Genomic DNA, 57,671 nt, shown 5'->3' on the forward strand with positions numbered 1-57,671 from the left:
GCTAAAAATAATGGCAACAAAGAATCAATTTTAGAAGCTCAATTTGTACCAGATTCTAAAGGTATATTTAGTAATAGCATGGCTCTTTACCTATTGCCAAATGAAGAGAGTGGGTGGAGTTCTATAACCCCAACCATTGATTTGGTAAATGCCTATTGGAATAAAGATGGAACGGCATTTACACCTCCTTCTAATGCTACAAGAGCTTCAAATTATAATAATGGCAATCCAAACAACGCTTATCTGGATGAATTTAAAAACAGAGATACTCGTTTGTATGCAAGTATAATGCATCCAAATGGACCTTGGTCTTATTTAAAAGGTTTTGGGACAAGTAAACTATTCAAATGGAGTGAAGGTGGAAACAATACATCTAAAATAGGCTATAATTATAAAAAAATGGTGGATTATGGCTCATTAGATGAGAACTTAAATATGAGCAACAACTTTATGCTTATCCGTTATGCAGAGGTATTACTCATATATGCCGAAGCAAGAAATGAATTATTTGGCCCGGATTCTACTATTTATGATGCATTAAATCAAATTAGAAGTAGAGCAGGCATGGTAGGAGTTAGCAGCACACAAACAAAAGAAACCCTAAGAGATATTATCAGAAATGAAAGAAGAATAGAATTAGCCAATGAAGGGCACAGATTCTATGATATCAGAAGATGGAAGATTGCACCCAATGTAATGAAAACTGTCTACGATATTAAAAATACACAGGTTGCAACAAGAGTTTGGGATGATAGATTTTACAGATTTCCTTATCCTCAAAAAGCTGTGGATTTAAATCCGAACCTAAAAGAAGCTCAGGCAGCAAAGGGATATTAATTTTATATAAATGACTATAGTTAGTACTCGATAAAAAACTATTTTTGAAAGTCGTAATATCATAAAAAGTTATAGTTAATTTTATCTTCAATATTGATATTACTTTCATAGAGTAGTATAAAATGTCAATTAATAAATAAAATCAAGGTAAATGGATGCAGTGTTAAATTCAAAAATTCAAAAGATTTTACTATTGAGCTCTTTTCTTTTTTTCTTCATTGGAAAAATTCAGGCTCAAAAAATTGAAAATGTTTCTAAGAAAGGAGAAACTTCTGTAGAAGTTTTGCTTTCTGACAACAAAAAAATACTAATAGATTTTTATGGAGAAAATATTTTTCGATTATTTTTAGATCCCAAAGGCGGAGAAGTAAGAAATCCTGAAGCAATACCTCCTGCTCAAATTTTGGTAGATCAGCCTAGAAAAAAAGTAAAAGAAATTGCTGTCAACAATTTACCACAGACTGTTTCTATTTCCACCAGTAAAATTAAAATAGAAGTTGAAAAAACAACTTCTTTATTTAAAGTATTCAACTTGAACCTTAATAAAGAGGTATTTTCTTTTATTGCTCCTATTGAATTTAATTCTAAAGAAGCTGTACTCACTTTATCTCAAGGAAAAGATGAATATTTCTATGGAGGCGGTGTACAAAACGGTCGATTTTCTCATAAAGGAAATACTATTTTCATTGTGAATCAAAATAACTGGACTGATGGTGGTGTTGCATCTCCAAATCCTTATTATTGGTCTACAAAGGGATATGGCTTTATGTGGCATACTTTCAAAAAAGGATATTATGATTTCGGTAAACAGAATAAAAATGAAGTGAAACTGGCTCATGAGACTAATTACCTTGATGTTTTCTTTATGGTAAATGATCATCCTGAATCTTTGTTGAACGATTTTTACCAGCTCACAGGGAACCCTGTACTTTTACCCAAATTTGGTTTTTATGAAGGACATCTTAATGCCTACAATAGAGATTATTGGAAAGAAGATGATAAAGGAATCCTATTTGAAGACGGAAAAAGATATAAAGAGAGCCAGAAAGATAACGGTGGAGTTAAAGAATCTTTAAATGGAGAAAAAAATAACTATCAGTTTTCTGCCAGAGCTGTTATAGATCGGTATAAAAATGCAGATATGCCTCTGGGATGGATATTACCAAATGATGGGTATGGTGCAGGATATGGGCAAACAGAAACTTTGGAAGGCAACATTGCAAATTTAAAATCATTTGGAGATTATGCCAGAAAGAATGGAGTAGAAATAGGATTATGGACTCAATCAGATTTGCATCCAAAAGAAGGAATAGGTGCTCTTTTACAAAGAGATATCATAAAAGAGGTAGGTGACGCAGGAGTACGAGTGTTGAAAACAGATGTTGCCTGGGTAGGCCCTGGCTATTCATTCGGGCTGAATGGTATTTCAGACGTGGCTCAAATAATACCACGCTATGGTAATGGGAGTCGTCCTTTTATCATTTCGTTAGACGGCTGGGCTGGTTCACAACGATATGCAGGTATTTGGACAGGAGACCAAACCGGTGGAGAGTGGGAATATATCAGATTCCATATTCCTACCTATATAGGTTCCGGTTTGTCTGGCCAGCCTAACATTACTTCGGATATGGATGGTATTTTTGGAGGGAAAGACCCAATTATCAATACAAGGGATTTTCAATGGAAGACCTTTACTCCTATGCAGCTCAACATGGATGGCTGGGGAACCAATGAAAAGTATCCCCATGCTTTGGGTGAATCAGCCGCTTCTATTAACAGAAACTATTTAAAATTGAAATCCAGCCTGCTTCCTTATACCTATAGTATAGCGAAGGAAGCTGTAGAGGGATTGCCAATGATCAGAGCAATGTTTTTAGATGAAGCTAATGAATATACATTAGGAAAATCTACCCAGTACCAGTATCAGTATGGACCGTTTTTCTTAGTTGCTCCCGTATACCAGGCTACAAAAATGGATAAAGAAGGAAATGATATTAGAAATAATATTTACCTTCCTAAAGGAAATTGGATTGACTACTTCACAGGGCAGACTTATGAAGGAGGAATTGTTTTAAATCATTTCGATGCCCCAGTTTGGAAACTCCCTCTATTTGTGAAGCCAGGTGCCATTATTCCGATGGTAAATGCCAATAACAATATTCATCAAATCAATAAAAAATTAAGAATTTATGAGGTGTATCCTTCAGACAAATCCAGTTTTACAGAATATGATGACGATGGCATAACCGAAAATTACAGGAAAAAAGAATCTGTAAGCACCCTTATAGAAAGTAATGTTGTAAAAAATACTGCAACAATAATTATTTCTCCTACTCAAGGTAACTTTAATGGTTTTGAAAAAGAAAAAATAACAGAATTTAGAATTAATGTTACTAAAAAACCATCTGCTGTAAAACTTTCTATTGGAGGTAAAAATATAAAACTCAATGCAGTAAATACTTTAGATGAATTCAATAATGCTGCAAACGTATATTTTTACAACAGCAAACCAGAATTCAATAATTTCTCTACAAAAGACTCTGAATTTTCAAAGGTTTCGATTTCTCGAAATCCACAAGTTTGGGTAAAATCAGAAATCACCGATGTAAGCAAAAACAAACTAGAGCTTGTCATTAAAGACTACCAATTTATTAATTCCAATCAATTAAAAAATAATTCCGGAGCATTTGCAGAAACTTTAAAACCAATCACTTCAGAAAATACAAACACTGCATATTCTATATTACCGTCGTGGAATACAATTCCTAATGCTGACTATTACGAAATACTATATAACAATATGGGATACAGTAATATAAAAGATACGTCTTTCTTGTTTGAAGGATTAGCTCCTGAAACGAAATATGATTTCAAATTAAGAGCCGTAAATAAAGCCAATACCTCTGATTGGGTTCCTTTTTCATCCCAAACCAATAAAAACCCTTACGAATTTGCAATTAAAGGCATAAAAGCCACAGTCACAATTCCAAGTCAGGAAGGGGAAGGTTTAGAAAATCTTTTTGATCAGGATGTGAGTACGGGCTGGCATTCAGATTATGAAAAAAGCAAAGTCCCTTTTGAAATAATTTTAGATTTAGGCTCTATTAATACCATAAGCAAATTGGAATATATCCCTAGAAATAGTGGCTACAACGGAATATTGATGAATGGTAAAATTTCGTATAGTGATAATAAAAAAGATTGGACAGAACTTGGCTCTTTTACTTGGGATAGAAATAACAAAAGTAAATCTTTAGATTTCGTCACACATCCTACTACAAGATTTATGAAGATTGAAGTAAGCAATGCTTTCAGAAACTTTGGCAGTGGAAATGAATTATATGTATTCAAAGTTCCCGGGTCTTCAAGTTTACTTCCAGGCGATATCAACAATGATCAGAAAATTGACAGGAATGACTTTACTTCATATATGAATTATACAGGTTTAAGAAAAGGAGATTCTGATTTTGAAGGATATATTAGCAATGGAGATATAAATAAGAACGGTTTCATTGATGCATATGATATTTCTAACGTTGCTACAAAAATAGATGGAGGAGTAAACGATGAAGAATTGAAACCATTGCAAGGCAGCATTGCCGTCTCTGCTTCAAAACAGCAGTATGCTAAGAATGATATCATTGAAGTTGTAGTAAAAGGGAGTAATCTGCAATCTGTAAATGCATTGAGTTTTGCTATTCCATATAACCAACAAGAATTGGAATATGTAGGAATTACGCCATTAAATATCGGACAAATGGAAAACCTGACTTATGATAGACTGCATACCAATAAAGAGAAGGTATTATATCCTACGCTGGTTAATGTAGGACAAAAACATCCTTTAGAAGGCACAACAGATTTATTCATTATTAAATTTAAAGCAAAACGAAACGGTACATTTAATATAAAAGCTGCTAATGGATTGCTGGTTGATAAAGCACTAAACTCTATTAGCTTTTAATTACGAAGCTGTTTAAAAGGCAAAAGAAAGAATTTACATTTTTTGACACTAATCTCACGATGTGAGTAAGTTAAAAAGTCAAAGGCTTGGATTGTATAATCTAAGCCTTTTTTAATACGCTTAAGTTGGTTAAAAGTTTAGCTTTTATTTGTGTTTTTATGAAAACAATTTCAAATAAAAAAATTCAAATCTATTACAGGGAATTCCTGATAATTAAATCAGAAGCATTTTCAATTCTTTGTTGTTTGGCATTAAGAATCATCTCTGCTAAGATCTTTCCCATCTGCCAAAAATCTGTAGAAATCGTAGTAATGCCATTTTCTACAATCCCTTTAAGAGGCGTTTCATTGTAGGAGATAATTCCAAAATCCTTTTTAATCTTTAGCTTCTGTTTTTTAGATTGCTTAATAACGTTGACCAAGTGTTTATCATCGGGAATGATGAATACATCCCCATTCTGTATTTCCTCATCTGTAAAATTACTGATAATGATATGTTTCTTTTTATACTGTTCACAAAAACTGGTAAATCCTTCTACCATGCCTATAGGTTCCTTTTTTCCAGGAAAAATAAGAATTAATCTTTGGTAAGCTTCAAGCAAAGTTTTCGCTTTTGACAGACCATTATACATGTCTTTTGCAAAATTCTGATGTACTGATGAATATTCTCTTAAATGTAAGTTGGTTTGATCTAATAGGTAAACGTCCTTCTTTGGAAGCATCTTAATAATAGGTGCCGTATTATTCATATTGCCCGGCATGATTATGTATTTTGTGTAGTTTCCATTATTTTCTTCAATTAACTTTTTGAAGACATCTATATTAAAATAGTGGAAAAAAACATGAATATTGGATCTTTGTTGCAGCTCTTCCAAAAATGAATTATAAAGGGTTTCCTTGAAAGCATTCAGCTCATCAAACAGCAGAAAAATTCGCTCTTCAAAATCCCAATCGGTACTTTTTATGTAATATCCTTTACCTAAAATGGCATTTACTATACCTCTTTTTTTAAGTGTTTCGTAGGCATATAGGACGGTATCTCTGGAAATACCGAATTCCATACATACTTTATTTATCGAAGGTAGTTTGTCATTTTTTTTGAGCAGTTGCTGAGCAAGAGCTTGTTCAATGGAATTTATAATCTGTTGATATTTAGGTACAACCGAATCGGGAATTATTTTAATAAGCTTCATAATATTTCCATTTTTTTAAAACTAGTAGTAAATATACAAAAACTGGTAGGAACAAGTATGGAAGTGTTTTTCAAATTTATACATTTGGCAATATAAGGTTTCCTTTTATATGATTTTGGTGTAAAATATTCGATTTTATTCTATATGATTTACTAGGAATGCTAAACTATTGAATACTTTAGTATGTGTAAAAATGCTAAAAAGTATAGAAATCTATGATAAACTTATTATAAAAATTTTAAAGCGTGGGAAAACTATCGACATTTGATCTTGTTATATTTCTAATTTATTTTTTGGTTGTAACAGTATATGGTCTATGGATATACAAGCGAAAAAAATCAAAAACTACAGGAAGTAAAGATTATTTCCTTGCAGAAGGCTCACTTACATGGTGGGCAATTGGAGCGAGTTTGATTGCATCTAATATTTCGGCAGAACAATTTATTGGGATGAGTGGGGAAGGCTTCTTCATAGGAGTAGCTGTTGCCGTCTACGAATGGCTGGCTGCAATTGCGCTTATAATTATTGCAGTATGGTTTATTCCTATTTATCTTAAAAATAAGATTTATACGATGCCTCAGTTTTTGGAAACACGATATAATAAATCTGTTTCTCTTATTATGGCTATTTTTTGGCTGTTTTTGTATGTAATTGTTAATCTTACTTCCATTCTTTATTTAGGAGCTGTAGCTATCGATTCATTGCTCGGTGGAGGTCATCTGCATATCATTATGGTTGCACTTTTACTAATGGCTTTGTTTATTGGATTGGGTGGAATGAAAGTTATTGGCTACACGGATGTTATTCAGGTAACAGTTCTTATTATTGGTGGTTTTGCTACAGTTTATATGGCATTACAGGTTGTAGATCAAAGAATTAATGGTGCTGCTATTGGAAATGCCTTAACAGGTTTAGATACCCTTTTGAAAGAAGCTCCGGAACATTTCAAACTCATTCTGAATAAACCACAAGTTACAACCACTACTTTATCAATGCCAGAAAATTTAGCAGCACAGAAATATATAGCTTTGCCGGGTTTAGCAATGTATTTTGCCGGACAATGGATTGTACAGCTTAATTATTGGGGGTGTAACCAATACATTACCCAAAGAGCATTAGGAGCAGATTTAAAAACAGCAAGAACGGGAATTTTATTTGCAGGATTTTTAAAACTTTTTATGCCTGTAATTGTTGTGCTTCCCGGGATTGCAGCTTACGTACTTTATACAAAAGGTTATTTGTCAAATTTTAATGGTGCAAAAGATGGTGCTTATTCTGCAATGCTGGGATTGCTTCCATCTGGACTTAAAGGTCTTGCAGTAGCTGCTTTAACAGCCGCAATAGTAGCATCTCTTGCCGGAAAAGTAAACAGTATATCCACAATTTTTACTTTAGATATTTATAAAAAATATTTAAAAACCAACACCTCTGAAATACAAATGGTAAGAACAGGACGTTGGGCAATTATAGTGGCAATGCTTATTGCTTTGGTATTTACATGGACAGATATTTTGGGAATCGGTGGAGAAGGAGGTTTCACATTTATACAAAAATATACTGGTTTTATTAGTCCCGGTGTATTTGCTATGTTTATTTTAGGGATGTTATGGAAAAGAACCACCGGAACTGCCGCTATAGTTGGAGTTATTCTTGGTTTTTTATTATCTATATTCTTTAACAGCTTTGCTGTTGAATTATTTGGAAAAGAAACATGGATTTATACAGCATTCACCTATGAAAAATTGGAAAATGGTGTAGTGAAAACCATTACAGAAATTCCTTTCCTTATCAATATGGGGTGGTCATTTTTCATTACTGTAGCTGTAATGGTTTTCTTAAGTATTTTTGGGCCAAAAGTAAATCCAAAAGCTTTTGTCACAGACAAAAATATGTTCAAATTGGACAATAGGACATTATTCCTGATTGTCATTATTATATTACTTCTAACTGCTATTTATGTTCGTTTTTGGTAGTAGGAATAATTTTGAGTTTTGTGTTTGAGAAAAATGAGAAATGGTGATTTTTTGTAAAAAATTATTCCATACACTTTACTTATGAAAGATGGTTTGTCTTTTTTAGCAGTTGTTGAGCAAGAGCTTGTTCAATGGAATGTACAACCTGTTGGTATTCGGGTACAACCGAATAGAGAATTATTTTAACAAGTCTCATCATATTTCCAAATTTTTAAACTGGTGGTAAATTCACAAAAACCGGTAGGAACTAGTGTGATTGTATTGGGTAATTTTATAAATTTATTCAACTAACTAAACTAGATCTATAATACATTACTATGAAGCTTATTAAAAATATAATTTTAGCTCTGTCCTTAGTAGGTGCAAATTTGAGCAATGCACAGCAGAAACCTATTAAATATGAATCTTTCAAAATTGAAAATGGAGAATTTAAATTTAATGGGCAGGCAGTTAAATTGCATTCAGGTGAGATTCATTACGCTAGAATTCCTCATGAGTATTGGAGACATCGTTTAAAAATGGTTAAAGCCATGGGGCTAAATACAATAGCTACTTATGTATTTTGGAATTATCATGAAATAGCTCCCGGAAAATGGGATTTTCAAACCGGGAATCGAAACTTATCCGAATTTTTAAAAATAGCAAAAGAAGAAGGCTTAATGGTAATTCTTCGTCCGGGACCTTATGTATGTGCAGAATGGGAATTCGGGGGGTATCCTTGGTTTCTACAAAACGATAAGGATATGAAAATCAGAGAATACAATACTCCTTTTTTAAATTCAACAAAAGCTTATTTCACAGAGCTTTACAAGGTGGTAAAACCTTATCTGATTGTTAATGGAGGTCCTATTGTTATGGTGCAGGGAGAAAATGAATTTGGATCTTTTGTTGCTCAAAGAGAAGATATAAAAATAGAAGATCATAAAAAATATAGTTCATCCGTATTCGATCAATTAAAAGAAGTTGGCTTCAAAGGAATGGAGTTTTTTACTTCAGATGGAGACTGGCTATTTGAAGGAGGTGCTTTACCGGGCGCTTTGCCAACTGCAAATGGAGACGAAGATCCAGAAAATATTAAGAAAGAAGTAAAGAAATTTCATAATGGAGAAGGTCCTTTTATGGTAGCAGAATACTATCCCGGATGGTTAGATCATTGGGCAGAACCTTTCCCTCGTAAAGCTGCGGAAAGAGTAAAAGGGCATATTGAAAAATTCATGAATAATGATATTTCTTTTAATATTTACATGGTACATGGAGGAACTAACTTTGGGTTTACCTCCGGAGCTAATTACGATAAAGATCATGATATACAGCCGAGTATGACTAGTTATGATTATGATGCTCCCATTACTGAGGCGGGTTGGGAAACCGAAAAGTATTTGAAATTAAGAGAATTGTTAAAAACTTCCTCTACACCCCCTATTCCTGCAAAGATTCCAGTCATTCAGATTCAGGGTATTAAATTGTCTCAGGCAATTGATTTAGAAATTTTAAAGAATAATGTAAAACCTGTAATTAATGACAATCCTTTAACTTTTGAGCAATTAAATCAAGGGCATGGCTATGTTTGGTACAGCAAAAATTTTAATCAGCCCATTAAAGGAACTTTAAAACTTGATGGATTAAGAGATTATGCGATTGTTTATGTGAATGGAGAAAAAGTTGGAGAGCTTAATCGTTACTATAAAAAATATGAATGTGAAGTTAATATACCCTTCAATGGAAAACTAGACATTCTGGTAGAAAACATGGGAAGAATTAACTATGGAGCTGCTATTAATAAAAATACAAAAGGAATTATTTCTCCTGTATTTATTAATGACCGTAAAATTACTGGAGATTGGGAAATGTACGGGCTTCCTTTTGAAAAGGCTCCGGTAATTGATGCCAAACAAAAATCTGATTTAAAAGAGAACAGACCAGCGATCTATAAAGGAAATTTTAATGTATCAAACGTGGGAGACACTTTCTTAGATATGCGACCTTTTGGGAAAGGAATTGTATTTGTTAACGGTATTAATTTAGGAAGGTATTGGTCAGTAGGCCCACAGCAGACATTATATTTACCAGGGTGCTATTTAAAAAAGGGTAATAATGAGATTATTATTTTTGAACAGAAAAATAATAAAATTAATAAAGAATTAAACACATTATCCGAACCTATTTTAGACAAATTAATCCCTGAAAATGGGTCAAACTGATATAAATAATAAACTCAATATGAGTAATTCATTTAACAGTAAAAATCATCCACATAGAAGATATAATCCTTTATTGGATGAATGGGTTTTAGTATCACCACAAAGAGCAAAACGGCCATGGCAAGGACAACAGGAAGAACCATTAACAAGCGTTCAAAATCAGTATGACCCCCAATGCTATTTATGTCCGGGAAACTCAAGAATTAACGGAGTCCAAAACCTCCAGTATGAAGGTGTATATGTATTTGATAATGATTTTGGAGCTTTATTGAGTGAAGGAGTATCCTTCGATAAAACCGAGGATGAATTATTTAAAATTGAACCCGAAAGAGGAATTAACCGGGTAATTTGCTTTTCACACGACCATTCATTGACTCTTCCTGAAATGTCCGTAGACGCAATTACAAAAGTGGTGTCTGTTTGGAAAGAAGAATATCAGAATCTGGGAGAATTGGATTACATTAATCATGTTCAGATTTTTGAAAATAAAGGAGCAATCATGGGCTGTAGTAATCCTCATCCTCACGGGCAGATTTGGGCACAGTCATCCATTCCTTCTCAGGTGGTTAGAACACAGCAAAATTTGAAGAACTATTATGATAAACATGGAAAAACCCTTCTGTCTGATTATCTTCAAAGAGAAATAGAAATTAATGAGCGAATTATACTGGAAAATAAAGCTTTTGTGGCTTTGGTTCCATTTTGGGCAACCTGGCCGTTTGAAACAATGATTATCAGTAAAAAACCCTTAAATAGTTTATTGGCTTTTTCACATGAAGATCAAGCTTTATTGGCTCAAATATTGAAAGATTTAACTACGAAATACGATAATATTTTCTCTATTTCTTTCCCTTATTCTGCCGGAATACATCAGGCTCCCACAGATTCAGAATCCCATGAGGAATGGCATTTTCATATGCATTTTTATCCTCCTTTGCTTCGCTCTGCTAGCGTGAAAAAATTTATGGTGGGATACGAAATGTTAGCAGAAGCTCAAAGAGATATTACTCCGGAACAAAGCGCAGAAATTCTTAAAAAAAGTTCAATAGTTCATTATAAAAATAAATAAAATAGCTCTTCATAAAAATAGACTGTTTTATAAATTAGATACAAATAAATGTCAAATATTAAATATATTGATTCTTTAGTTAAAGAAGCTGATATTCCTCTTTTTAGAACGTTATATGGGCGGAATTCAGAATTATTACATCAGCAGGCAACCCGATATACTAAAACATTATCCCGTTTCAAAGAAGTTTTTGGGGATAAAGAGGTTTCTGTTTTCAGTTCACCAGGAAGAACCGAAATTGGAGGTAATCATACAGACCATAATCATGGTCGCGTATTAGCAGGCGCAGTAAACCTGGATAATATTGCCATTGCTGCTAAAAATAATTCAGATATAATTCGGATTGAATCTTCAGGTTATCAAACATTTGAAGTGGATTTAAATCACCTTATTCCCAACGAAAATGAATTTTCAACTCCAAATGCTCTTGTCCGGGGGATTAATGCCCGATTAAATGAATTGGGATATGAAATAGGAGGGTTTGATGCCGTAATTGACGGATGTGTTCCTAAAGGTTCCGGATTAAGTTCGTCAGCATCATTTGAGGTATTAATTGGAGTAATTGTTAGTCATTTATTTAATGAAGGTAAATTAGATCCTATACTAAATGCTCGTATAGGGCAATATGCAGAAAATGTTTTCTTTGGAAAACCTTGTGGATTAATGGATCAGGTAGCTTGTTCGGTAGGAGGATTGGTAGCCATTGATTTTGCTGATGTAGCAAATCCTGTTGTTAAAAAAGTAGATTTTGATTTTGAATCTACCGGTTTTTCTTTAGTCATTACAGATACCCGAGGGGATCATACCGATCTGAATAATGAATATGCTGTTTTACCTAAAGAGATGAAAGACGTTGCAGCCCATTTAGGATGTAGTGTGCTGAGAGAAACTACTCTGGAAAATGTAATGGATATTGCACCTTCTATCCGTCAGAAAGTAGGAGACCGGGCTATTTTAAGAGCAATTCATTTTGAATGCGAAAATGACAGGGTAGTAGATGAAGTAACTGCATTAGAGAAGAATGATTTTAAAAAATTTTTACAATTGGTAATAGATTCAGGACATAGTTCGTATATGTACAATCAAAATGTTTATGTATCAAATAACATAAAAGAACAAGCCGTTTCATTGGGATTGGCTTATAGCGAAGTCGTATTAAAAGAAGCTGGAGCCTGGCGTGTGCATGGAGGAGGATTTGCAGGAACAATACAAGCCTTTGTTCCTGAAGCTTTGCTTGAAAGATACATTACTACCTTAAATCATTTATTTGGTGCTGGTTCTTGTCATCCTTTATTTATCCGACAAAAGGGAGCTGTTAAATTAGACTTTTAAAATAATGGGTATCATCAATGAAGTGGCTTTTAACACAGTTCACAACAATCAAAAAGTACAATTGTTTACTCTGAAAAATAAGAAAGGGATGATTGTACAGATCACTAATTATGGTGCAATCATAGTTAGTATTAATGTTAAAGATAAAGAGGGGAAATTGGCAGATGTGGTACAGGGATATGATACAGCACAAGAATATATTGATAATAATAAACTCTATCAAGGAGCTATTTGTGGTAGATATGCTAATCGTATCAAAAAAGGAAAATTTACATTAAACAGAAAAGAATACTCATTAATAATTAATGATGGGAGCAATCATTTGCATGGTGGTTTAATTGGTTTTGATAAAAAAATATGGGATATTAAAGAGTCTTCTGCCTCGAAAGTGACTTTTCAATACACTTCTCCTGACGGGGAAGAGGGGTATCCGGGTACAGTAACTGTAACAGTAACCTATTCTATTAGTGAAAATAATGAATTACGATTAGATTATTCAGGGACAACAGATCAGGAAACTATACTTAATCTGGTGAACCATTCTTATTTTAATTTGGCGGGAGAAGGTAGTGGAACAATAAATAACCACCAATTGCAGATCGAGGCTGATTTTTACACTCCTCTTACAAAAAACTATGAACCGACAGGTGAGATTTTAACTGTAAAAAGGACCCCGTTTGATTTTACCTCTTTAACATATATAGGAGACGGAATTAATATTGATCACGATCAGCTTGCTATTGGGAACGGATATGATCATAATTTTGTTTTAAAACATCGTATACATAGTTTGGAGTTAGCAGCTATTGTTATAGAGCCTCAGTCGGGAAGAAAAATGGAAGTTTTTACCACTATGCCGGGCTTACAATTATATACTGCCAATTGGATAAAAAATGAAAAAGGAAAAAGGGATCACATATACCAGGAAAGAGAAGCGTTTTGCTTAGAAACACAAAATTTTCCCGATGCAATTAATCAATCTCATTTTCCATCACCAATCCTAACTCCTAAAAATGAGTATAAACATTCAACTATTTACAAATTCTCAATTATTGACAGTAAAATTGGATTCGATAGTCAAAAATAAAAAATAGTTAATAAAGTTTTTTGAGAATTAGCTCTATACTAACACTTTCCATTGATATATAATAAAAAAATAACCCTTCAAATTGTAAAATTTGAAGGGTTTGTTAGAAATTGTTTAATTTCTAGTGGTTTCTCCAGGAATCGAACCAGGGACACATGGATTTTCAATCCATTGCTCTACCAACTGAGCTAAGAAACCATTTATGTTTTCGTTTATTACTTCGTTGTTTTAAAGTGATGCAAAAGTATAACATTTTATAATACCGCGCAAGTTTTTATCATTATTTTTTTGAATAAATCTATTGCTATAGCTTGTTTTTGTCTTCAATGATCTGTTCGTCAGTAGTTTGATAGGTCTTATTTTATTTCATTTTTTTAAATATTATTTTTAAAAGCTTCCCGCCAATACTTTTAAAGTTCTTCAAAAACTATATCTTCCTGCTGATCTATCAGAAAAAAGATTTCTTTTTGATCATATAAAAGATTCTCTTGAACATTTTACTGATTTTAATAACAAAGAAACTGGTGTTTCAAAGGTCTCAAAGAAAATAAAATAAAAAGCCAGCTCTTATATTAAATAGCTGGCCCTTTTATTTTAAATCATAAGTTTATGGAAGCGTCGAAAAATTAATATTCGGAGCCTGTGTAGGTGCTGTCACATTAAACTGTGTGCCGGGAGCAACAACCGTATTAAAGAATCCTCCGTTTTGCAAAAAGAAAGCATTACCATTTGTTCCGCCCATTGCATCTATTCTTTGTTGTGCATTATAAGTATTATCCACGCTGAACTTTGCTCCTGAAACAGCAAACCAGTTGCTGTCTGAAGTTCTTACCCATTGATTTTTGAATTCTGCTTTTCTGCCCTGATATCCATTTTCAGGATTGAAATTTTCAACGAAGCTATAGAAGCTTTTAAGATAAGTGCTGGTCTGAGGTCGTTTCCAGCTGGCTATCAGTTTCCACGTTGTAGCATCTGGAGATAAAAACCAGGCTGTAAAATCTGTTTTTCCAGTGCCGTCAGGTTCGCCTTTTAATAAGAATTTATAGGTTTGCCCTGCGACCCAGTTATACTTGTAATAGCTTTGTCCGCCAGATCCCTCGTTGCCAAATTCTCCAATCGTTACTCCTGTACCGGCTCTATTCAGGATAATTTTATGATCAGGGGGAATATTATTCGGATCATCGGTTTCAAATGGGCTCCATACAGAGAACAGAATTCTTCTTTCTGTAGCAGAGTTGACCTGCATTCCAAAATAACCTGCACTGAAGCCATTGGCCATAAAATAAGAGCCAATTTTATCTTCTCCTGCGGGTACTGTTACCTCATTGTAATAATAGCTGACATTACTGGTCGTTGGAATTACATAATTCATGTGGCAGGAAGGCCCTCTGCGTGCCCAATAATAGTAAGAAGGATCGTTACTGTAAACATTGGTTCCTGTAGAAGCAGTTCCACTGAAAGTAACATTGGTAACATCTGCAAAATATCCTCCGGTTTTTGAAACTCCCTGAAGATCAACTTTTACATAACCCGGAGAAGAAATAGTAAAATCTCCAACAGTATAATCTTTAGAAGTAGACCCTGTTAAAGTAACATTTTTGGAAGTACCGCCTATGGTTACTTTTACAACGCTTGTGCCAGAAGGAACAGACGCTTTTAATCCAATGTTTAACGTTCCCGTATTGCTCACTCTGAAATATGTACTGATTACAGTATTGGAATTCGTCCAGTTACCTAAGTTAGTAGAGGTGATGACCTCATTGGCTCCCGAAGGTTTTACTGTTAAAAAAGAATTTCCAGCAACTGGTACGCTGAAAGACGCTGCTTTCGTTAAAGCAGAAGCGTCTTTTTGTGTTGCAGCAGTATCCTCTGATGCCAAAGTATTTTCTGCACATGATTGAAAAACGAGCAGGGTGGCGATACCCAAAAAAGTATCGGTTAATAATTTAATTTTCATAATAGGATTTGTAATTAGGTTTGTCCTACTAAATTAAGTCTTACTTGTCAAATAAAAAAATAATTCCCATTGTTTTGATTAATTTTTTTGTGTTTTAAACAATAATACTCATTAAAATGAATTATATTAATTTTTAATGTTTCCGGAAAGAATAAAATGTGGCAAAAGAGCTAGAATATAAAAAAAACAAAAAAACCTCTAAAATGAATTAGAGGTTTTAAAGTGGTTTCTCCAGGAATCGAACCAGGGACACATGGATTTTCAATCCATTGCTCTACCAACTGAGCTAAGAAACCATTATATTTTTGTTTGACTTACTTCGTTGTTTTAAAGTGATGCAAAAGTAGTAAGTTTTAGTATACAAAGCAAGTATTCATCGTACTTTTTTTGAATAAACTTAAAAACTTACTGATTATCAGCCGGATTATTTTCCTGCTCTTTTCTGATCTGTTCGCTCATCTCTTCCAATACCGGTTTAATCGTGTTTTCCGGAAGATCACTGATTCGGATATACATCAATCCGTCAATCGCATCATTGAAGTTAGGATCCACATTGAAAGCGATTACTTTAGCGTTTTGCTTGATGTATTTTTTGATCAGAACAGGAAGTCTCAATTCAGGTTCAAGGTCATCAATAATTTTGTCCAGCTTGTTAAGGTCAGATTCCATTTCCTCAAAGAAAATATTTTTATCTCTGTCACGAAGCTTTACCTTGTATTCATTTCTTGGAGTGATATATTGAGCTACCGCAGAATCAAAATAATTGGAACGCATAAATTCGATCATCAGTGATTTCGAGAATTCCGAGAATTTGTTGGAAATACTCACACCACCCATAAGGAATTTATGATCAGGATTTCTCAGGCATACATGCACAATTCCTCTCCATAAAAGGAAGAGTGGAAGCGGTTTCTGCTGATATTCCTGGCAGATGTAGGCACGACCCATTTCGATCACCTTTTTGAAGAAAGGGTGAATGTCCTGCTCAAACTCAAATAAAGAGCTTGTATAGAAACCTTTGATGCCATATTTCTTCATTACCTCTCTACCTAATGCCATTCTGTAAGCACCCGCCAGTTTTTTCTCACCATTGTCCCAAAGGAACAGGTGATGGTAATGTTTGTCATATTCATCAAGGTCAAACGGAAGATTACTTCCTTCACCTACCGCACGGAAAGTGAGCTCTCTCTGACGCCCGATTTCCCTCATAATAGAAGGAATTTCTTCATAGGTTGTAAAATAGATCTCATAATTTCCGTTGCTGAACAGCATTTTATCAGTTCCTCTCAGCTTGTCAACATCTTTTATGATGTCTTCCACAGGAGTCTCGTCAATGATATTCTGAACGATATTTTCTTCTTTAAGTAAAGGAAATTTTACGGATAGGTTCTGAAGATTGATACTTTGCGCAAGGGATTTTCTCTTTTCATAGTAAGATTTCATCATATAGACCTTACGTTTAAGAAACTCTCCCAATTCCTCAATCGTCTCCATTTCATCCATTGCCTTTACAGTGATAGGGCGCCCGATTCTGATTCTGATAGGCTTTTCTCTGTCATTCATCATTTCTGCGGGAAGCATCAATGTCTGTAAATTTGGATGAAGTTTAGCCACCTGATAAAAAAGTCGGCTGTTCTTTGCATGAAAATACATAGGAACTACCGGCACTTTAGCCATTCTGATAAGCTTAAGTGCCGTTTTTTCCCATTCCTTATCTAAAATTTCTCCGTAAGGATTGTTTTTGTTGGAAACTTCTCCTGCCGGAAAAATACCTACACAGCCTCCGTTTTGCAAATGCTTGAGTGTTTCACGCATTCCTGAAGAGCTGCTGTAAGCTTCTTTTCTGTTTTCAAAAGGATTTACAGAGATTACATAGGGTTCCATAGGCTTGATTTTTTCCAAAAGGAAATTCCCCATCACCTTGAAATCCGGACGAACCTCTGATAAGACCTTGCACATAAGAATTCCGTCAATAGCACCCAGCGGGTGGTTGGAAACCAGAATAAACGGTCCCGTTTTCGGAATCTTTGCCAGATCCTCTTCAAAAGCTACATAGCTTAGGTTTCTTTCTCTCACAAATGAGTCGAAAAAGTCTTTGCCTTCCTTATCTTTTAGTTTATCGTATAATCTATTTACTTCATTTATTTTAGCAATGCTCATCACAGCAGATGCTACCGGGTTCTTGAGAAACCCAATTTTATTTAAGCCGGAAGCTTTGATCAGATCGTTTTTCGAAATTAAACTCATGTGTGTTTAGTCGCAATTAATATTATTGTGTTACCATTTGAAGCGTATTCTTAGAAATTTGTTCTAATAATACGTTCTTTTCATGGTAAAATTTATCAATGTGATCCATCTTCGCATTTCTTACTGTGAATAAAGATACATTTTTAATTGCTTCGGTTTTAAAAATTTTTTGAAGCTCTTCGTTGAGCTCATCAATATGATTAAACTTGTCCTCAAGGCACAGTGCCAGAGAGATTGCAGAATTCTGCATCAGAGAAACTTTGATCTTATATTTGGATAAAAATCCGAAAATTAAACTCATGTGGTCTTCTGCAATGAAAGAGAAGTCTCTGGTTGAGATTTTCAGAAGATCCTGATTTTCTTTTAAAATATAAGATTCCTCCTGTTGATTTTTGTCGGAAGCACCTACTTTTGTCCCTTCTTTGGTAGGATCTACGAAAGATTTTACATAAAAAGGAATGTTTTTTTGCTGTAGCGGCTGCAATGTCTTCGGGTGAATAACACTTGCACCATAATATGCCATTTCAATCGCTTCTTCATAAGAAATATTAGAAAGAAGAGACACATCATTGAACTTTCTTGGATCTCCGGTCATTACTCCAGGTACATCTTTCCAGATCGTCATCGCATCAGCATTTAAGCAGTAAGCAAAAATAGCAGCAGAGTAGTCAGAACCCTCTCTTCCTAATGTTACCGTAAAATTATTGTCATCAGAACCAATGAATCCCTGGGTTACATAGCAGATTTCAGGATTAAGATTAGAGATAAATTCTTCCGTTCTTGTCCAGTCTACCGCACCTTCTCTGTATGAATTGTCTGTTTTAACATAATCTCTGGCATCCAGCCACTGATTCGTAAATTGAATTTCATTCAGATACTCACTTAAGATTTTAGTAGAAATCATTTCTCCACAGCTTACTACCTGATCATACACAAAGTTGTAGTTAGGAGACTTATTTCTTCTTAAAAAAGAGTCAATATCATCAAAAAAGAGATTGATTTCAGCAAAAACCGCATGATTTTCAGGAAAAAGGCCTTCCGCAATCTCAATGTGTTTTCGTTTTATCTTTTCAATCTCGGTTTGATAGTTATCCTTTTTGAAATAAAGTTCTACAACTTTTTCCAACTCATTCGTCGTCTTGCCCATTGCTGAAATTACCAGCAAGCATTTGGCAAATCCCTGGCTTTTTAGAACCATAGACACGTTTTTCACACTTTCGGCATCTTTTACTGATGCTCCACCAAACTTGAAAATTTTCATTAAATTGTTAAAAATAAAATTGTTAGATAAAAAATTACATGAGTTTTTTACGGACGTCAAAATTATAAATTTACAACGAGATATGAAATAGCCTAGCGCAGAGATAGAATTAAGATTTCCTTAAAATCAACAAATAATGAAATAATCTGAATTTTTCTTGAGTCTGGTGTAGCAAATTCGGAGTCGAAATTTTTAATAATTGCTTGGTATTATGTTGTTTTTTGATTGTATGTTATTGTAATACAGTATGTAATCTCTTTTTTAATTAAATTTTCTTAATGCGATAAATTTTCCGAAATTTGGGCAAAACGTAAAAAGAAAAATATGTCAAATCAACCATTACAGACTTTAGGAGAATTTCTTATAGATAAGCAGGACGATTTTCAGTATTCTACAGGTGAATTTTCTCGTCTTCTAAGTGCAATAAGATTGGCTTCGAAAGTGGTAAACAGAGAAGTAAATAAAGCCGGAATTGTAGATATTACAGGAGCTGCAGGAAACCAAAACGTTCAGGGAGAAGAGCAGCAGAAATTAGACGTTATTGCTAATGAAATTTTTATTACGGCTTTGTCTCAAAGAGAGGTTGTTTGTGGTATTGCTTCTGAGGAAAATGATGATTTTATCGATATTAAATGTGGTGAAAATGGTCATTTAAGCAAATATGTAGTACTGATCGATCCTTTGGACGGATCTTCTAACATTGACGTTAATGTTTCTGTAGGAACTATTTTCTCAATCTACAGAAGAGTTACTGAACCTGGAACTCCGGTACAGCTGGAAGACTTTTTGCAGAAAGGAATCAATCAGATTGCGGCAGGATATGTAATTTACGGATCTTCTACCATGATTGTATATACTACAGGAAATGGAGTAAACGGGTTTACATTAGATCCATCTTTAGGAACGTATTATCTTTCCCATCCAAATATGACTTTCCCAAAAACAGGAAAAATCTATTCTATCAACGAAGGAAATTATATCAAATTCCCTCAGGGAGTTAAAAATTACCTTAAATATTGCCAGATGGAAGAAGGAGACCGTCCATATACTTCAAGATATATCGGTTCTTTGGTAGCAGATTTCCACAGAAATATGTTAAAAGGAGGAATTTATATCTATCCTTCTTACTCACAGGCTCCGAATGGTAAATTAAGACTCTTATACGAATGTAATCCTATGGCATTCCTTGCAGAACAGGCAGGAGCAAAAGCAACCGATGGATTCAGAAGAATTCTTGAAATAGAACCTACAGAACTTCACCAGAGAATTCCTTTCTTCTGTGGAAGCATTGAAATGGTTGAAAAAGCTGAAGAATTTATGCGTATCGACAGCGTAAAATAATGGAAGCACAATATTTACAATATTTATTACAATTTAAACGCCCGAGTGGAACATCTCGCGGCGTTTTGCTTGATAAGGAAACCTTTATTCTGACCATTTCTGAAAACGGAAAAAAAGGAGTAGGTGAATGTGCCGTTTTCAGAGGACTCAGTTTTGACGACAGGCCTGATTATGAAAACAAATTAAAATGGCTTTGCGAAAATATCAATCAGGATGCTCTTTTTTTGAAAGAAGAACTGAAAGAATTTCCGTCAATCTGGTTTGGATATGAACAGGCTGTTCAGAATTTGAAATATGGCAATAATCTTTATTTTCCAAGTGAATTTACCGAAGGAAAATCTGCCATTACCATCAACGGTCTGATATGGATGGGCGATGCAGGATATATGGAAGAACAGATTCAGGAGAAGCTGGAAAAAGGATTTCACTGTATTAAATTAAAAATCGGAGTTGATTGGAAATCCGAACATATTATTCTTCAAAAATTAAGAGAAAAATTTTCCAAAGATCAGCTGGAACTTCGTGTGGATGCTAACGGAGGGTTTAATAAAGATGAGGCAGTTATTGTATTACAGCAGCTTGCAGATCTTAATATTCATTCCATTGAGCAGCCTATCAAAGCTGGAAACTGGAATGATATGGCAGAATTATGTGCCAAAACACCAACGCCGATTGCTTTGGATGAAGAACTGATCGGAATTATTGATTCTGCAAAAAAGAAGCAGCTTTTAGAAGCAATTAAGCCTCAGTATATCATTTTAAAGCCTGCTTTAGTAGGAGGTTTTTCCGGTTCGGATGAATGGATTTCCATGGCTGAAAATCAAAATATTGACTGGTGGATTACGTCAGCACTGGAAAGTAATATTGGTTTGAATGCGATTGCTCAGTATACATTTACCAAAAAAAATCCAATGCCTCAAGGTTTGGGCACTGGAGCTTTATTTGTCAATAATTTTGAATCCGATTTAGAACTCAGAAATGAGCTACTTTGGTTCAAAAAATAATGATTAAAAGTTAATTAGCATAATGGTGGTGGCGAATCCGGACATGTAGTCTGGCCACAGTAGTCTGGTCCCCATGATCTGCAGCACATAGCAACTGGGTTCCAGCTATTACATCCAAGAGGTGGTCTTCCTCCTTTGATCGTTTTTAATTCTCCTCTGTTGATTTTTTTTAGATTTTTCATGTTATTAATTTTATTTGATTGATAAGTAAATTTCGAAAACTTTTTTCAATTATACAATATGTTGGGAATTATTTCTATAATATTTAACTTAATTGTGAAAATTTTATATTATGTTGTGAGATGATGGAAATAGTTTTCTGACGATCTGATGCAATGAGTATAACTCTTTTAAACTGACTTTATAATATTTTGGTTCCTTGTACCGAGGTAGTGGTATCACATTTTGCATTCTTCCAGCTTTTTCCATTTTACTTTATCTTCTGAATTACTACAACACTTGTTGTTGGTATTAATATCTCTTTTTTTTATGTCCAGAACAGCAATTACTCATTCCTATGTGCCTAATATTAAAAAAATATTAGAGGTATATTAAAATTCGATTAGAATTGGATTAGAATTTTGCAACAAAGTTGCATTTTATGGAAAGGCAATTTAAATTTACTGGACAAATTAAAAAGAATATTAAATATGAAAAACAAAATCAAGTTTAGAAATACCCTTAAAACAATTAGCGCGGGATTTCTCATTGTATTTTATGTCTCGTCTTGTACAGGAAATGACAATATCGATGACACAAAACCAATTTCAGCATCAGGGGATATTGAAGCAGGACTACAAAGCTCTAAAATTAATGAAGCAGATTTGTTAAAAGCAGGTTGGACAGTTGTTAAAGATATTAAATCTTCTTTTTCGGCAAAAAATGCAGATGTTTATTCTAAGAATGGAACAACTTCTGGAGAACAAAAGTTTAAATTAACTGCTCAACACCTAAGTCAATTAGGTTACGATGTCAATAACCCTAAAGCCATTTTAGAGAAATTCATTTTTAGGGATATACGCCCGGATGGAGTTAATTTTAATTCAGAACTTAAGGTGGGTGATGTTTCTAACCAGGAAACGGGTGACGCCCATGTTCTTTTAGGGAAACCTTCAGTAGAAGTAGTAAGTGAAGATTTTCAAATGCCTGATGAAGCATATGTGACTGAGGTAATAAACAATGGTGATAAGGAGACAACTCTTACCAAAAAATATACATATAAGCAAGGATATAAAACCACCTGGCAGCGTAAGGTGAGCGGATCTCTTAAGGTCGGAGCAAAGCTTTCAATTGGAATTCCTACTGGCTTTTATAAAGGTGAGGTATCAACAGAAGTAACAGTAGGCGGAGAAACTACTGATGGTACTGAGACGTCAACAGAAAAAACGATCGAAGATGCAATTCCAGTTCCAGTTCCGGCACATTCAAAAGTAAAGGTTGCTATCATAACGAAAATAACAAAATCAACAGTAAAATATTCTGTTCCTATGTCAGTTATGGGAAGTGCCTGGACAAATTATTATACTAAAGTGGATAATCACTATTTCTGGGGGCTTCCTGCTTCCGGAGTAAATAATAGTGGAGTTAGTAATTATGGCTTAACACATGGGAATTTAACATCTGAAGCAGGTGAGGCAGCATCTATCGCTAGTGTAGAAACTAAAATTATCATAAGCAAACCTGAGCCATTATAAGAGAAATATATAATTTAAAACATAAAAGATTTTTATTGCATTTAAATTATTGAAATTAGAGTCTTTTACGGTAACAGAAAATGAGATTAAACATTAAATATTAATGAAAAGACCCGAAATAAAATCGGGTCTTATTTTGTTTCTATAATAGAACAATCTGAAGTTTTATTACTATAATCCAGATTTAATTATTTGATGACATATGCATGACTGATAGTAGATACAAATGTATGAGACTTATCAAAAATTAAGTCAGATAGGAAAACACGAAAATACATTCCTGCATTTGACTTGTAGGAATAATAATTATAGGTCGGCTCTGTTTAAAGGATAAAGTAGTTGTTGGGTCGGATAGTTTTTTTGTTTTAAAGGTTTTTATTCAGTTAAATCACATCTTTTACGAAGATGGCTTTCTTTAAATAGGCTAATATATAAGAAAACCTTTTTTTAATCTGTTCCATAATAAAAAATTGTAATTCCCTATGGTTTGAATTGGCAATCTTTATGCCATACTGTAAAAGTGAATTAATTTTAACGTATAGTTCATTTTTTAAGGATTATTTTAATTATTTGTTAAGAAATAATTGTGAAAATATTTTCGTTATCTTTTGATCTGTTGGTGATAAGATTTCTATCTACTCCGTATAAATTCTGGAAGATATCGTTCTGTACCTGTGAGCTGGAAAGATATCCCCAGTGATTTCCTACTTCATATTTAAGGCTGTGAAGCAGATCATCCTTTACAAACGTACAGTCGATGATAGACACAATATCTTTGTATTGGTCAATATCACTTGGCCCGTTTTTACCAAGTCTTGGGGTGAGGATATTTTTTGTAAACTGAGAAGCTCCCAGAATGAGATCCTGTCTGTTCAGATAAATGGAAATTCGGTTAGCTAATAATGGTAGTTTATTATATGAATCTTCGGAATCTTCAAATACTTTATAACTTACATCTGCATTCAACAATAAAACCTGATCAATAACGCGGAGTATATTCTCTCTTTTAAGGCTGTAAAGCATGCTTTGAAGCACTCTGTTTCCCAAAGAATGGGCCATGATATGAATTCTTTGGTTACATGGTTTAAGATCCCGGTTGGAAAAAATATCTTTTAAAAACTGGGTGTAGAAATAAAACATTCTCATCAGGGATGCCCCGGAATTAATACTGGAAGCCTTATCATCAAAATAACTTAAAGGAATCATACTTCCTGAGGCTGGCCAGCTTACGAACAAAATATGTTCTACAGGGGATGCAGGATTATCAATGAATATCTTCTTAAGATCAAGAATAGCCTTTAATTCATCATCAAAATCATACAAATAACCGTGGATGAATATCAGCACATCGCTTCTGTCTTTCGTAGAAGACATATTTTTGTACAGTTCGTAAAACATCCTTTGGGTTCCGCCAAGGTTATTGGCTGTAAGAGGAGATTTTTTGATTCCTTTTTCACTCAACAAAACGTCCAAAACTTCTTCATAACCCTGTTTTTCCGGTTCAGAGAAAAGCTTGTAATTTAAGATATTCCTGTTGGTATAGTCTTTCTTCTTTTTGGCCTGTGGAGTAGGTTCCTGATAATTGTCAAAATCACATTTGGCAATTCTGAAATTAGGAATTGAGTATTCATCATTGGAAAAAGAGTCTACTTTTTCACCTTTATGACGAATAATTTTCCGGTTGCTTAAGATATAAACGCCCATGATGGTAAAAGGTTACAATGGTTTTAGCTTTTCGAAATTAGTGAAAATTCCTGAAATACAATGGATAAGGCTTTTAAATTATCACTTTTACAAACGCTTATTTTTCCGTAACTTTGTGAAACTTTTTTTGCTAAAAAATAAAAGCTACTTTAATGGAAGAAGAAAAAAAATCACTCAATTTTATTGAGCAAATTATTGAAGAGGATCTGGCAAACGGTTTGAAAAGAGATCAGATCCGTTTCCGTTTTCCACCTGAACCGAATGGTTATCTGCATGTAGGTCATACAAAAGCGATCTGCATCAACTTCGGTCTTGGTGAAAAATACAATGCTCCCGTAAACCTTCGTTTCGACGATACGAACCCTGAAAAAGAAGAGCAGGAATTCGTAGATTCTATCATGAAAGATGTTGAATGGTTAGGTTTCAAATGGGATAAAGTTTTGTACGCATCCGATTACTTCCAGCAGCTTTACGATTGGGCAGTTCAGTTAATTAAAGAAGGAAAAGCTTACGTAGATGAGCAGCCGTCTGAAGTCATCACCGAACAAAGAAAGAATCCTGCAGAACCGGGAATTGAATCTCCATACAGAAACCGTCCTGTTGAAGAATCATTAGATTTATTCGAAAGGATGAAAAACGGAGAATTTGAAAGTGGTTCAATGTCTCTTCGTGCAAAAATCGACATGGTTTCACCTAATATGAATATGCGTGACCCTGTTATGTACAGAATTTTGAATAAACCTCACCACAGAACAGGTACAGCCTGGAAAATTTATCCGATGTATGACTGGGCTCATGGTGAATCCGATTATATTGAGCAAATTTCACACTCACTTTGCTCTTTGGAGTTTGAAAATCACAGACCTTTGTACAACTGGTATTTAGATCAGGTTTACGAAGATGGAAGGGTTAAAAACAAACAAAGAGAATTTGCAAGGATGAATGTTTCCTATATGATTACTTCCAAAAGAAAGCTTCAAAGATTGGTAGCTGAAGGGGTAGTAACCGGATGGGATGACCCTAGAATGCCTACCATTTCAGGAATGAGAAGAAAAGGATATACTCCGGCTTCTATCAAAAATTTTATTGAGAAAGTAGGGGTAGCGAAAAGAGAAAACCTTATCGAAATCCAATTGCTTGATTTCTGTGTACGTGAAGACCTGAACAAGGTAGCTAAGCGTGTAATGGCAGTCGTAGATCCTGTGAAATTAGTGATCGAAAACTATCCTGCAGACAAAGAAGAATGGTTAGAAACTGAAAATAATCCTGAGCAGGAAAATGCAGGAACAAGAGAGGTTCCATTCTCAAGAGAGCTGTATATTGAACGTGAAGACTTCAAAGAAGAAGCTAACAATAAATTCTTCAGACTTAAATTAGGTGGAGAAGTTCGTTTGAAATCTGCTTACATCATCAAAGCTGAAAGAGTAGAGAAGGATGAAAATGGTGAGATTACTACCATTTATGCTTCTTACGATGAGAAGAGCAAGTCCGGAAGCGGAACAGAAGAAAGTTTAAGAAAAGTAAAAGGAACTTTACACTGGGTGTCGGCAAAACATGCTATTCCTGTAGATGTGAGAATCTACAACCAATTGTTTACAGTAGAACAGCCTGATGCAGAAAAAGATGTAGACTTCTTAAACTTCATCAACCCTGAATCTGTCACAACGATAAAAGGATTTGCTGAACCAAGTCTGAAAGAAGTTGCTGTCGGAGAACCATTACAGTTCCAGAGAATCGGATATTTTACAAAAGATCAGGATTCTACGGACACAAATTTTGTGTTCAATAGAACTGTGACATTAAAAGACTCTTATAAGCCAGAGTAAGAAATTTATTGATACAAGATAAATGAAACAGGGCTTAATTTTTAAGTCCTGTTTTTTTGTTTAAAAGAAACTTAAACAAAATCAAATAATTAAAACTTAGGAAATTGTGAAATTAATAAACATATATACCAATTCATTCAAAGGACTCTCGCAGGAGAGTTGGATGCTGGCGTTGGTAATGCTCATCAACAGAGCCGGTTCTATGGTACTTCCGTTTCTGGGAGTTTATATGACAAATCATTTACATTTTAGTATTGAAAATTCAGGAATTGTACTGAGCTTTTTTGGAATAGGCTCTGTTCTTGGATCGTGGCTGGGAGGTATGATTACAGATAAAATAGGAGAATACAGAGTACAGAGTCTGAGTCTGCTTCTCAGTGTTCCCTTATTCTGTCTGATTCCGCTTTTTACAACGGAAGCAGGTTTGGCGGGAATTATTTTGGCCCAAAGTATTGTAAGTGAAACTTTTCGTCCGGCTAACTCGGTCGCGATCACCAAATATGCAAAGCCTGAAAATATTACCAGAGCTTTTTCCTTAAACCGTATGGCTGTCAACCTGGGATTTTCTATCGGGCCAGCCTTGGGAGGTATTCTCTCTGCTATTTCTTATGAATTTCTGTTTTTCAGTAATGCATTGGCTGCTTTACTGGCAGGGCTGATGTATATCTGGTTCTTTAAGGATCGTGCACGAATAGCGAAAGAGAAAGCTAAGACAGTAAAAGAAGAGGTTGTAGTTAAGAAAGAAAGCTCTCCATACCGCGATAGTAAGTTTTTGATTTATTGTGCATTTTGTATGCTGTTTGCTATATGTTTCTTCCAGTTATTCAGTACTCTGACCATATTCTATAAGGATACAGCGCATTTGAGTCAGCAAAATATCGGATATATTCTGGGGTATAGCGGATTTTTGATTGTATTGCTGGAAATGGGGCTGGTACAGGTAGCTGAGAAGTATTTTACTTTAGCTTTTACAATGCTGTTCGGAACTTTCCTGTGTGGTATTTCTTATGCCATGCTGGCCTTTGATTACAGTATGATTGCCCTTGTGCTGTCTATGACCTTACTTTGTGTAGGGGAAATATGGACGCTTCCCTTTATGTCAACCATCACAGCATTACGTTCCGGAGAGAATAATAAAGGAGCTTATATGGGATTGAATGGAATTTCTTTTTCAATAGCATTCATCGTTACACCTTATATAGGAACATTGATTGCAGAAAAGTTAGGCTTCAGTATATTGTGGATTGGAACAGGAGTATTGGCAGTGGCTATTGCCGTAGGTTTTTACTTTATCATTCCATGGATGCTTAAGGATAAAAATAAAGTAGGGAAGGATTTGATGTAGTTTAATATAATTCCTTTTAATTCAGTTGTTTAAAAAATATAGTTTCGGGCAATTTCGTAGAAATTGCCCGAAACTATTAATATATATTACTTTTTATAATTAAGGCTTAGAAAGTATGGAATTGATAATCATATTCGCATGAACTCTCGAATTCTCAATGAACCAGAGATGCGTGTCTTTTCCTCCACATACTACACCTGCAAGATAAAGATTGTAAATATTGGTTTCCATTGTTTCGGGATTATAAAACGGATTAAGGCAGTCTCCATTTAGCTCAATCCCTGAATTTTTAAGAAAATCAAAATCAGGAAGATAACCTGTCATCGCCAATACAAAATCATTGTCAATTTCATGAGTTTCTCCTTTTTCATCTTTGAAAATGATTGTATTCTCTTTGATTTCGATCATTTCTGCATTAAAATGAGCTTTAATGCTTCCTTCTGCAATTCTGTTTTCAATATCCGGTTTTACCCAATATTTTACACTTTTTGAAATCTCGGAGTGGCGGACAATCATTGTTACTTCAGCTCCTTTTCTATAGGTTTCCAATGCTGCATCTACAGCGGAATTGCTTGATCCCACTACTACAATTTTCTGCCTTGCATAAGGATAAGGTTCGGTATAATAATGCTTGACCTTCGGAAGATTTTCGCCTGAAATATTCATAAGATTGGGAATATCGTAGAATCCGGTTGCAATCACAACATTCTTGGCATAATAGGTTGATTTGGTTGTTTTGATCTCAAATATTTCATCGCTTTTCGAAACACTCAACACCTTTTCGTAGAGATTGATATTGATCTTTTTTTGTCGGGCAATTCCCTGATAGTATTCCAACGCTTCCTGTCTTCCCGGTTTGGGAGCAGCAGAAATAAAAGGAATTTCGTCAATTTCCAGTTTTTCTGCAGTAGAGAAAAAGCGCATGTATAAAGGATAATTGTACAGAGAGTTGACAATGGTTCCTTTTTCTATGATTAAATGAGTAAGGTTGTTTTTTTGGGCTTCAATAGCACAGTTTAGGCCGATAGGCCCGGCTCCGATAATGAGAATGTCCAAAATTTCCATACTACAAAGGTACGGCTGAAATTGTAAATTATGAATTAAGAATTATCATTTATCATTTATGAATTATAGCGGTTGGCATCAGTTTTGGTACTCTTTTTATCCACCAAAAAAACTTATCATATGAAAAAAAGAATTATTCCTCTATTAGTTATGAGTACAGTATTAGTTCTCAGTGTTGCTACAGCCTGTAAAAAAGAGGCTGGAAAACCTGTTCCCAATCAAATTGATTCCATTGCACAAAATAAAGTTGACAGTGCTGGAACCGTTCATAATAACGTTAATAAAGAAGCTGTTTTAAAACAAATTAATGATGAGGTTTTAAAGGCTTTGAAAGATAAAGATTATACCACTTTCGCTTCTTTAATTCACCCTGAAAAAGGAGTCCGTTTTTCTATGTATGCTTATGTGGATGTAAAAGAAGATAAGCATTTTTCTAAAGCAGATTTTGAAAAATATCAGCCTACCAAAACATTGTTTACATGGGGAGCACATGATGGTTCCGGAGACCCTTATAAAGCGACTATCAATGATTACCTTGGTAAATGGGTATTTTCTAAAGATTTTACTACGTCACAATATTCATTGAATAAGTTCATAGGAGGTGGTAATTCACTGAATAATTTAAAGGAAATTTATCCTAAAGACGACTTCACCGAAAACTATATCAAAGGAACCGAAAAGTACGGAAATATGGATTGGAAAACGGTTCGTTTTGTATTTGAAGAATTTCAGGGTAAATATTATCTGGTTGCTGTTTTGAACGACCAGTGGACGATATAGAAACAAGAAGCAGATGCTGGAATTAAACTTCCAGCCCCTAACTTCTATTCTTTTTTATTTCAAAGCCTCAGTCAGTTGACGGGTGAGATTTCTTCTTGAGAACTGTTCAATATGCTGAGTGTTTTCGAGAAGACTGCCATTTTTCCAAAGGTTAAATTTTTCAAGAATAAACTTTTTTACAGTTTCCGTATCCTGATAATTAAAGTGTTTCCCAGCCTCTGTTTCCTCCAGAATTTTTGCCACATCAGCTTTCTCAGGACCAAATGATAGAATCTGTTTTCCTGAAGCCAGGTATTCAAATATTTTTCCGGGGATGATTCCTTTTGAAGATTCATTCGGGAAATTGGTGATAAGAAGCAGATCGGAAGTCTGCATTTCTTCTACCGCTTTACCATGAGCCAGATATCCAAGATTCACGATATGATTTTTAAGACTTGAATTTTCTATGGTATGAAGGATTTTATCATCTATTCTTCCTACGAATTTCAATGTAAAATCAGCTGCAAATTCAGTATTTTCCTTGATAAGTTCGTCAAGTGCTTTCCACAGATTTTCAGGGTTTCTAAGCTGTTCCAAAACTCCGATATAACTGAGCGTGAATTTATTTTCAGCTTTTTGCCCTTTCATTTTTTCACCCGAATCACTTTCATCAAAGCCATTCGTAATACAAACGGCATTAGCTCCTGCTTTTCTGAAGTTTTCAGCATCAGTATAACTTGTAGCCAACGTAATGTCTGCGTTCTTAAATACGGCACTTTCAAGTTGACGGTGTTTTTTATCTGAACTTTTGGTTAATTTCAGATGTTTGTAATAGGATATTTCTGTCCATGGATCACGGAAATCGGCAATCCATTTCAGATTCGGTATTTTGCTTTTTAATCCTAAACCAATCAGGTGAAGCGAGTGGGGCGGACCTGATGTTACAATGGTATCTATGTTATTTTCTTTCAGGTATTTTTCCAAAAATGTGACGGAAGGTTTTACCCAAAAGACTCTGGCATCCGGGATGAAAAAATTACCTCGTACCCAGATTGAAAGTTTGGATTTCCAGCTTTGATTTTTTCCTACATCAAATTGTCCGGCTTTAAATTTTTTATTGCTTTTATTGAGTTTTTCAGCCAGTTGATAAGGTTCCCAGATCTTAGTTCTTACCATCTCAATGTTTTCAGGAACATCTTTCATCAGCGTTTCATCCAGCAATGGGTAGCTTGGATTTTCGGGAGTATAAATGATGGGTTTCCAGCCGAAATCCGGCAGATATTTTGCAAACTTCAGCCATCTTTGAACACCAGGACCTCCCGCAGGAGGCCAGTAATAGGTGATAATCAATATTTTCTTATGTTCCATTTATTTAAATGAAAATGTATTTGCTATTTTTTTGAATTGTGGTAAATCCTGATCTAAATTCTGTTTAGAAGATGCCATTAAAAATAATATGAAATCTTTCTTTGGATCTTTTATAATTTTATAATAACACACACTAGGCTTTCCTTTAAATTTCCCATCAATCTCTGCCTGAAACGAATCTTTTGTTTCAACTATGTTTTTTTCATTCAAATCTTCAAATCCATATTTGAGTAAAGATTTTTTTGATTCTTCAAAAAAGCCTTTTAAACTAGGATCTCCAATATTGGGTATTTGTGAAATTAATATGGTCGGTTCTAATATTTCAGCATCCTTACCATCTTCTGTAAAATTATAAAAATTTGAGGTGTATTTTTGGAATTTAAACTTAGTGCCTGAAAGATCTATATTGAAAGTTGCATTGCCTAAGTAATCTACTTTAGAATCTTTATTATAAACAATAGTATGTAGCATATTTTTTACTTTGTTTTCAAGTAAAGTGTTATTGGCATCATACATTACTGTAATCATTTCTTTTTCGGTTCTATTATCAATAAAAAGAATTGCTCCTTTTAATTGTGGCTGACCCTGCAGAAAAATAATTTTAGATTTTACTCCATTTACCGTAATAAACTTATCATCAAATACCTTTATTCCTTTTGCCTCAAAATCTTCTTTTGAAAAATCATCAACAGTATTTTTTACGGTATTACCATCCGACTCCATTACAGTAATAGAATAATTGTTGTCTTTAGAAACCATAGCTCCATTACTTAAATTATAGTTTTTATCAAAAGGCAAAAAATATATTTTAGTATTGGGGATATTGACATGTTTTGAAGTTATATTATTATTTAAAGTTACTGCTTCCATAGGTGGAGGTGGAGAAGTATATTGTACCTCTTTCTTTTGGCAGTTAAATAAATTAACAGTAATAATCAACAATACTATTTTTTTCATAAAATGTGTCTTTAATTTATGCAATCTCTTTTTTCTTGTTCTTATTCATCCAGAAAATTCCAAAGGCAGATAAGAGGATAAATAATCCGAATGAAAGAAGAGAAACCCATTTCCCTTTTTCAATCACTTCCGGTTCGAAAACCATTCTGATATGATGATTTCCTGCTGGAACATGCACTGCACGAAGTAAATAATCTGCTTTAATGTAAGGAACTTCTTTCTCATCTACCAGCACTTTCCATCCATGAGGATAATATACTTCAGAGAATACCGCTAATTGAGGGGTCTTCGACTGAGATTTAAATTCTAGTTCGTTAGGCTGATATTTCGTAAGATTAATAAATGCGGTAGAATCTGCCTGAATAGGTTTGTCTGCAAAATAGGCTTTATCAGATGAAGCAATAACTGCTGTCTTTTTGTTGTCGATAGTTCCGATCGATTTAATTTCCTGATTAGGACTGTCTACGAACTTCAGGTCACTTACAAACCATGCATTACCATTGGCTTTTGGGTTAGGAACTACCTGTGGTTGCTCTGGCCCTCCAAAAACAAGGTATTTGGCATTTAATAAGTTTAATACATTAGGCGTTTTTACACTGTCCACATTATTGATGTATTCATTCAGAACATCATCATATCTTCTTAATTTTACAGCGTGATAACCACCAATGGAAGCTTTAAAATAAGAGGTGTTGGTTTCACTTGTTACTCCCAACGTCTGGTTGTAAATTCTGTAGTGAGTCTTATCTTTTTCAGCGATAGTCTCCAATGTTTTGTTGATGTTGACATTGGCTAAAATAGATTCCAGATTTGGATTTCCCTGAACTTTTTCAGCCAAAAGATCTGAACTTTCTGTCTGGAAAGGGTTTTCTGCAAAGATTTTATCTACATAATTTTCATCATTTAAATAACGTTTATTTACAGTCCAAAGATCAAATAAACTCACGACTCCGATTACTACTAAAGCAATATTCTGATTAAGCTTTTTCTTTAAAGTTAAGAATAACGCAGCTGCTGTAATGGCTACATAGATAAATGCTTTTATAGCATCTATTCTGAATAATTTATATCTTTCATCTACAAGATAATCGAGTAGGAAAGGAGGGAAATAAGTCTTTTCGCCTTCTGTTGAAAACCCTAATAATGATTTTCCAAAGATTAAAAGAATCAATAACAATCCTAAAGTTCCACCCCCTACATAAAGAAGAATTTTCTGTTTGTATTCCTCAGTCAATTTTTCGTCTGTGAAGAATCTGTATAATCCTAGAATAGCAATCAAAGGGAATAATAGCTCTACAACCACTAATATGGAAGAAGGTGCTCTGAATTTATTATAGAACGGTACATAATCAATAAAGAAGTCCGATAAAGGCATAAAATTGCTTCCCCAAGCCAGTAAAATAGTCAATATAGAAGCTCCCAAAATCCAGTAACGGTATTTTTTCGAAGCAAAGAAAAATCCTAGGACTGCAAGGAAACATACAATGGCTCCCTGATAAGCAGGTCCTGAAGTTCCCGGCTGGTCTCCCCAATACGTCATTCCGCCGAAACCTTTAGAAATTCTATCCATTTCCGTCTGTGAGCCTACATTTTCCTGAACAAGTTCCTGAACTTTGCTCATCATTTCTTTTCCTTCCGGTTCCTGACTTCCTCCACCCATTAATCTTGGAATGAAAAGGTTCAAGGTTTCAAGCTGTCCGTAGCTCCACATCAGCATACTTTCTTTATCCATTCCGGATTTCCCTGAAGTATGGCTGTCGTTATCTAAAATTTGTTTTCCACGCACGGTTTCTTTTACATATTCAGAATTGGCCATGATTCTCTGTGAGTTCATTCCAACCCCGATAATACATGATGCTGCAATGATTCCTGAAGAGATCAGGAAATGCTTCATTGGTGTCTTTTTCTGAATGGCTCTGATGAGTTCAGACAAGAATAAGAATCCTAGTGCAAGGAAAAGATAATACGTCATCTGTGGGTGATTGGCTGCAATCTGTAACCCCATAAAGAGGGTTGTGACGATGAATCCCCAGATGTATTGTTTTCTGATATAAACGAGTAAAATTCCGGCTAGCAGCGGAGCGAAATATTCAATGGTGTTTACTTTACCGTTATGTCCGGCTGCAATAATAATATAAAAATAGGTAGAAAGCCCGAAGAAAGTGGCTCCTAAGAGTGCGTACTTCCAATTTCTGACCACTACCATTCCCAAAAGGAAAAAGCCTGCAAAAAGCAGGAAGAGATAATTGACCGGCCTTGGCAGAACATTCAGGTTGCTGTCGATTTTTTTGATGATGTCACCTTTGAACTGGCTTCCCATCTGATAAGTCGGCATTCCTCCAAACATAGAGTCGCTCCAATAGGTCTCATTTCCGGTACTGGCTCTATAGTCGAGTAGTTCTTTTGCCCCTCCTCTGTATTGCACGATATCGTGCTGGAAAAGTTGTTTTCCTGTAAATACAGGAGTAGAATATAAAAATGCTAAAACTATAAATACTACTAATGAAGCTGCAATATAAATTAAGTTTTTATTTTTTGCCATGCTGGTTATTATCTTTTATTTCTTGGAATTTTACCTTTTATCCTTACTCTCTTTCACCTCTTCAAAGTCTACTGTTTCTGCATCCCATTTGAGGTTCTGTTTGTTATTCTTATTCGAGTTTTGTATATCCTGCTGTCCGTTGTTTTGATTGTTGTTATTAAAACGGTAACTATAAAATGTCTTGAAGAATATTCTTTTCAGAATGTTCCAGACAAAGAAAATAATAATGGCAGTGAGTACTAACTCAAGAATGTACTTCATAATATTAAAATTTAAAGTTCCGGGTTTAAAGTTTAAACCCGGAATACATTTAATTCAGTTATTTAGCAGATGGGTTTACCATTACAGAAGAATTGGAAACGCTTTTCATAGACTGAGATTGTTTTCCATCTGAAATAGATTCTATCTGTGTCGTTTTTACGGTAATATTCTGATTGGTAATCCATCCTGTGCTTTCGTCAAACTTAATGGTTCCGTTTTGAACCAGTTCACTACTCAGGCTGTGTGTGATTGGTCCCTGAGCTTTCTTTTCGGTTTTCTTAGGAATACCTCCGGTTACTGCAATTTCTGCAGCTCCGTTTCCTAAGCTTTTCATGACATAATTAGATGTTACTTTTACGTTTCCGCTTGGATCAGCATTTTCAGAAGTTGACCATTTTTCTCCAATTTTCACTCCTTTTTTAGGAATAATCATAAGGTTTTTATGGAACTGATCTTTCAATACTTTTTCGTTGAACGATTGTTTAAGGCTTGCTATTACACTTGCTTTTTGATTGGCATCTTTGATAAGAGTACCTACTGCATTGGAAACTTTTGTGTAAACAGCATCAAACCCTGTGATGGAAATTACGTTACCTTTTGTATCCATTTTCATGGCTAATTTATTTCCGGTAAGCGCTTTGTTTACATTCCAGATCATTTTAAGATCATCTTCTTTAGGAATAGGTAATTTTGTATCTACCACGACTGTTTTTCCCTGTGCAGACTGAGAATTTCTTTTTGCAACAAGATTAAGAGTCATTTCATATACATTCCCTTTAATATCATTCACTACAAAGTTCATTTCATCTGTAGACTCGCTGGTTGCAGTCATAGATTTTCCCTGAGGATCCGTCATCGTTTTTACATCTCTCTGATAGGTGGTAAGAGGGTAAGTCTTTCCTTTTTCAAGCTTAAAAGTTTGGGTAATAACACCTGCAGAGTCTTTGATTGCCGGGTTTTCTGCCACTTTCGCTACAGAATCAGCAGGAACTTCTACCGTTACTGTTTTTCCGGTTTTAGGATCTACTTTTGTTATTTTTGCTGTTTCTTTTTTACAAGATACAAGAGCTATTGATGATATAAGCGCAAGCGCTGCAATGTTCTTCATTTGATTTTTAACTTTATTTTTTACTACTATTTCTTAATATACTGTCTGCAATATCCTGCAGTTTTCCCTGAGATTCCATATCCGATTCATTAGAAAGTATTAGAACTCCCATGTTTTTCGACGGATAGATCTGAAGGACGCTTGAAAATCCAAATGTACCTCCGGTATGATAAACGGTTTGAGTGCCGTCTTCATAGGTATATTTTCATGATTTAAGGATTTGGTATTACGGTCATTTTCTGTCTTACCGCTTCATACAAAATCGCTCCACATGCTACAGATACATTCAGAGATTGAGTTTTTCCTTCAATAGGAAGTTTTATTTTTTCATCAGCATGATGCAGAACTTCTTTAGAAATACCCGTTTCTTCATTCCCCATTACAATAGCGCACGGTTCTGTGAAGTTCACATCATAGATTAATTTCTGAGCTTTTTCGCTGGCAGCATATACTGAAATTCCGCTTTGCTGAAGGAAATCTACAGTGTGTGCCAGGTTGTTTTCTTTACATATTTTGATGTTATAAATCCCTCCGGCAGAAGTTTTTATAGCATCAGAGTTGATAGGAGCAGCCCCTTTTTCCGGAATGATTACGGCATCAATTCCTACACATTCTGCTGTTCTGCAGATCGCTCCGAAGTTTCTTACGTCTGTAAGTCTGTCCAGAATCAAAAGAAAAGGAGTTTTTCCCTGTTCAAATAATTGCGGAACAATATCCTCCACTTTATGAAACGGTACATCCGATATAAAAGCAACCACACCCTGGTGGTTTTTTCTTGTAAAACGGTTTAGTTTTTCAACCGGAACATAATTGGGACGGATTTTATTTTTAGCTAAAATTGCTTTTAATTCAGCATAAATAGGACCCTGAAGTGCATTCTGCACAAAGATCTTGTCAATAGTTTTTCCTGCTTCAATTGCTTCAATCACGGGACGCAGCCCGAAAATAAAATCGTCTTTTTTATCTGTCATCTTATTATTATATGTTTAAGGTTCAAAGTTTAAAGTTCAAGGTTTACTGAGTAAAGTTTGAAATTTAAGGTTTGTACTTTGTTCCTCTTAAATCAGTTGTATTTAAATATTTTACTAAAAGAGCTGATCTTTTTACTTAATGTTTCTGTCTGCTCAATTAATCTTTCAAATTTTTCCTGCGAAATAAAATTTCTGTCAAAAACCCGATACAGTTGTGATCTGGTTTCTCCACAAGAAGCTTTCGCAATAGAAAGAAATTGTATAAATTCTCTGTTGCCGTTTCTTTCAAATCCTTCAGCAATATTATCCATTACAGATCCTGAAGAACCATCAATTTGATTACTGAGCTTAAAGTTATTCTTAAGACTGGTAGATTCTATAATACTATAAATCTCATTGCATAAGTGACGGGATAATTTCCAAATCTCTAAATCCTCAAATCTATTAATCGTCCCCATAACCTTAAACTTTAAATTTTAAACCTTGAACTAATATTTCTCTCCTAAAATTGCTCTCTTCTGCGCCATCACATATCCATAGTGAAGACTTTCATGCATATTGTTGAAGATAATGGCATCCTGAATACTTTTCAGATCCATCCCAAAACTAGTGGTATATGGAGTGTAGTCTGAGAAAAAATCACTGTCATAATCCTTCATCAAAATCTTTGAAGTTTCTGTCAGTAAAAATTCCAGATCTTCTACTTCAGATTTCTGAACATTTAAGTTGGGTAAAGTTCCTTTTTTATAAGTTTCAATCCAGTATTTATCAATACGGAAAGGGTTTCCACTCAGATAATAATGCAGCAGCTGCTGTGTAGCAACAGTATGTGCAATATTCCAGTAGATATTGTTGTTGAAACCATCCGGAATCAGAATCAGATCTTCATGAGAGGTGTTCTGAAGGATGTCTAAAAGGTTCTTTCTTACCTGTCTGTGCGCTTGAAAATGATAATTCATTTTGCGAAATTTTTAATCACCAAAAATAGTTTAATAAACTGGAAATGACAATTTTTGAGCAGGTGATTAAAGCAAAATTTATATATTTTTATGAAAAAAACAGATAATCCTGTTGAGTTTTAAGACTTCAGCAGTTCTTGACCTTGCATCAATACTGGAATATTTAACAAACTTTAACTCAAAAATAGCATTTATTGTGTTGATTAATGCAAGTATTTATCAGAAATTTACCACTTATTTTAAATCAAGCTATGTCAGAGATATATCAAGCTGAAGATATCCGCCAATTGACGGAAAAAGTAAAGGAAAAAAACTACTTATTTTCTCTTCTGAGACAGGAAATCAACAAAGTTATTATTGGACAGGAATACATGATAGACCGACTTTTGGTAGGACTTCTGGGGAATGGTCACGTTCTTTTGGAAGGGGTGCCGGGGTTGGCCAAAACTCTTGCAATAAAGACATTGGCTGATGCTGTTCATGGTGAGTTTTCAAGGATCCAGTTTACACCGGATTTACTTCCTGCGGATGTAGTGGGAACCATGATTTTTAATATCAAAGACAATGATTTTTCCATAAAAAAAGGACCTGTATTTGCGAACTTTGTATTAGCAGATGAGATCAACCGTGCACCGGCAAAAGTACAGTCGGCTCTTTTGGAGGTAATGCAGGAAAAACAGGTTACAATTGGTGATGAAACAATGAAGCTTCCAAAACCATTTTTGGTATTGGCAACGCAGAACCCTATTGATCAGGAAGGAACTTACCTGCTGCCTGAAGCACAAAGTGACCGTTTCATGCTGAAGTGTACTATTGATTATCCGGCTTTCGAAGATGAAAGACAGGTGATGAGAATGGTTTCAACATCACACCAGCCAACAGTGAAGCCTGTGATTGCCCTTCAGGATATTGTTGATGCAAAAGAATTAATCAACCAGATTTATCTGGACGAGAAAATTGAAAAATATATTCTGGATATGGTCTTTGCGACACGTTATCCGGAAAACTATGGTCTTTCTGAACTTAAAAATTACATCAGTTTCGGAGCTTCTCCAAGAGCTTCCATTAACCTTGCTATTGCTTCAAGAGCTTATGCATTCCTGAAAGGAAGAGCTTTCGTGATTCCTGAAGATGTAAAAGCACTGGCGAAAGATGTTTTAAGACACAGAATGGGCTTAACTTTCGAGGCTGAAGCTGAAGAAGTGACAACAGAAGAGATCATCAACAGAATTTTAGCAAAAATCCAGGCACCATAATGAGTGATGTAATAATTAGAAAAGCAGTTCGGGAGGACTGTGCTCCTATGTTGGATTTAATCCGGGAATTAGCGGAATATGAAAAAGCACTGCATGAAGTAACGGTAACGTTGGATGATTTTACACAGGACGGTTTTGGGGCTTCTCCTGTGTGGGGTGCTTTTGTGGCAGAATATGAAGGTGAAATTGTAGGAATATCATTATATTATGACAGATATTCAACATGGAAAGGAAGAAGGCTGTACCTTGAAGATCTTGTCGTGACGGAAAATCTGAGAGGAAAACAAATAGGAAAAAAGTTATTTGATGCAACACTGGAATATGGTAAAACCCATAATTACAGTGGTATGGTCTTCCAGGTATTAAACTGGAATGAACCTGCAATCAATTTTTATAAAAAATACAATACAAAGTTTGATAACGAGTGGTTGAATGTTTCCATCGAGCTAAAAGATTAATAACATTAAACTTTGAATTTTAAACCTTGAACTTTAAAATTGTCTATGCAGATAAAAGATATTGTAAAAAAAGTAAAGCAGATTGAAATCCGTACCAGAAAAAAGACGGAGGCTGCTTTGATGGGGCAATATCACAGCGCCTTTAAAGGGCAGGGGATGACTTTTTCAGAAGTGCGTCCATATCAGTTTGGAGATGAAATCAGAAGAATCGACTGGAATAAAACCGCACGTTTCCGTGAGCCTTTCGTAAAAGTAATGGAAGAAGAAAGGGAGCTGACGATGATGATTCTTGTTGATATTTCTGCTTCCATGGATTATGGAACGAAAGTTCAGCTGAAAAGAGAATATGTAGCAGAGATTGCAGCCAGTTTAGGATTTTCAGCGGCCGGAAATAATGATAAAGTAGGATTGATTCTATTTGCTGATAAAGTATACAAAGTAATTCCTCCTCAAAAAGGAAGAAAACATATTCTTTCGATTATCAGTAATATTCTGACGGCAGATTATGTTCCTGCAGAATCTAAAATAGACAAAGCAATGGAATATATGATGGGGATTTTTAAAAGAAAATCTCTTGTTTTCCTGTTTTCAGATTTTGAAGATGAATATGATTCCAAAATGTTGAGAGTGGCTTCAAAGAAACATCAACTGTTGGGAATGAGGATTTATGATGAAAAGGATAATGAAATTCCTGACGTAGGATATGCCCGCATGTATGATGTGGAAACCGGAAAGGAAATATGGGCCAATACTTCCAGTGCAAGATGGCGGTATACTTTTGCGGAAGCTCAAAAACAAAAACTGAGAGCTCTGGAAGAAGACTTTGCCAACAGCTCTGCAAGTTTTATGAATATCAATACCGGCTCAGATTATTCAAAATTATTGTATAATTACTTTCAGAAAAAATAACATCGGGCTTAGCTCGTAACTAAAAAAATAGGAGGCGTTTGCCTTTATTATTGTAACATTGAGAAAAATACTTTTAATATTATCTTTTCTGATCTGTGCGAATGCTTTTTCACAGATATTATCCTCTAACGTAGAAAAGAAAACCATTGCTTTAGGAGAAATCAATCATCTTACTATAAAGATTGATAATCTTAATGAGCAGCAGGTAACTTCAGCAGCCAAGAATGAGCTGCTGCCTTTTCATTTTGAAGAAACTAAAGACAGCATTGGGCAGACCGCCAATTCATATGAAAGAAAAATTGAATTTGCTGTTTTTGAAGAAGGAAAATTTACCATTCCGGAACTGGAATTCAAAGTGGGGGATAAGATACTTAAAACGATTCCTTATGAAATAGATGTCATTAATACGGCTCAAAAAGCAGATCAGATTAATGATATCATGAATAACAAGCAGGTAAAACTGGAAGCAAAAGACTATTGGGAGCTTTATAAGTTTTATATTCTTGCGGCATTGGCAGTTATTGCACTCATTATTGCTATTATCATGTTTGTGAAATGGGGAAGAAAATCGAAGAGCACTCCGGTTGTGGCTACCAATCAGACCTTGAAAGAACTGGATTCTCTTAAAAAGAAAAAATACATTGAAGGAGGAAACTTCCGTTCATTCTATGTGGAATTGATCGATATTTCCAGAACCTTTATTACAAAACAATACCGCCTTCCGGCAGATGTACTTCTTACTGATGACCTTATTGATGTCATGAAAAAGAATAATACCATCTCGCAGGACAATGAAAAAATAATAGAAGATGTATTTCTTAGGGGAGATTTGGTGAAATTTGCCAAAACATTCCCTGATCAGGAAACAATGGAGAGAGATTTTGCCAATATCAGAGACTTTGTGAAAAGATCATCCAAAGATTTAGAATTCGAAAACTTAAGAAAGGATGTTTAATTTTGAGTTTTACAGTCCGTGGTTCTTATTGCTTTTTCTGCTGTTTATCCCTCTTTTAATTAAAGATGCCGGGAGACGCAAAAGAAAGGGTATAAAAGTGCCTACCATAAAAAATATGGATCACAGCGGAGGAATCCAGGGTGTGCTTTTTTTACTGAAAATTTCAAAGTATATCATTCTTTCAGCTTTGATTATTGCTATGGCAAGACCGAGAACATTCACGGTTTCGCAGGACAGAGATGATACAAAGGGAGTAGATATTATGTTGTCTATTGATGTTTCTTTAAGTATGCTGGCCAAGGATTTAAGTCCGGACAGAATTACAGCACTTAAAGATATTGCGGTAAAATTTGTTCAGAAACGGCCCAATGACAGGATAGGAGTGGTTGCGTATGCTGCGGAAGCTTTTACAAAAGTTCCTGTCACTTCGGACCATCAGGTGGTGATTGATGAAATTAAAAACCTGAATTCTGCAGGTCTTGAGCCTGGTACAGCTATCGGAGAAGGTCTTTCTGTAGCGGTGAATCATTTGATTAAAAGCAAAGCCAAAAGTAAAGTAGTCATCCTGATGACGGATGGAGTAAGCAATATTCAAAATGCTATTCCTCCACAGCTTGCTGCCGAACTGGCAAAAAATAATAATATAAAGGTATACTCAATCGGAATAGGTACCAATGGTTATGCTCTGATGCCGACATCGCAGGATATCTTTGGAGATCTTATCTTTACCGAAACGGAGGTTACCATTGATGAAAATACCTTGAGAGAAATAGCACAAACTACAGGAGGAAAGTATTTCAGAGCGACCTCAAACAGCAGTCTGGAAGAAGTGTACGATGAGATCAACCAACTGGAAAAATCTGATGTAAAGGTTTCCAAGCTGTATAATTATGAAGAATATTTCAAAATATTCCTTTGGATTGCATTAGGAATGTTAGTGTTTGATGCATTTTTGAGATGGGTGTTTTATAAAATTTTAAGCTGATGAGTTGGTCTTTAGGAAATTATTGGTATTTATTTTTACTGTTGCTTCTGCCGCTGTTAGCTTCCTTTTTGATTCGTTTTTTAAAATGGAGAAATAAAAAAAGAGAAATTTTTGCAGGGAGTCAGTTTCATGATAATTTATTTGAAAAAAGCTCGGGATTTACGAAGTTTTTCCCTGCATTATACTTATTGGGAACATTATTTCTGATATTCTCTATTATTGATCTTCTGAATGGTTCCGAAGAGGTAAAAAGTACCCAGAAATTGAATAATGTGATCTTCATGCTGGATGTATCCAATTCTATGAATGCTGAAGATATAGACCCAAGCCGTCTTACGGAAGCTAAAAACCTGATGCTGGCTACCATGAAGAAAATGAATAATGATAAAGTAGGTATCGTCATCTTTGCAGGACAGGCGATGTCTATCATGCCCTTAACAACGGATTATAACTCTGCGGAGACTTATATAAGTGGAATTGAAACCAATTCTATGCAGATTCAGGGGACAGATTTTCTCAAAGGAATGCAGGCCGCTGTTGAGAAATTTAAAAATGTAAGCAAAGGCTCCAGAAAAGTAATCCTGCTGAGCGATGGTGAAGATAACGAAGGAAATGATAATGCAGCCATCAGATTGGCTAATAAAGAAGGGATAAGCATTACTTCTGTAGGAGTTGGTACTGATGAAGGAGCTCCGGTTCCGGAATATGTTTTCGGACAGCTGATGGGCTATAAAACCGATGCCAACGGAGGAACGGTTATTTCAAAAAGACAAACAGAGGCTTTAAAGAAAATGGCAGAATCTACAGACGGAACTTATATTGACGGAAATAATATTAACGAAGCTCCTGACAGAATCGTAGACGCGGTGAATAAGAAATCTGCAGGTGCGGAAACTATGGTGAAATCACAGAATGCCAATCATTATTATCAATATTTTCTAGCAGTATCTCTTCTGTTTTTCTTTTTAATTTATATTTTTAATCCTAAGAAAGATTTTAATGTATAGATTTCCCTTTGTTTATAGAAGAAATTCTACAGGTACTTTAACCGATTTTAACAAATAAAACTCTGTTTCTTAACATATAAAGGAATAATTTTGCAAGTGATGAATACTAAAATCATATTTTTATCGTTTATTGTTGCCATTTCGTTCTCAGGCATTTTGTTTGGGCAGGAAAGCTATAAGAATTTAGTTCATGAAGGCAATCAGAAATTTGACGGTAAAGATTATGACGGAGCCTCCTCAAAATACATGGAAGCGATAAAATCCAATGATAAAGATTTTACCGCTCACTACAATATGGGGAATGCACTATATAAAAATAAGAAATATGAAGAGGCAAAGGCTGAGTTTGAAAAAGCTGAAAAACTTTCACAAACCCTTCCTGATAAAACAGCCGCTTATCATAATTTAGGAAATGCTTATATGCAGATGAATCAGCCGGAAAAAGCAGCTGATTATTATAAAAAAGCTTTGAAGCAAGATCCCTACAGTGAGGTAACCAGAAAAAACTATGAGATTGCCAAACTGAAAGAGAAAGAAAAGCAACAGCAAAAAAACGAACAAAATAACTCAGGAAAAGGTGGCGGCGGAAATGATCAGAATAAAGGTGATGATCAGAAAGGCGACAAAGACAAAAAGCAGGATCAAGGTAACGGCCCACAAAATGAAGGCAAAAGTGACCAGGGTGATAATCCTAAGCAGAATCAAAATAATGAAGGCAAAATGCCGAAGAATCTTGAAAATGCGATCTTAGATAAAATAAACGAGAAAGAAAAAGAAACCGCCAGAAGAATTTTAAACAAAAATTCTTATTCGATGCCTGAAAGCAACGAGAAAGATTGGTGATGCAGCACAAATTGATTTACATATTGCTTACCCTAGCATCCGTAATTACTTACGGACAGGTAAATCTTACGCTGGATGCTGATAAATCTGAGTATGGAGGGAAAGATATTGTAAACCTTACCATTGTTCTTGAACTGAACGGAACTGACCTTGTTCAGCAGACTGGTTTACAGCTTCCGGATCTTTCAAAATTTAATATTATAGGAAGTGGATCTGTTACCAACACCGTGATTGATCCCGCTACCAATACTTTAATTACCCAAAAAGTATCCAGAATTGCCCTTGAGCCTAAGAAAAAAGGGAAAATAAAAATTGGTTCAGTTCTGGTTACTGTCAACAATAAAATTTACAAAACAGAACCTTTTGATGTCAATATCCGCGATATTGTAGACAGAAGATCACTCGCTGCCAACACATCCGGTGATGTTTATCTGAATATGGAAATTGATGACCGTGATGTTTACCAGGATCAGCCTACCATTGCTGTTCTAAGGGTTTATTCAAGAAGTATGGATAATCTTAGAAAAGTAAAGAATATTCACCTTCCTGAGCAGGATAATATCAATGTACATCCTATCAATTTTGATAAATCTGAAATAGATCCGTCCGGATATGGAAATATGCCTTCACAGGTATTGGCAATGTTCATGGTGTTTCCAAATGAAGCAGGATATGTAGAAGTTCCGGGAGTATCTGCTTCTGTAAGTACTTATTCTAATAAAACAAAGATTGTTTCCAATAAAGTAAAAATCAATGTAAGAAAACTACCGGAAGGTGCTCCGGAGTGTTTTAAAAATGCAGTTGGAAATTTTAATGTAAACGTATATAATGCTTCCAAAGAAAAACCGGAAGCAAAAAAACCTCTGAATGTGGTAGTAAAAGTTTCAGGAGAAGGTAACTTACCGAATATGGAACTTCCTAAAATTATGGCCTCTCCAGACTACGAAGTTTTTGCTCCGAAAATTACAGCAAAGGTTTCTCCGGGAACTACAGGAATGAAAGGTGAAATTTTGGCTAATTATGTAATTATTCCAAATAAATCTGGGGCAATTTCCATTAAAACAGAACAGTTTGCTTTCTTTGATCCTGAAAACAAGGAATATGTTGATTTGGGACAAAAAACACTGAATCTGAACGCTTTTTCTCATGATCAGATCCTGGAAGCCCGCTCTACTGTGGAAAAGGTAAACGAGTATACCAATAACCTTTTGGAGACTGTAAATACTCCGGTTTTAAAGACCACTTCATTTAAAGTAAAAGAAAAAAGCAAATTCCACTGGAGTATCCTTTTAACTAATATTGCCATTCTGGTAAGTTTATTTATTGCTTATTTATTATTTAAAAATTGGCAAAAAAAACGTACATTAGTTAGGGAAACTGTACCGTCAAAACCCTTAGGTTCAGTGGCTGAAACAGAAAAAGAAATCAGAGAATTGCTGAAAACGGATATCAATGATTATTTCGGATATCTGGAAAATCTTAAAGATAACGAAGAGTATGAAAAGTTCTTTGCAACACTGGAAGAATTGGATCAGGAGGTGAGAAGTCAGTATTTCCAAGCTTCTACTGCGGAATTTAAGACTTTTCTTGAAAAACATAAAGGATCTTCATTGGCAGAAGAATATGGCAGATTGCAACAGAAAGTTCAAATGGAAAAATACAATCCTGTAAAATCTATTGATGCTCTTGAAGAACTTTTGAAAACAATTGTTAATTTATATTCACAAATTAGCAAATAATCAGTTTATTTTCATATTTTTGCGAAATTTTTAATTACAAAGAGATGGAAATTTTTGATGGTTTCTCTATTAAAGAGATCGTTACCAGCTTCATGGTTCTTTTCGCCGTTATTGATATTGTCGGCTCAGTTCCTATTATAGTAAGCCTTCAGCAGAAATTTGGAAAGATTGAAGCCGGAAAGGCAGCAATCACAGCTGGTGCTATTATGATTGTTTTTCTATTCGTAGGAAATAAGATCCTTAAGCTTATTGGAGTAGATGTCAATTCCTTTGCAATTGCCGGGGCTTTTGTGATTTTTGTCATAGCTCTGGAGATGATTTTAGGAATTGAAATTAATAAAACGACAGAAGCAAAGGCTGCATCTATTGTACCCATCGCATTTCCCTTGGTTGCAGGAGCTGGAACATTAACAACTGCACTATCTCTTAGAGCTGAATTTCATGATATTAATATTATCTTCGGAATAGTTCTTAATACAATTTTCGTATATTTGGTGCTGAAATCGGCCAAATGGCTGGAAAGGAAAATTGGAGATGCTACTTTGATGATCCTGCAGAAAGTTTTCGGAATCATCCTTTTGGCAATTTCAATTAAATTATTCACCGCAAATTTTGCCCAGTTGGTGCAGAATTATATTAATTTTTAAGAGTCATGAAGAAGTTTTATAAAGTATTTTTAGTACTGTTTATCGTATTTATCGCCATCAATCTTTATGCTATCAACTGGCAAGCAACGGATATCTTAGGAGATGAGGATAACATTAGATTTGCATTCTCAGCCGGAGCTGCTGCAATAGGTCTTATCTTACTTTTTGTAATGGATACCTGGAGTAGAATCGGTGTAAAGAAATAAATTGAATATTTCATATAGATATAAGCCTCTTTCATTTTGAAGGAGGTTTTTGTTTTTATTAGGTGGCAGGGATTAGGTAGCAGGAATTAGGTGCGAGTGATTAGGAGAATGGTAATAGAGATTAGGAATTAGGCTGTCTTAAAACACAATATTGGTTTTTTATATTCGATAGGAGCGTGCTTTAGCCCGTTAAAAATAAGGAATGAATTTCTATTGGCTTTAGCCAAAACCTATTTTACAACCAATGTTCACAAAATTTTATAAATAGCATTGAAATCGTTCGCAAAGTTGTTTTTACTCAAAGAAAATATACTGGAACATCTGTGTAAATCCATGAGATCCATGGGCAGATCTACATTATGAAACAACCAGATTTTTCAATATTGCCTCAGATTTCAGTTCTGTTTCTCTCCACTCTTTTTCCGGATTGCTTTGAGCTGTTATCCCGCCTCCTACAAAGACATGTACAGAATCTTTATAGAGCCTTGCACAACGTAAATTCACAAAATATAAAATGCTGTCTTCGGTTTCTACCTTAATATAACCGGCATAAAATTCACGGGGAAATTTCTCATATTTACGGATATTCTCATTGCAGAAATCTTTTGGAATACCACAAACGGCCGGAGTAGGGTGCAAATCCTGAATAATTCTGTCCAGATCTTCCGGTTGGATAGTTGTTTTAAAATCTGTGCGTAAATGTTTTATATTGCCTGAAATATGATCATAGGTTTCTGACTGATTTATGGTTTCAGAATAATTTTTAAGAATATCCTGGATATAACTGGTAACGGGCTTCTGTTCCTCAATTTCTTTTTCAGACCATTCCTCAGATATAGGAAGAGTTCCGGCAAGAGCCATCGTTTCAAACTCATAAGTTGATTTGTTAAACTTGCCCAGAACTTCTGAAAACGCTCCCATCCATGCATTTTGACCATCATTAAACAGATATCTGAAAGCATTTGGATAAGATTTACACAGATTCTTAAAACTCTCTCTATAATTGATTGTATTAAAATCTGTAAAGATTTTCCTTCTCGAATAAACAAGCTTTGGCAGATTATTTTCTTTGATTACTTCAATTACCTTCTGTAACGTATTGCAATATTCTTCTTTGGTTTCAGCAGAAGACTTTGTAGTGTCCTTAGTAAGGGTTTCATTGGTGATCATAGTATGGTCAAATTCAGCCGGATTTATTTCAAAAATATCTCCGTTGAAGCTGATTTGATCTAAGCCGTTATAAGAAAAAAAGTTGACTGCATTTTTTATGCTTTTTTGTTCTGCAGACAGTAATCTTTCATCGAAAGGAAGTTTGAAATAAATCATGAGTTATGAAGGGATTTTGAAAATCACCACCAGAAATAGAAGAGCTAATTTCGGGTATAATTTTCCTTTCTGCAAAGGTATTATTAGTCTTAAAGATGTCAAAATAAAAAGAGCTTAAATTTATTTTTAAGCTCTTCATTTTTTATGTTGTTGTAACTTATCTATTGATGATATTATTGGTCATTGTTGTATGGTTGATCAAAACACCTTTTTCATCACGGATTTCAATTTCTGATACGTGCATTGTTTTTCCTTTTCTGATAAAACGAGCTGTAGCAGTAACAATTCCGTCTTTTTTGCTTCTTAAATGATTTGAATTGATATTGGTTCCCACACCGTAATACTTTTCACCATCAATAAAGATATTAGACAGGCTTGACCCTAAAGTTTCAGCCAGAACACAGCTTGCGCCTCCGTGCATAATCCCAAAAGGTTGATGAGTTCTTGGAAGAACGGGCATCGTAGCAGTAAGGGTTTCATTTTCAAGATCAATATCTATGAATTTTATTTCAAGAGTTTTGGCAAGTGTTACATCTCCCCAGTTATTGATGAATGCTAATATTTCTTCTTTTGTCTGACCTTTCATTTTTTATAATTGATTTAATTTTGCATCTAGCATCTAGCATCTAGCATCTAGCATCTAATTCTATTCAGTACCCATAATATTAGGATTCCAGTTTTCCGGAACTTTAGGGGTAATATCATTTTTGATATAGTACTCCTGAATTTCCTGCATGATTTCTGAAAAAGGAACGGAAGCTATTCTTTCGTAGGGAATAGTATAGCCCAGATACACAATATTTCTTTTGAAATCACCTGCTGCCAGTACGATAGGAACTTTTGCTGCGAGTGCCATATGATAGAATCCTTTTCTCCATTTCGGAACCCAGCTTCTGGTACCTTCCGGAGTAATAACAAGGCTGAAATCTTCTTTTGCAAACTGGTTGGCTACAAAATTCACCAGATCATTTTTCTGGCTTCTGTCGATACCAATACCTCCCAGACCTTTTACGATACCTCCGTACCAGGCTTTGGTGTGGGCATCCTTAATGATGATTTTTAAAGGTTTTTCCAGTGACCAATAGGCGAAATTTCCTAAAATGTATTCCATATTATGGGTATGAGGTGCTACCACGAGGATACACCTGTTCAGGTTGTTGACATCGCCCTGCAGAACGACTTTCCATCCTAATATTTTTAGCATTGCTTTGCCTATCAGCTTTTTCATAGATTTCTTGGATTAAAAACAAAAAAGTATAACCAAATTTTGGTTATACTTTACAAATATATTGAAATATTATCGCTCTTAAAACAAACCGCTAATTAAATCTACGATTTTCATTACGAATTCCATTGCAAATTGTATCATGATAAGGCTGTGTTTTTGGTTGATTGGTTATTAAATTTTAGCTTTACGAAATTAAAACTTTTTTTTCACATAAGAAACTAAATAAAGCTTTATTTTAAGTTTTCTGAGAGAAGAAGGGTGTGAATTTCAAACGGTTGCCATCCACCCACACCTTCTACCACTCTCTGAAGTTAATTATTTAGTTTGTATGGAAATTTCGTTTTTTCCGTCTTTGATTTTGATGTCCATATCTTTATTTGATTTTTTGATAGTAGACACTGCAGAATCAATAACTTTCTTTGCCTGGTTGTTCGGAACTTTTTTACCGTTTACGATGATACTGTCTTTATCATCAGAGTTGTATTCGATACTGGAACCGTTTACCGTGATTTTATTTTTTTCAATTCTAACATTGTTGTGGTCTTCATCTCTATCCTGATCATCATCATCAATACCATCTCCGTCTAAGTCCCCATCCATGTGAATACGATCTTTATTCAAGGATAAAACAACTGCTTTTTGCGGAATTACAAGCTCATAATTAAGGCTGTAATCTCTGAACCTGTGCTCATATGGATACTTGATGTAGTTTGGAAGCAATACTTTGTTGTTCACAATTTCTACAGGAACCGTCATCTGGATAGGGAAATTATATCCTTTTCCTTCTTTTTTAATGATCAGATAAGGTGTTTTAATATCTGGCTTTCTGGTTACATCTACAGAAATATAGTCTTCTTCGTAAACTGTTCTTTTATCAGAATAAATATCATTGTTGTAACCTTTGAAATTCTGAGGAATGTTGATCTGTTTTACATCCACATACACTGTATCTGAAGGAGTGTTGATGGCAACATTCTCTACATCTTCTTTGCTTCCTCTGTAGATCATGTCTTTCTTAGCCATGCTGATTCCGAAATAAGTTCCCAATCCGATCAGAAGAAGGAATAAACCTCCGATTACCCATCCGATATTTCTCAGTTTTGTTTTTGGAGAGAAAATCTTGATGCTTAATAAACTGAAAAGGATTGCCGGAATTAAGCTTCCTATGACCATCATGGCTGCCAGTACTTTGTCAAGACCCTGATCATCCATATAGAATCTGATTTCATTAGCTCCCGGGAAATCTGTATCCATTGCGAAAAGACCGAATAATACAAATACTCCGATAATGCTTCCTACAGCCATCAATACGAAGAACCCTCCAATAATATATTTGAATATATTCCAAACTCCGCTTCCTGCGTTGTTGATGTAAGGTTTGTTTTCGTTATAGATTTCTCCGACCCTCTGAGTAGATTCATTGGCAAATTGTACCAATTTATTAGACTCATTCTTAAGATTGTCGAAGTTCATAGGCTTTCCCTGCATTTTCAGGAAATCTGCCGCTGTTTCAGCTTTTGGAAGTACGATCCAAAGAATTACATATAAAAGACCGATTAATGAAGAAGAGATCGCTGCTGTGAAAATTCCTAATATGAAAATTCCCAGCCAGATTGCTCTCATGGTAGTAATATCCATTCCTACGTATTGAGCTAACCCTGCGCAGACCCCTGCTACTTTTTGTTTTTCCGGATCACGGAATAATTGTTTTTTATCGGTATAGTTCGTTCCTGAATTGTTATTTCTTGTTGATGTTTTTTCAGAAAAATAAGCTTCTTCCTGTTCTTCAATTTTTTCAGGGCTTCCGATCTGTGCGATTACCTTTTCTACATCGGTATCGTTGATCACTTCACGTTTTCCTAAAGAATCTTTGAAAATCTCCACCATTCTTATTTCTATGTCATGCATTACTTCATCAGCCTCAGAAGCATCCAGAGAGCTTCTCAGAGCATTCAGGTAATCGCTGAGCTTTATATATGCGTGTTCTTCTATGGTAAAAGAAAAACCTGCGAGTCCTATTGAGAGTGTCTTGTTCATAGCTTTGTTTTTTAATTTTGTTGGGTGATTTGGTTTACTGAGGCTGTCAGTTCATTCCATGTATTGAGAAGTTCATCCAGGAAAAGTTTTCCTTTTTCTGTGATCTGGTAATATTTTCTGGGTGGTCCTCCTGTAGATTCTTCCCATCTGTAAGAGAGAAACTCTCCATTTTTAAGTCTTGTAAGAAGAGGGTAGAGGGTCCCTTCCACTACATCCAGTTTTCCTTTTTTCAGTTCGTCAATAAGATCGGAAACATACATTTCGCGGTTATTGATGAGACTTAGAATACAGAATTCCAGAATTCCTTTTCGCATTTGCGCTTTGGTATTTTCGGTATTCATCTTTGATAAGTTTTGTTAATTAGTTATATTCTTAGAAAAATGCTCCTAGCTAGCTGAGCCTATTCTAATTTTACATTACAAAGATATGTAAATTAAATGGTATTATGCAATACAAAGTAGTGAAATTTTTAAAATAAATAGTATAAGTAGTTGTTAATCAGTGTAATAATTTTTATTAGAAATTTTATTAAAAATGAATTTTGATGAAAATGGTCTAAAAAACATTTCAATTTTATTTAAAATTTAAAGAAATTGAGATCAAAAAGTAATCATTCATTGATTATCATTCATCATTTTTTATAATAGCCCCGATAGCAGCGGTTACCCCACAGCGGGAAGGATTCAGGCAGGGAGCGAGGAGTATAAGCGTATAGCGGGAAACAGCTCCTCAGAAACGGATCTTCTCTTATTTAAAGAAGTTATCCGTATATAAAATAAATTTTGAATTTTGAGATCGGTAGTAGGATTCGTATTTTTGTTAGGAAAAAAACACCTAAATCATTTACTATTACCATGAATTTATTCAATAAGAATAAGCATTTACCGGCTTTTGTTTTACTGAGTTCTGTATGTTTCGGACAATATCAGTTTGAGGTTAAAAATGCATCGAAGAGTTATGATGCAGTTATTCAAGTGGAGAATTGCTATGATGGGCAATGCAACGGAAGAGGAACCGTAGATTTGTTTGATCATAGAAATACAAAGGTACAGACTTTTGTGTCTGACAATCTGGTGCTGAACCTGAATCAGGATGAAAAGCCAGTGCAGGGGAAAATATTCCAGTTAAAGAAAGAAAACGGTCCTGTGGTCATTGATGACTTTAATTTTGATGGAACAGAGGATATCGCAATAAGGAATGGGAATATGGGGAATTATAGTTCCTCTTCTTATGACGTATATGTTTTTAACAGCACAAAAATGGCTTTTGTGAAGAGCAAAGAGCTTACTGAGCTTGCTTCCGATTCCTTTGATATTTTTGAGGTAGATGCCAAACGGAAACGCCTCATTGCCTACGGGAAATCCGGTTGCTGTGATCTTTTTACAACAGAATATGCCGTGATTCCGAATAAAGGACTTGATAAAGTCTTTGAAAAAGAAGAAGATATGACTGTTGAAGACCTCGTAAAAGTAACCACCAAAGAAAAAATCAATAATAAATGGATTACCAAAACAAAAGTATATCCTTCAGATCAATATAACAGAAATAAGAAGTAAGATGAAAATTCAGAAAGAGATCGATTTTATCCTGGCAGTAGATGCGCTTAAAAATGTCCAGAGAAGAAATTATAATGCAGATGACTCCCGAAGAGAGAACACAGCGGAACATTCCTGGCAGATTATTATTTTGGCTCAGATTCTTTATCCGTATGCTAAAAATCGTGAAGATATTAATTTGTTAAGAGTGATAAGAATGCTTTCCATTCATGATCTGGTGGAGATCGAAGCCGGAGATACTTTCATTTTTGACGAAAAAGCAATGGTAGGAAAGTTTGAAAGAGAAAAGGCGTCTGCTCAAAAGATCTTTGGAATACTGGATGAACCTTTGCGTACAGAATTTTTTAATCTATGGCTTGAGTTTGAAGATGAGAAAACACCGGATGCTGTTTTTGCGTGTGGAATTGACAGAATAATGCCATTTATCTTAAATTCCCATACTTCAGGAAAAAGCTGGACGGAAGCAGGAGTGACAGAAAAGCAAATCCGGAATATGCTTGAAAATGCGATAAGCAGAGCATCGGATGAAATGGGAGAGGCTTTTGATGTATTGCTGAACAGAAGTCTGGAAACAGAAAAAGTGATCAAATCACTTTAATGAACATACAATAAGATTCGGGCGGCCTTTGGCCGCCCGAATCTTTATTATTTATAGTATCTGGATTGGTTTCTTGAATTCGTCAATCGCTACAAAAGTAAAATCACCTACAATGGCTTTTTCTCTTTCGTAGGAATACATTTGCTCAGTGTAGATCTCTACATTTACTTTCATACTGGTTTTTCCTACGTAGGAAACTTTCCCGATGAGCTCAACAATAGTTCCGGCAGGAATAGGTTTTTTGAAATCGATCTTATCACTGCTTACTGTTACCACTCTTTTTCTTGCGAATCGGGTAGCAGTAATAAAAGCTACTTCGTCCATCAGCTGCATAGCCGTACCACCAAAAAGGGTATCGTAATGATTGGTTGTGTTAGGGAAAACCGCTTTAAAGATACTGGTTTCGGATGCTTTAATTCTTTCTTCTGTAGTCATATATCATTATTAATTAAAGCGAAATGAGAACGATATTAAAACAACAGAACAATGACAGGAACCAAGAGAATTCCTGAAACAATCCATCAGATCAATACAACTTCAAATCGCGAAAGTTACTTGTTTAAGAAAAAGGCAGGTCTCCTGACTTGTAACATCTTTAATCTCCTTCCCATGCCTCGCACAGTGGATCTTTGATAAAGATTACAGTTACTTACAGTTGCGCGACAGTCCGTGATTTTCACACGGTTCCCTTTTAATCTGCAATGATGCAGAACCAATTTCTATGATGAATAAGCGTTAAAACTTTTCGGGGGCAAAAATAATGAATTTATTCCGGATTATGGTAAATAATCTGGCTGATTACTCTTCCTTTCTTGATGGTCCAAAGGGTAGTATACCTATTTTCTCCTGAACCATTGATCATGTAAAGGAAAATATTGTCATTATCCAGAGAGGTTACTCCAATGTTCTCAAAATCCATTGTAGGCTGGAACATATTTTTGATGGCTTCTCTTACAAAGACAGATCCTCTTCCGGGTTGCTGCACTCTGATGGATTTGATCTCGGTCATACCTTCGGGAAGGTCATTTCCAATTCCCCATGGTTTTACTTTATCAATGGTAAGAAGTTTTCCTTCTGCATCTTTTTCTTTTTTACGGTATCCTGCATTGGAAGGGTAAATATCAATGACTACTTTGCTTCTTTGAGCAGTAGGAACTTTAGGATCAGAATTATCTGTGAAAATAAGTGATTTTCCGTTTTTAGACTTGGAAGGAGTATAAGCCGGAAGCTGATCAATATAGGCAATACGTTCTTTATTGACCATTCCTTCTTTATCAAGAGTTTCATAACGTACAAAAGGTTTGTCATCATCCTGTTTTTCCGGATATTTGATCCAGATCCATTCTGTTTCTCCGGGAGCAGGTTTTACATAAACAAATACATCACCTTTACGCATACGGATCTTGTCTACAATTTTTCTGTAGTTGTCCTTATGAACACGTACATTGGCATATCCCTCTTCCGCTTTTACAACTCCGAAAGGAACTTTATTCTGGCCTTTTACAAAGACTATGGATAAAATACTGAAAGCGGATAAATAGAATGCTTTGTTTATGAAAGTCATCATGAAAATTTTTTGATCCCCAAATATATAAATTAAATGCGTTGTGCATTAAACATTGCAGATCTTTTTGGATTATTTATAGTTTATAAAATAAACTTAATTAACAAAGGATGATCATGTCGTATTAGTTTTTTATTAATACCATATAATTATGGAATGCTAGATTCTAATGTTAATTCATTTTTAGTATTGTTTCAATCAATTGACGATTTATTTAAGATATAGATTTTGTTCTATCCTTATTTTTCTTTCTTTTTTCTTTTTAAGCTTAATTTTGCACAATATAATTAACACAATACAATTCGGATGAAAATAATTAAATTACTTTTCTCAGGTATTTTACTAATCCCTGGAATTTTATTATCCCAAGTAGGGATCAAAACTCCAACGCCGCAAAAAACATTCCATGTCAATGGAGCATTGCAGGTTGTTAATGAATTAAATGTAGGTGGAGATGCAGCTACAGCCGGAAGCGCTGGGACAGAAGGCCAGATACTTACTTCCAGCGGCCCGGGAAAACCTCCTGTATGGTCTAATGGTAATAATGGGAGCACTGTTGTTGGGTATAGTGCCCTTTTAAGTGGAAAGGAGGTTACTGTATCTGCAAATAATATTCTTAAAGATTTGGATATGAGCCTTGGTACGGGGACTTTAGTGAACTGGAGATCAGGTAATACATTAGTTGTTCCGGCTGGGATGGGCGGTGACTATTTGCTTACTTATACATCTGCTCTTAAAGTTGATGGAACTATACCGTCATCCTATTTTTTTGGGACATATGTATATGTAGGGGATGATCTTCAGGGTCCTGCATCGTTTACTTCAATTGGGGCATTGGCAAGCGGAAGCTTAAATAATCATGAATTTACATTAACCTCTTCTAAAATTCTTACCTTAAAGGTTGGAGATGTAATCAAACTGAAAGGTTTACTTTATAATTACAGTGGATCATCAGCTCAAACTTTTAGGTTGGCCAGATTATCATTAGAAAAAATAAATTAATATTTCTGTTAAAGAAAAGTGTCCTCAAAATTTAATAATTCCCCTAAAAATAGTTAATCGTTTTTAGGGGAATTTATATATTATACTACAACTTTTTTATATTCTTTCCAATTCTTCTGCGTCAATCGTAGTCTTGAAGGTTCCGTAATTGACAATTACCTTATTCCGGGAGATCTTTTCGATGGTTCCTACACTGGTACTGCCGGTAATACGAACACGCTGTCCAACTTTCATCCAGACAGCACGGTCGGTTTTACGTTTTTCTTCCAGTCTTTCATTAGTTTCAGCAATTTTTTCAATCACTTCTTCCTTTTTCAGCTGCTGAGTGATTTTTCTCTTCACAACCTGCAGGCGTTTCGTTTCATCTTTATCACTGCCTAATTTTCTGAATTTCTCCTGCTCAAGAAGCTTTACAAAATCTTTTACAACATCCTTTCTGGATTTTCCTTTGGTATAGCTGTCGATGAATGCCTCAATCTTATTTCCAAACTGAAGTTTACGGTGTTCCTCTTCATACAGTTTCTGAAAATTGAATAGTTTCTGCTGAAGCTGATCATTTAGTTTCTGAAGGTTATCACGTTTATCTTCTACAGACTCTTTTCTTTCGGCAAGGTCAGATTTTAATTTTTCAACTTCATATTTCTCCTGCTGCAGTTTTACAATTGTTTTATCAAGATTAACAATATCGTGTTCCACCTTTTTCTTGGCAGAATGGATAATGAATCTTGGAATTTTATTCTTTTCCGCAACTTCAAAAGTAAATGAACTTCCTGCCTGTCCTACTTCCAGTTTATACATCGGTTCCAATGTTTCCTCATTGAAGAGCATTGCTGCATTCTGGGCATTGGGAAGCTGTTCTATCACCAGTTTAATGTTGGTATAGTGCGTTGTAATAATGGCAAAACTCTTTTTGTCATAGAAAAACTCCATGAAACTTTCTGCCAGGGCACCTCCAAGCTCAGGATCAGAACCTGTACCAAATTCATCAATCAATAAAAGTGTATTAGCATCAGCCTCACGGATGATTCCGGACATTTTCTTTAATCTTGATGAATATGTTGATAAATGGTTTTCAATGGACTGGTTATCACCAATATCAGTCATAATCTTTTCAAAGAAAAACATTTCAGACTTAGGGTGAACCGGAACAAGGATACCACTCTGAATCATCAGTTGTAATAATCCTACAGTTTTCAGGGTAATTGATTTTCCACCGGCATTCGGACCGGAAATACAGATAATCCTGTTATGATCCGTTAAGGTAAGGGTCTGTGGATGGATGATCTTGTCCTCAATTTTATTTCTTAACCATAAAAGAGGATGATAAGCAT

48 protein-coding genes, 2 tRNA genes, 1 pseudogene and 1 riboswitch (2 of these 52 running past the window's edge) are annotated in these 57,671 nt (G+C 35.0%); of the genes and pseudogenes, 26 read left to right on the top strand and 25 right to left on the bottom strand.

From position 1 onward, the window contains the following. Window positions 1–837, top strand: the 3' portion of a protein-coding gene (locus tag ACM6F9_RS05245) for a RagB/SusD family nutrient uptake outer membrane protein (protein ID WP_414844725.1). The gene continues 816 nt to the left of window position 1, outside the view; the window shows 837 of its 1,653 coding nt (coding positions 817–1,653); its start codon lies off the left edge, out of view; it ends in the stop codon at window positions 835–837. Window positions 838–988: 151 nt separating this feature from the next. Then, complete coding sequence (locus ACM6F9_RS05250; RefSeq protein WP_414844726.1) at window positions 989–4,801, top strand: TIM-barrel domain-containing protein; 3,813 nt, start codon at window positions 989–991, stop codon at window positions 4,799–4,801. Between the two features lie 193 nt (window positions 4,802–4,994). Here ACM6F9_RS05250 and ACM6F9_RS05255 read toward each other — a convergent pair whose 3' ends face one another. Next, on the bottom strand, window positions 4,995–5,993 hold the full coding sequence (locus tag ACM6F9_RS05255) for a GntR family transcriptional regulator (protein ID WP_414844727.1): 999 nt from the start codon (window positions 5,991–5,993) through the stop codon (window positions 4,995–4,997). 245 nt (window positions 5,994–6,238) lie between these two features. Here ACM6F9_RS05255 and ACM6F9_RS05260 point away from each other — a divergent pair, with 245 nt between their 5' ends. The 5 genes from ACM6F9_RS05260 (at window position 6,239) to ACM6F9_RS05280 (ending at window position 13,655) form a co-directional block, all read left to right on the top strand. After that, window positions 6,239–7,966, top strand: coding sequence for a sodium:solute symporter family transporter (locus ACM6F9_RS05260; protein WP_414844728.1), 1,728 nt, complete (start codon window positions 6,239–6,241; stop codon window positions 7,964–7,966). A gap of 317 nt (window positions 7,967–8,283) precedes the next feature. After that, window positions 8,284–10,167, top strand: coding sequence for a beta-galactosidase (locus tag ACM6F9_RS05265; RefSeq protein ID WP_414844729.1), 1,884 nt, complete (start codon window positions 8,284–8,286; stop codon window positions 10,165–10,167). Between the two features lie 19 nt (window positions 10,168–10,186). Next, window positions 10,187–11,236, top strand: a complete 1,050-nt coding sequence (locus ACM6F9_RS05270; protein WP_414844730.1) for a UDP-glucose--hexose-1-phosphate uridylyltransferase — start codon at window positions 10,187–10,189, stop codon at window positions 11,234–11,236. Between the two features lie 48 nt (window positions 11,237–11,284). Beyond that, the gene (locus tag ACM6F9_RS05275) at window positions 11,285–12,568 is read left to right on the top strand and encodes a galactokinase (RefSeq protein WP_414844731.1); all 1,284 of its coding nucleotides are present in this window, start codon (window positions 11,285–11,287) and stop codon (window positions 12,566–12,568) included. 4 nt (window positions 12,569–12,572) lie between these two features. Then, entirely contained in the window at window positions 12,573–13,655 is a 1,083-nt protein-coding gene (locus tag ACM6F9_RS05280) for an aldose epimerase family protein (protein WP_414844732.1), read from the top strand. Between the two features lie 125 nt (window positions 13,656–13,780). Here ACM6F9_RS05280 and ACM6F9_RS05285 read toward each other — a convergent pair. The 5 genes from ACM6F9_RS05285 to ACM6F9_RS05305 form a co-directional block, all read right to left on the bottom strand. Next, a tRNA-Phe gene (locus tag ACM6F9_RS05285) sits at window positions 13,781–13,853 on the bottom strand. Between the two features lie 409 nt (window positions 13,854–14,262). Then, window positions 14,263–15,612, bottom strand: coding sequence for a DUF3472 domain-containing protein (locus ACM6F9_RS05290; protein WP_414844733.1), 1,350 nt, complete (start codon window positions 15,610–15,612; stop codon window positions 14,263–14,265). Between the two features lie 223 nt (window positions 15,613–15,835). Then, window positions 15,836–15,908 (bottom strand) — tRNA-Phe (locus tag ACM6F9_RS05295). A gap of 109 nt (window positions 15,909–16,017) precedes the next feature. Continuing rightward, window positions 16,018–17,859, bottom strand: coding sequence for a lysophospholipid acyltransferase family protein (locus tag ACM6F9_RS05300; protein ID WP_414844734.1), 1,842 nt, complete (start codon window positions 17,857–17,859; stop codon window positions 16,018–16,020). Between the two features lie 22 nt (window positions 17,860–17,881). After that, entirely contained in the window at window positions 17,882–19,120 is a 1,239-nt protein-coding gene (locus tag ACM6F9_RS05305; RefSeq protein WP_414844735.1) for an aspartate kinase, read from the bottom strand. A gap of 324 nt (window positions 19,121–19,444) precedes the next feature. Here ACM6F9_RS05305 and fbp point away from each other — a divergent pair, with 324 nt between their 5' ends. Beyond that, window positions 19,445–20,461 carry a class 1 fructose-bisphosphatase gene (gene fbp / locus ACM6F9_RS05310; protein WP_034695188.1) on the top strand — a complete coding sequence of 339 codons (1,017 nt, stop codon included), beginning with the start codon at window positions 19,445–19,447 and terminating at the stop codon, window positions 20,459–20,461. Continuing rightward, entirely contained in the window at window positions 20,461–21,465 is a 1,005-nt protein-coding gene (menC, locus tag ACM6F9_RS05315; protein WP_414844736.1) for an o-succinylbenzoate synthase, read from the top strand. Before fbp ends, menC begins: the two co-directional genes overlap by 1 nt. A gap of 14 nt (window positions 21,466–21,479) precedes the next feature. On the opposite strand, the gene ACM6F9_RS05320 is transcribed toward menC, so the two are convergent. Beyond that, window positions 21,480–21,647: a bacteriocin-like protein gene (locus ACM6F9_RS05320; RefSeq protein ID WP_164976724.1), complete on the bottom strand. Its 168-nt coding sequence runs from the start codon at window positions 21,645–21,647 to the stop codon at window positions 21,480–21,482. A 468-nt stretch (window positions 21,648–22,115) separates the two neighbouring features. Here ACM6F9_RS05320 and ACM6F9_RS05325 point away from each other — a divergent pair, with 468 nt between their 5' ends. Beyond that, window positions 22,116–23,159 (top strand): ETX/MTX2 family pore-forming toxin, encoded by a 1,044-nt coding sequence (locus ACM6F9_RS05325; RefSeq protein WP_414844737.1) that lies wholly within the window; start codon window positions 22,116–22,118, stop codon window positions 23,157–23,159. 573 nt (window positions 23,160–23,732) lie between these two features. On the opposite strand, the gene ACM6F9_RS05330 is transcribed toward ACM6F9_RS05325, so the two are convergent. Then, entirely contained in the window at window positions 23,733–24,863 is a 1,131-nt protein-coding gene (locus tag ACM6F9_RS05330) for an alpha/beta hydrolase (RefSeq protein WP_414844738.1), read from the bottom strand. A gap of 152 nt (window positions 24,864–25,015) precedes the next feature. Here ACM6F9_RS05330 and ACM6F9_RS05335 point away from each other — a divergent pair, with 152 nt between their 5' ends. Then, the gene (locus ACM6F9_RS05335; protein ID WP_414844739.1) at window positions 25,016–26,689 is read left to right on the top strand and encodes a glutamine--tRNA ligase/YqeY domain fusion protein; all 1,674 of its coding nucleotides are present in this window, start codon (window positions 25,016–25,018) and stop codon (window positions 26,687–26,689) included. A 163-nt stretch (window positions 26,690–26,852) separates the two neighbouring features. Then, window positions 26,853–28,034, top strand: coding sequence for an MFS transporter (locus tag ACM6F9_RS05340; RefSeq protein WP_414845103.1), 1,182 nt, complete (start codon window positions 26,853–26,855; stop codon window positions 28,032–28,034). 99 nt (window positions 28,035–28,133) lie between these two features. Here the strand turns inward: ACM6F9_RS05340 and ACM6F9_RS05345 are convergent, their stop codons facing one another. Next, window positions 28,134–29,099: a YpdA family putative bacillithiol disulfide reductase gene (locus ACM6F9_RS05345; protein ID WP_414844740.1), complete on the bottom strand. Its 966-nt coding sequence runs from the start codon at window positions 29,097–29,099 to the stop codon at window positions 28,134–28,136. Window positions 29,100–29,219: 120 nt separating this feature from the next. Here ACM6F9_RS05345 and ACM6F9_RS05350 point away from each other — a divergent pair, with 120 nt between their 5' ends. Further along, window positions 29,220–29,879 (top strand): hypothetical protein, encoded by a 660-nt coding sequence (locus ACM6F9_RS05350; RefSeq protein ID WP_414844741.1) that lies wholly within the window; start codon window positions 29,220–29,222, stop codon window positions 29,877–29,879. A 54-nt stretch (window positions 29,880–29,933) separates the two neighbouring features. Here the strand turns inward: ACM6F9_RS05350 and ACM6F9_RS05355 are convergent, their stop codons facing one another. The 8 genes and pseudogenes from ACM6F9_RS05355 to ACM6F9_RS05390 all read right to left on the bottom strand — a co-directional run bounded on the left by ACM6F9_RS05355 (window position 29,934) and on the right by ACM6F9_RS05390 (window position 38,024). Next, a complete protein-coding gene (locus ACM6F9_RS05355) occupies window positions 29,934–31,226 on the bottom strand; it encodes a glycosyl transferase family 1 (protein WP_414844742.1) in 1,293 nt (430 codons plus the stop codon). Further along, a complete protein-coding gene (locus ACM6F9_RS05360; RefSeq protein ID WP_414844743.1) occupies window positions 31,227–32,183 on the bottom strand; it encodes a hypothetical protein in 957 nt (318 codons plus the stop codon). 16 nt (window positions 32,184–32,199) lie between these two features. Continuing rightward, on the bottom strand, window positions 32,200–34,725 hold the full coding sequence (locus ACM6F9_RS05365) for a YfhO family protein (RefSeq protein WP_414844744.1): 2,526 nt from the start codon (window positions 34,723–34,725) through the stop codon (window positions 32,200–32,202). Between the two features lie 30 nt (window positions 34,726–34,755). Next, window positions 34,756–34,986: a hypothetical protein gene (locus ACM6F9_RS05370; protein WP_414844745.1), complete on the bottom strand. Its 231-nt coding sequence runs from the start codon at window positions 34,984–34,986 to the stop codon at window positions 34,756–34,758. 58 nt (window positions 34,987–35,044) lie between these two features. Further along, on the bottom strand, window positions 35,045–36,094 hold the full coding sequence (locus ACM6F9_RS05375; RefSeq protein ID WP_414844746.1) for a DUF6263 family protein: 1,050 nt from the start codon (window positions 36,092–36,094) through the stop codon (window positions 35,045–35,047). Between the two features lie 212 nt (window positions 36,095–36,306). Beyond that, window positions 36,307–37,065, bottom strand: a complete 759-nt coding sequence (rlmB, locus tag ACM6F9_RS05380; protein WP_105703252.1) for a 23S rRNA (guanosine(2251)-2'-O)-methyltransferase RlmB — start codon at window positions 37,063–37,065, stop codon at window positions 36,307–36,309. 64 nt (window positions 37,066–37,129) lie between these two features. After that, a pseudogene (locus ACM6F9_RS05385) lies at window positions 37,130–37,523 on the bottom strand (four helix bundle protein). Between the two features lie 30 nt (window positions 37,524–37,553). Further along, on the bottom strand, window positions 37,554–38,024 hold the full coding sequence (locus ACM6F9_RS05390; protein WP_002977558.1) for a DinB family protein: 471 nt from the start codon (window positions 38,022–38,024) through the stop codon (window positions 37,554–37,556). Window positions 38,025–38,275: 251 nt separating this feature from the next. Here ACM6F9_RS05390 and ACM6F9_RS05395 point away from each other — a divergent pair, with 251 nt between their 5' ends. The 10 genes from ACM6F9_RS05395 (at window position 38,276) to ACM6F9_RS05440 (ending at window position 47,029) form a co-directional block, all read left to right on the top strand. Further along, entirely contained in the window at window positions 38,276–39,280 is a 1,005-nt protein-coding gene (locus tag ACM6F9_RS05395; RefSeq protein WP_089690154.1) for an AAA family ATPase, read from the top strand. Further along, complete coding sequence (locus ACM6F9_RS05400; RefSeq protein ID WP_414844747.1) at window positions 39,280–39,738, top strand: GNAT family N-acetyltransferase; 459 nt, start codon at window positions 39,280–39,282, stop codon at window positions 39,736–39,738. Before ACM6F9_RS05395 ends, ACM6F9_RS05400 begins: the two co-directional genes overlap by 1 nt. Before the next feature lie 45 nt (window positions 39,739–39,783). Then, window positions 39,784–40,647 (top strand): DUF58 domain-containing protein, encoded by an 864-nt coding sequence (locus tag ACM6F9_RS05405; protein ID WP_414844748.1) that lies wholly within the window; start codon window positions 39,784–39,786, stop codon window positions 40,645–40,647. A gap of 58 nt (window positions 40,648–40,705) precedes the next feature. Then, window positions 40,706–41,602 (top strand): BatD family protein, encoded by an 897-nt coding sequence (locus ACM6F9_RS05410; RefSeq protein ID WP_414844749.1) that lies wholly within the window; start codon window positions 40,706–40,708, stop codon window positions 41,600–41,602. Beyond that, a complete protein-coding gene (locus ACM6F9_RS05415) occupies window positions 41,595–42,587 on the top strand; it encodes a VWA domain-containing protein (RefSeq protein ID WP_414844750.1) in 993 nt (330 codons plus the stop codon). The genes ACM6F9_RS05410 and ACM6F9_RS05415 overlap by 8 nt, the downstream gene beginning before the upstream one ends. Continuing rightward, window positions 42,587–43,594 carry a vWA domain-containing protein gene (locus ACM6F9_RS05420; protein WP_414844751.1) on the top strand — a complete coding sequence of 336 codons (1,008 nt, stop codon included), beginning with the start codon at window positions 42,587–42,589 and terminating at the stop codon, window positions 43,592–43,594. Before ACM6F9_RS05415 ends, ACM6F9_RS05420 begins: the two co-directional genes overlap by 1 nt. Before the next feature lie 99 nt (window positions 43,595–43,693). Continuing rightward, a complete protein-coding gene (locus ACM6F9_RS05425; protein WP_414844752.1) occupies window positions 43,694–44,437 on the top strand; it encodes a tetratricopeptide repeat protein in 744 nt (247 codons plus the stop codon). 23 nt (window positions 44,438–44,460) lie between these two features. Continuing rightward, window positions 44,461–46,176 carry a BatD family protein gene (locus ACM6F9_RS05430; RefSeq protein ID WP_414844753.1) on the top strand — a complete coding sequence of 572 codons (1,716 nt, stop codon included), beginning with the start codon at window positions 44,461–44,463 and terminating at the stop codon, window positions 46,174–46,176. 44 nt (window positions 46,177–46,220) lie between these two features. After that, complete coding sequence (locus ACM6F9_RS05435; protein ID WP_105703260.1) at window positions 46,221–46,823, top strand: MarC family protein; 603 nt, start codon at window positions 46,221–46,223, stop codon at window positions 46,821–46,823. Between the two features lie 5 nt (window positions 46,824–46,828). Continuing rightward, window positions 46,829–47,029, top strand: a complete 201-nt coding sequence (locus ACM6F9_RS05440; RefSeq protein WP_105703261.1) for a hypothetical protein — start codon at window positions 46,829–46,831, stop codon at window positions 47,027–47,029. A 357-nt stretch (window positions 47,030–47,386) separates the two neighbouring features. Here the strand turns inward: ACM6F9_RS05440 and ACM6F9_RS05445 are convergent, their stop codons facing one another. The 5 genes from ACM6F9_RS05445 to ACM6F9_RS05465 all read right to left on the bottom strand — a co-directional run bounded on the left by ACM6F9_RS05445 (window position 47,387) and on the right by ACM6F9_RS05465 (window position 51,961). Then, the gene (locus tag ACM6F9_RS05445) at window positions 47,387–48,355 is read right to left on the bottom strand and encodes a chorismate-binding protein (RefSeq protein ID WP_414844754.1); all 969 of its coding nucleotides are present in this window, start codon (window positions 48,353–48,355) and stop codon (window positions 47,387–47,389) included. Between the two features lie 157 nt (window positions 48,356–48,512). Then, the gene (locus ACM6F9_RS05450) at window positions 48,513–48,941 is read right to left on the bottom strand and encodes a PaaI family thioesterase (RefSeq protein ID WP_047378514.1); all 429 of its coding nucleotides are present in this window, start codon (window positions 48,939–48,941) and stop codon (window positions 48,513–48,515) included. A 60-nt stretch (window positions 48,942–49,001) separates the two neighbouring features. Beyond that, a complete protein-coding gene (locus ACM6F9_RS05455) occupies window positions 49,002–49,583 on the bottom strand; it encodes a 1-acyl-sn-glycerol-3-phosphate acyltransferase (protein ID WP_414844755.1) in 582 nt (193 codons plus the stop codon). Window positions 49,584–49,898: 315 nt separating this feature from the next. After that, window positions 49,899–51,620: a PspC domain-containing protein gene (locus ACM6F9_RS05460; RefSeq protein ID WP_414844756.1), complete on the bottom strand. Its 1,722-nt coding sequence runs from the start codon at window positions 51,618–51,620 to the stop codon at window positions 49,899–49,901. 11 nt (window positions 51,621–51,631) lie between these two features. Beyond that, entirely contained in the window at window positions 51,632–51,961 is a 330-nt protein-coding gene (locus tag ACM6F9_RS05465) for a PadR family transcriptional regulator (RefSeq protein ID WP_002977573.1), read from the bottom strand. A gap of 513 nt (window positions 51,962–52,474) precedes the next feature. Here ACM6F9_RS05465 and ACM6F9_RS05470 point away from each other — a divergent pair. Then, the gene (locus ACM6F9_RS05470) at window positions 52,475–53,176 is read left to right on the top strand and encodes an XAC2610-related protein (RefSeq protein ID WP_414844757.1); all 702 of its coding nucleotides are present in this window, start codon (window positions 52,475–52,477) and stop codon (window positions 53,174–53,176) included. 1 nt (window position 53,177) lies between these two features. Then, the gene (locus tag ACM6F9_RS05475; RefSeq protein WP_414844758.1) at window positions 53,178–53,774 is read left to right on the top strand and encodes an HD domain-containing protein; all 597 of its coding nucleotides are present in this window, start codon (window positions 53,178–53,180) and stop codon (window positions 53,772–53,774) included. Between the two features lie 51 nt (window positions 53,775–53,825). Here ACM6F9_RS05475 and ACM6F9_RS05480 read toward each other — a convergent pair whose 3' ends face one another. Beyond that, window positions 53,826–54,209, bottom strand: coding sequence for an acyl-CoA thioesterase (locus ACM6F9_RS05480; protein WP_105703267.1), 384 nt, complete (start codon window positions 54,207–54,209; stop codon window positions 53,826–53,828). Window positions 54,210–54,325: 116 nt separating this feature from the next. After that, window positions 54,326–54,506: riboswitch (cobalamin riboswitch) on the bottom strand. A gap of 34 nt (window positions 54,507–54,540) precedes the next feature. Further along, on the bottom strand, window positions 54,541–55,341 hold the full coding sequence (locus ACM6F9_RS05485; RefSeq protein WP_414844759.1) for a hypothetical protein: 801 nt from the start codon (window positions 55,339–55,341) through the stop codon (window positions 54,541–54,543). Window positions 55,342–55,644: 303 nt separating this feature from the next. On the opposite strand from ACM6F9_RS05485, the gene ACM6F9_RS05490 reads away from it, so the two are divergent. Further along, on the top strand, window positions 55,645–56,340 hold the full coding sequence (locus ACM6F9_RS05490) for a hypothetical protein (protein WP_414844760.1): 696 nt from the start codon (window positions 55,645–55,647) through the stop codon (window positions 56,338–56,340). Window positions 56,341–56,436: 96 nt separating this feature from the next. Here ACM6F9_RS05490 and ACM6F9_RS05495 read toward each other — a convergent pair whose 3' ends face one another. Next, window positions 56,437–57,671: the 3' portion of an endonuclease MutS2 gene (locus ACM6F9_RS05495; RefSeq protein WP_414844761.1), read on the bottom strand. 913 nt of this gene lie beyond the right edge of the window; 1,235 of the gene's 2,148 nt are visible here — the last part of the coding sequence; the start codon falls outside the window, past its right edge; its stop codon occupies window positions 56,437–56,439.

Origin of the sequence: Chryseobacterium sp. IT-36CA2 (assembly GCF_949767875.1) — a bacterium.
Taxonomy (GTDB): Bacteria; Bacteroidota; Bacteroidia; order Flavobacteriales; family Weeksellaceae; genus Chryseobacterium.

What these genes read in the sequence shown, in the direction of transcription:
- ACM6F9_RS05325 (WP_414844737.1), top strand. Translation starts at nt 22,116, where the DNA reads ATGAAAAACAAAATCAAGTTTAGAAATACCCTTAAAACAATTAGCGCG.
- ACM6F9_RS05450 (WP_047378514.1), bottom strand. Translation starts at nt 48,941, where the DNA reads ATGAAAGGTCAGACAAAAGAAGAAATATTAGCATTCATCAATAACTGG.
- ACM6F9_RS05320 (WP_164976724.1), bottom strand. Translation starts at nt 21,647, where the DNA reads ATGAAAAATCTAAAAAAAATCAACAGAGGAGAATTAAAAACGATCAAA.
- ACM6F9_RS05360 (WP_414844743.1), bottom strand. Translation starts at nt 32,183, where the DNA reads ATGAAAAAAATAGTATTGTTGATTATTACTGTTAATTTATTTAACTGC.
- ACM6F9_RS05470 (WP_414844757.1), top strand. Translation starts at nt 52,475, where the DNA reads ATGAATTTATTCAATAAGAATAAGCATTTACCGGCTTTTGTTTTACTG.
- ACM6F9_RS05365 (WP_414844744.1), bottom strand. Translation starts at nt 34,725, where the DNA reads ATGGCAAAAAATAAAAACTTAATTTATATTGCAGCTTCATTAGTAGTA.
- ACM6F9_RS05435 (WP_105703260.1), top strand. Translation starts at nt 46,221, where the DNA reads ATGGAAATTTTTGATGGTTTCTCTATTAAAGAGATCGTTACCAGCTTC.
- ACM6F9_RS05370 (WP_414844745.1), bottom strand. Translation starts at nt 34,986, where the DNA reads ATGAAGTACATTCTTGAGTTAGTACTCACTGCCATTATTATTTTCTTT.
- ACM6F9_RS05275 (WP_414844731.1), top strand. Translation starts at nt 11,285, where the DNA reads ATGTCAAATATTAAATATATTGATTCTTTAGTTAAAGAAGCTGATATT.
- ACM6F9_RS05305 (WP_414844735.1), bottom strand. Translation starts at nt 19,120, where the DNA reads ATGAAAATTTTCAAGTTTGGTGGAGCATCAGTAAAAGATGCCGAAAGT.
- ACM6F9_RS05440 (WP_105703261.1), top strand. Translation starts at nt 46,829, where the DNA reads ATGAAGAAGTTTTATAAAGTATTTTTAGTACTGTTTATCGTATTTATC.
- ACM6F9_RS05280 (WP_414844732.1), top strand. Translation starts at nt 12,573, where the DNA reads ATGGGTATCATCAATGAAGTGGCTTTTAACACAGTTCACAACAATCAA.
- ACM6F9_RS05445 (WP_414844754.1), bottom strand. Translation starts at nt 48,355, where the DNA reads ATGATTTATTTCAAACTTCCTTTCGATGAAAGATTACTGTCTGCAGAA.
- ACM6F9_RS05415 (WP_414844750.1), top strand. Translation starts at nt 41,595, where the DNA reads ATGTTTAATTTTGAGTTTTACAGTCCGTGGTTCTTATTGCTTTTTCTG.
- menC (WP_414844736.1), top strand. Translation starts at nt 20,461, where the DNA reads ATGGAAGCACAATATTTACAATATTTATTACAATTTAAACGCCCGAGT.
- ACM6F9_RS05355 (WP_414844742.1), bottom strand. Translation starts at nt 31,226, where the DNA reads ATGGAACATAAGAAAATATTGATTATCACCTATTACTGGCCTCCTGCG.
- ACM6F9_RS05270 (WP_414844730.1), top strand. Translation starts at nt 10,187, where the DNA reads ATGAGTAATTCATTTAACAGTAAAAATCATCCACATAGAAGATATAAT.
- ACM6F9_RS05405 (WP_414844748.1), top strand. Translation starts at nt 39,784, where the DNA reads ATGCAGATAAAAGATATTGTAAAAAAAGTAAAGCAGATTGAAATCCGT.
- ACM6F9_RS05485 (WP_414844759.1), bottom strand. Translation starts at nt 55,341, where the DNA reads ATGATGACTTTCATAAACAAAGCATTCTATTTATCCGCTTTCAGTATT.
- ACM6F9_RS05455 (WP_414844755.1), bottom strand. Translation starts at nt 49,583, where the DNA reads ATGAAAAAGCTGATAGGCAAAGCAATGCTAAAAATATTAGGATGGAAA.
- ACM6F9_RS05475 (WP_414844758.1), top strand. Translation starts at nt 53,178, where the DNA reads ATGAAAATTCAGAAAGAGATCGATTTTATCCTGGCAGTAGATGCGCTT.
- ACM6F9_RS05390 (WP_002977558.1), bottom strand. Translation starts at nt 38,024, where the DNA reads ATGAATTATCATTTTCAAGCGCACAGACAGGTAAGAAAGAACCTTTTA.
- ACM6F9_RS05425 (WP_414844752.1), top strand. Translation starts at nt 43,694, where the DNA reads ATGAATACTAAAATCATATTTTTATCGTTTATTGTTGCCATTTCGTTC.
- ACM6F9_RS05480 (WP_105703267.1), bottom strand. Translation starts at nt 54,209, where the DNA reads ATGACTACAGAAGAAAGAATTAAAGCATCCGAAACCAGTATCTTTAAA.
- ACM6F9_RS05395 (WP_089690154.1), top strand. Translation starts at nt 38,276, where the DNA reads ATGTCAGAGATATATCAAGCTGAAGATATCCGCCAATTGACGGAAAAA.
- fbp (WP_034695188.1), top strand. Translation starts at nt 19,445, where the DNA reads ATGTCAAATCAACCATTACAGACTTTAGGAGAATTTCTTATAGATAAG.
- ACM6F9_RS05490 (WP_414844760.1), top strand. Translation starts at nt 55,645, where the DNA reads ATGAAAATAATTAAATTACTTTTCTCAGGTATTTTACTAATCCCTGGA.
- ACM6F9_RS05350 (WP_414844741.1), top strand. Translation starts at nt 29,220, where the DNA reads ATGAAAAAAAGAATTATTCCTCTATTAGTTATGAGTACAGTATTAGTT.
- ACM6F9_RS05345 (WP_414844740.1), bottom strand. Translation starts at nt 29,099, where the DNA reads ATGGAAATTTTGGACATTCTCATTATCGGAGCCGGGCCTATCGGCCTA.
- ACM6F9_RS05375 (WP_414844746.1), bottom strand. Translation starts at nt 36,094, where the DNA reads ATGAAGAACATTGCAGCGCTTGCGCTTATATCATCAATAGCTCTTGTA.
- rlmB (WP_105703252.1), bottom strand. Translation starts at nt 37,065, where the DNA reads ATGACAGATAAAAAAGACGATTTTATTTTCGGGCTGCGTCCCGTGATT.
- ACM6F9_RS05330 (WP_414844738.1), bottom strand. Translation starts at nt 24,863, where the DNA reads ATGGGCGTTTATATCTTAAGCAACCGGAAAATTATTCGTCATAAAGGT.
- ACM6F9_RS05290 (WP_414844733.1), bottom strand. Translation starts at nt 15,612, where the DNA reads ATGAAAATTAAATTATTAACCGATACTTTTTTGGGTATCGCCACCCTG.
- ACM6F9_RS05465 (WP_002977573.1), bottom strand. Translation starts at nt 51,961, where the DNA reads ATGAATACCGAAAATACCAAAGCGCAAATGCGAAAAGGAATTCTGGAA.
- ACM6F9_RS05420 (WP_414844751.1), top strand. Translation starts at nt 42,587, where the DNA reads ATGAGTTGGTCTTTAGGAAATTATTGGTATTTATTTTTACTGTTGCTT.
- ACM6F9_RS05400 (WP_414844747.1), top strand. Translation starts at nt 39,280, where the DNA reads ATGAGTGATGTAATAATTAGAAAAGCAGTTCGGGAGGACTGTGCTCCT.
- ACM6F9_RS05250 (WP_414844726.1), top strand. Translation starts at nt 989, where the DNA reads ATGGATGCAGTGTTAAATTCAAAAATTCAAAAGATTTTACTATTGAGC.
- ACM6F9_RS05340 (WP_414845103.1), top strand. Translation starts at nt 26,853, where the DNA reads ATGCTGGCGTTGGTAATGCTCATCAACAGAGCCGGTTCTATGGTACTT.
- ACM6F9_RS05255 (WP_414844727.1), bottom strand. Translation starts at nt 5,993, where the DNA reads ATGAAGCTTATTAAAATAATTCCCGATTCGGTTGTACCTAAATATCAA.
- ACM6F9_RS05335 (WP_414844739.1), top strand. Translation starts at nt 25,016, where the DNA reads ATGGAAGAAGAAAAAAAATCACTCAATTTTATTGAGCAAATTATTGAA.
- ACM6F9_RS05265 (WP_414844729.1), top strand. Translation starts at nt 8,284, where the DNA reads ATGAAGCTTATTAAAAATATAATTTTAGCTCTGTCCTTAGTAGGTGCA.
- ACM6F9_RS05300 (WP_414844734.1), bottom strand. Translation starts at nt 17,859, where the DNA reads ATGAGTTTAATTTCGAAAAACGATCTGATCAAAGCTTCCGGCTTAAAT.
- ACM6F9_RS05460 (WP_414844756.1), bottom strand. Translation starts at nt 51,620, where the DNA reads ATGAACAAGACACTCTCAATAGGACTCGCAGGTTTTTCTTTTACCATA.